Annotated in this window: 26 protein-coding genes; 8 read left to right on the top strand and 18 right to left on the bottom strand. The window is 64.1% G+C overall.

Features of this window, described 5'->3' with window-relative positions:
• From RMO95_RS20950 to RMO95_RS20870, 17 genes are all read right to left on the bottom strand, one after another.
• On the bottom strand, positions 1-6964 hold a 6964-nt coding region (locus RMO95_RS20950), incomplete at its 3' end, for an RHS repeat-associated core domain-containing protein (RefSeq protein ID WP_310452626.1).
• A gap of 52 nt (positions 6965-7016) precedes the next feature.
• Complete coding sequence (locus RMO95_RS20945) at positions 7017-8513, bottom strand: hypothetical protein (RefSeq protein ID WP_310452625.1); 1497 nt, start codon at positions 8511-8513, stop codon at positions 7017-7019.
• 27 nt (positions 8514-8540) lie between these two features.
• The gene (locus tag RMO95_RS20940; protein WP_310452624.1) at positions 8541-9587 is read right to left on the bottom strand and encodes an RHS repeat domain-containing protein; all 1047 of its coding nucleotides are present in this window, start codon (positions 9585-9587) and stop codon (positions 8541-8543) included.
• A gap of 5 nt (positions 9588-9592) precedes the next feature.
• Positions 9593-10207: a hypothetical protein gene (locus RMO95_RS20935; protein WP_310452623.1), complete on the bottom strand. Its 615-nt coding sequence runs from the start codon at positions 10205-10207 to the stop codon at positions 9593-9595.
• Between the two features lie 775 nt (positions 10208-10982).
• Positions 10983-12050, bottom strand: a complete 1068-nt coding sequence (locus RMO95_RS20930) for an RHS repeat domain-containing protein (RefSeq protein ID WP_310452622.1) — start codon at positions 12048-12050, stop codon at positions 10983-10985.
• 416 nt (positions 12051-12466) lie between these two features.
• Complete coding sequence (gene glmS, locus RMO95_RS20925; RefSeq protein ID WP_310452621.1) at positions 12467-14305, bottom strand: glutamine--fructose-6-phosphate transaminase (isomerizing); 1839 nt, start codon at positions 14303-14305, stop codon at positions 12467-12469.
• Between the two features lie 3 nt (positions 14306-14308).
• Entirely contained in the window at positions 14309-15667 is a 1359-nt protein-coding gene (gene glmU, locus RMO95_RS20920; protein ID WP_310452620.1) for a bifunctional UDP-N-acetylglucosamine diphosphorylase/glucosamine-1-phosphate N-acetyltransferase GlmU, read from the bottom strand.
• A 7-nt stretch (positions 15668-15674) separates the two neighbouring features.
• Complete coding sequence (locus RMO95_RS20915) at positions 15675-17138, bottom strand: glutamate synthase subunit beta (RefSeq protein ID WP_310452619.1); 1464 nt, start codon at positions 17136-17138, stop codon at positions 15675-15677.
• Positions 17139-17265: 127 nt separating this feature from the next.
• Positions 17266-21894, bottom strand: coding sequence for a glutamate synthase large subunit (gene gltB, locus RMO95_RS20910; protein WP_310452618.1), 4629 nt, complete (start codon positions 21892-21894; stop codon positions 17266-17268).
• Positions 21895-22086: 192 nt separating this feature from the next.
• Complete coding sequence (locus RMO95_RS20905) at positions 22087-23211, bottom strand: deoxyguanosinetriphosphate triphosphohydrolase (RefSeq protein WP_310452617.1); 1125 nt, start codon at positions 23209-23211, stop codon at positions 22087-22089.
• Positions 23204-24298 (bottom strand): 3-dehydroquinate synthase, encoded by a 1095-nt coding sequence (gene aroB / locus RMO95_RS20900; protein WP_310452616.1) that lies wholly within the window; start codon positions 24296-24298, stop codon positions 23204-23206. Before aroB ends, RMO95_RS20905 begins: the two co-directional genes overlap by 8 nt.
• Positions 24286-24813 (bottom strand): shikimate kinase, encoded by a 528-nt coding sequence (locus tag RMO95_RS20895; protein WP_310452615.1) that lies wholly within the window; start codon positions 24811-24813, stop codon positions 24286-24288. The genes aroB and RMO95_RS20895 overlap by 13 nt, the downstream gene beginning before the upstream one ends.
• Positions 24814-24883: 70 nt before the next feature.
• A complete protein-coding gene (gene pilQ / locus RMO95_RS20890; protein ID WP_310452614.1) occupies positions 24884-27127 on the bottom strand; it encodes a type IV pilus secretin PilQ in 2244 nt (747 codons plus the stop codon).
• A complete protein-coding gene (locus RMO95_RS20885) occupies positions 27127-27615 on the bottom strand; it encodes a pilus assembly protein PilP (protein WP_310452613.1) in 489 nt (162 codons plus the stop codon). Before RMO95_RS20885 ends, pilQ begins: the two co-directional genes overlap by 1 nt.
• A 29-nt stretch (positions 27616-27644) precedes the next feature.
• Positions 27645-28406 (bottom strand): type 4a pilus biogenesis protein PilO, encoded by a 762-nt coding sequence (locus RMO95_RS20880; protein ID WP_310452612.1) that lies wholly within the window; start codon positions 28404-28406, stop codon positions 27645-27647.
• On the bottom strand, positions 28406-28972 hold the full coding sequence (locus RMO95_RS20875) for a PilN domain-containing protein (RefSeq protein ID WP_310452611.1): 567 nt from the start codon (positions 28970-28972) through the stop codon (positions 28406-28408). The genes RMO95_RS20880 and RMO95_RS20875 overlap by 1 nt, the downstream gene beginning before the upstream one ends.
• Positions 28969-30060, bottom strand: coding sequence for a pilus assembly protein PilM (locus tag RMO95_RS20870; RefSeq protein WP_310452610.1), 1092 nt, complete (start codon positions 30058-30060; stop codon positions 28969-28971). Before RMO95_RS20870 ends, RMO95_RS20875 begins: the two co-directional genes overlap by 4 nt.
• Before the next feature lie 183 nt (positions 30061-30243).
• On the opposite strand from RMO95_RS20870, the gene RMO95_RS20865 reads away from it, so the two are divergent.
• On the top strand, positions 30244-32625 hold the full coding sequence (locus RMO95_RS20865) for a penicillin-binding protein 1A (protein WP_409574981.1): 2382 nt from the start codon (positions 30244-30246) through the stop codon (positions 32623-32625).
• On the opposite strand, the gene cyaY is transcribed toward RMO95_RS20865, so the two are convergent.
• Entirely contained in the window at positions 32622-32948 is a 327-nt protein-coding gene (cyaY, locus tag RMO95_RS20860) for an iron donor protein CyaY (RefSeq protein ID WP_310452608.1), read from the bottom strand. The two genes, RMO95_RS20865 and cyaY, sit on opposite strands and share 4 nt — an antisense overlap.
• Here cyaY and lptM point away from each other — a divergent pair.
• From lptM to RMO95_RS20830, 7 genes are all read left to right on the top strand, one after another.
• Positions 32899-33159, top strand: a complete 261-nt coding sequence (lptM, locus tag RMO95_RS23150; protein WP_409574980.1) for an LPS translocon maturation chaperone LptM — start codon at positions 32899-32901, stop codon at positions 33157-33159. The genes cyaY and lptM overlap by 50 nt on opposite strands.
• Positions 33156-34436, top strand: a complete 1281-nt coding sequence (gene lysA / locus RMO95_RS20855) for a diaminopimelate decarboxylase (protein WP_310452607.1) — start codon at positions 33156-33158, stop codon at positions 34434-34436. Before lptM ends, lysA begins: the two co-directional genes overlap by 4 nt.
• On the top strand, positions 34436-35581 hold the full coding sequence (locus RMO95_RS20850; RefSeq protein ID WP_310452606.1) for an efflux RND transporter periplasmic adaptor subunit: 1146 nt from the start codon (positions 34436-34438) through the stop codon (positions 35579-35581). Before lysA ends, RMO95_RS20850 begins: the two co-directional genes overlap by 1 nt.
• Positions 35582-35597: 16 nt before the next feature.
• The gene (locus tag RMO95_RS20845) at positions 35598-38654 is read left to right on the top strand and encodes an efflux RND transporter permease subunit (RefSeq protein ID WP_310452605.1); all 3057 of its coding nucleotides are present in this window, start codon (positions 35598-35600) and stop codon (positions 38652-38654) included.
• A gap of 145 nt (positions 38655-38799) precedes the next feature.
• Positions 38800-39072 carry a hypothetical protein gene (locus RMO95_RS20840; protein WP_310452604.1) on the top strand — a complete coding sequence of 91 codons (273 nt, stop codon included), beginning with the start codon at positions 38800-38802 and terminating at the stop codon, positions 39070-39072.
• Positions 39073-39291: 219 nt separating this feature from the next.
• Positions 39292-40641: a CmpA/NrtA family ABC transporter substrate-binding protein gene (locus RMO95_RS20835; RefSeq protein ID WP_310452603.1), complete on the top strand. Its 1350-nt coding sequence runs from the start codon at positions 39292-39294 to the stop codon at positions 40639-40641.
• A gap of 179 nt (positions 40642-40820) precedes the next feature.
• The coding region (locus RMO95_RS20830) for an ABC transporter permease (protein ID WP_310452602.1) at positions 40821-41547 on the top strand (727 nt) is incomplete at its 3' end.

Raw genomic sequence — 41547 nt, 5'->3', positions numbered from 1 at the left:
ACCTCAATCCATCAGGATCGGTGTAGCTGATTGGATTCCCATTGACATAGCGGTAGACGTTTCTGCCGCCACTTATCCCAATCGGATCCTCACTCATCCACTGCTTCAACTGCGCATCGTAATACCTCGCCCGATAGTAAAACAAGCCCATCCCGTCATTCTCCCGCCCGGTGTACTGGGTCGCGTTGCCTTCCTCCGTCCCCATCACCTGCGTCTCGCCATACGGACTGTAGCCATACGCCGTGGCGACGCTGCCATCCTCCTTCGCGGCGAGGATCACGCTGCCCAGCGCATCGGTCAGCAAGGTTCTCTCTCCCTGGTCCGTGTATCTGGCAATCGCCTCATCAATCGCCAACCCGGTCAGGAGCGTCGCACTGATCGCACTGCCCCGAATCTCGGCAATCGCCTGCTGCCCGTCGTAGAGGTACTGCACCGTCTCGCCATTCACCGTCTTCTCGATCCGCCGGCCCAAGGCATCGTAGCGGAAGCTCGCCGTCAGGTTCGGCGCGGTGATTCCCGTCAGGCGGTTGGCGGCATCCCAAGTGTAGGTCGTGATCGCCCCGTTGGCCGCCGTCTTCGTCGTCAGATTGCCGTTCAGATCATAGGCCACGGTATGGCTCTGGCCGTCGATGCTGAGACTGATCAGCCGGTTGCTCTGATCGTAGGTCGCATCGATCGGCGTTTCGGGGATGCCGGCGACGGTGGCGTCGCGTCGCGTCCTTCTGCCGGCGGCGTCGTAGGCGTAGCCGACGGTGTCCAGCGCGCTGCCGTCATTGCGCTCGATCCGCACTTCCAGCACCCGGTCTGCATCGTCGAAGCTGTAGCGCTGCTTCATGCCGTTGGGCAGGGTTTTGCTGGTCAGTCTGCCGGCGGCATCGTAGCTGTACGTGGTGTTCCTGCCGCGATAGTCGATGCGGGTGAGCCGGCTCGCGGCGTCGTAGCTGTAGCTCGTCGGATCGCCGCCGTTGATCGTGCGCCGGGTTCTCCGGCCCAGCGCGTCGTACTCGTACTCGACGCTGCCCTGGTCGCTGACGACGCGGATTGGGCGGTCCAGCGTGTCGTAGGCAAACAGCAGATCGCCGCTCTGGCTGTCGCGGATCGCGGCGACGTTGCCGGCCAGATCATAGTCGGTGCTGGTGATGCGGCCATCGGCGGTGCGAACGTCGATGGGGCGGTTCAGGGCGTCGTAGCCGAGCGTCGTCGCCTGACCCTTGCGGTCGGTGATTTTCGTGAGATTGCCGGCGGCGTCGTACTCGTAGCTGGTGGCGCGGTTGGCGGCATCCAGCCTCTGGGTGAGTTGTCCCCTGAGGTTGTAGCTCCTGCGCTCGACCGGGTTGCCGCGCGGATCAGTGAGACTGGTCAGGCGGTCCAGCGCATCGTAGGCCAGGGTGGTGATGCCGCCGTTGGCATCGGTGGCCTGCGTCACGCGGTCCATCACGTCGGGCGTCAAGGTCTGACTATGGCCCAGCGCGTCGGTGGTTTCGATCAGGCGGTTGGCCTCGTCGTAACGACGACGACTGGTGTTGCCCAGCGGGTCGGTGGCGGCGACCAGATTGCCTTCACCGTCCCAGGCCAAGCTGGAGATGCGGCCGAGCGGGTCGGTGAGGGTGCTGGGCAAGCCTTGCGGCGTGTAGGCAATACTGCGAACAGCGCCGGTGGGATCGGTGCTCTGGATCAGGCGGCCCTTAGTGCCATAGGTCAGCGTGGTGACGTTGCCCAAGGCGTCGGTGATCTTGCTGGGCTTGTTCCAGGTGGGGTCGTACTCGATCCGGGTGACGTTACCCAGCGGATCGGTGACCTGGGTCACCTTGCCCTTGGTGTCATACGTGTAGCGTGTGATCCGCCCGACCGGGTCGGTGATGGACTGGACGAGATTGGTGGCGGGGTCCAATGTCTGGCTGGTGGCTCGTCCAGTTGCATCGGTGATCCGAGTGACATAGCCTTGACCGTTAAATCGGTATTCGGTCTTGCGTCCCAGCGGGTCGGTAACGGTAGTCTGGGTCACCAGGCTTCCGACGGTCTGGTAGGCGTAGCCGATGGCGGCCGTGCCGTCTTCCAAAACTTCACGGGTGGTGCGCCCGGCCGCGTCGTATTCGAAGTTGATCGCGCCACCCGTAGGGAGGGTACGTCGTGTCACACGATTGCTGGTGTCGTAGAGATAGCTAGTGACGTTGCCACCGGAATCGGTATGGGTGGCGAGGCGTCCAGAGCCATCGTAGGTGTAGCGCACGACTCGGCCGAGGGCGTCGGTAATACTGGTGATCAACGGATAACGCTGACCGGACACGTATTGGGTGGTGGTGATGGCATAACCACGGCCGTTGCTGTCGGTGATGCTGTTGAGGAAGCCGTTGCCATCGTAGCCAAACCGTATGGAATTGCCTTCCGCGTTGCGCATGGCCTGGACCAGGCCATTTGCGTTGAAGTCCATTTCGCCGCCGTGAGGCAGGCGCAACGTCCGTCCGCTCGCGGTGGAGCGGACTTCCCAGCCCAAGGCGCCGGACTTGCCGGTCTGGGCGCGATAAACGCCATCGGCTTCGCGGGCAAGGCTGTACTTGATACCGTCTGGTGTGGTCACCTGGACGGTATTACCAAGTTGCGGCGCCGTCCAGTCGTAGGTGGAACTGGTTCCCCGGCCGAAGAGACCAATGCGAGGATCGGTGCTGCGGTACTGGCAATTGAGCTTGGCGGGAACCAGAGCCTTGATCCCAAAACCTCTCATCTGGAGCGGCAGGTTGTTACCGGTCGCCAGGTCGACAGGACAATCGCTCTTAGGCTGTTTGAGCCCGGGCTTGTCACTGCTCTCGCCAATTTCCAAATCGGGGAGAGACCCGACACCACTTGCGTCACCGTTGCCCCCCGTTGGCCCCGTAGCGGCAGCGGATTGGGTGGTTGGATTGCGCTGAGCGAAGCTGGCACCGCAGCAAAACTTCGGAATGCCGACGCCCGGATCGGAAACAATGCTCTTGCCGTCGGCGCTTACGGTGCCCAGGCCCATGACCTTCCACTGGTTGCTGCTGGAGTCCGCGGTAACCGATTCGTCGTAGTACCAGAGAGTGATCTTCTCGCCAGGAGGAGCGTCGAGATCGTTGACCATGGTCACCGGGATCGGCTGCGTCGGATTGGCGCCGCCTTCGCGGAAGAAGTAGTAGAGATACACGCTGCGCGTCTCCACCCCGGCCGGCAGCGGCTTGATCGGCAGACGGTCGACGGGAATGGTGCGCACGTTGATCTGGGTGACCGGCGTGCCGTCCCAACCATATAGCGTGGCGCCCGCTGGAATGTTGAGGCTGTAGTTGGGCAGGTCGGGCATGGTCACCGACGCTTGCGTGCCGGGAACGATGGTGACTTGCTTGGTCGCATCCACCGGGCTCATATAGCTGGTGAGAACCAGATTGTCCTGACCAGCGGTGATCTGCACCGGCATGGCGATGGCGGAGGCGTAGCGCGTCGTTTCGGTGTTGGCGGTATGGCCATCGATCAGCACGATCTGGCTGCCCAGCACGGTCGGGGCGAGGAAGCGGTAGTAGCCGGAGGCGTCGGTCTGGGTTTCCTGCATTCCCAAACGAATGCGCGCGCCGACGAAGGGCTGGTCGTCACCGGCATGCAGCACACGGCCGCTGACGGAGGTCGTGCCGGCGGCCAGCACTTCGACGTTGAGCGTCTTGCCGCGCGTGACATTGCCAAGTTCAGTGGCACCGGTGGCCTGCACGGTGATCGGGTAGGTACCGGCGGCAAAGCCGGCGGGGACGGTGAGCTGCAGGCCGGATTCGCCATTGGCGAACACCGTCGGCCGCTCGAACTTGGCGGTGATGCCCGCCGGCAAACCAGCGACAGAGAGTGTCGCGGCATAGGCATAGGGCAACAGACCGCGGCTGTCGAGGTGAATGCGCGTGGTGCTGACGCCTCCCGGAGGCGCTTGCAATGTTGCCGGACTGAGGGTGAGGTCGAAGTCCTGTTGCAATTGGACGGTGAACGGCGTCGGGCTGGTCGCCGATCCCGCCGGGGTCGTAACGGTGACCGGACCGCTGGTGGCGCGCACCGGGACGATGACCTGCAGCGTGGTGGCGCTGGCACTGCCGACCACCGCACGTTCGCCGTTGAACCGCACTTCATTGTTGGCCGCGGTGGGATCGAAGCTTTCACCGGTAATGGTGACCGGGCTGCCCACGGGGCCAGTGGATGGGCTCAGCGCCGTGATGAGGATCTTCGGCAGAATCTGCAGGATCGCCGCGGCGGCGACTCGGCGCGGTGCGCTGGCCGTGATGACCACTTCGCCACGGGTGCTGCCGGTCACGCTGAAGCTGGCGCTGGTCTGCCCGGCAGGGATCAAGACGCTCGCAGGCGCAACGATACCGCCGCTGCCCCCGACAGTGAGACTGACCGCAAGGCCATCGGCCTCTGCGGCGACCGAACTGCTGACGGTCAGCGTCAACGCGGCATCTACCTTGAGGCTGGCGGTGGCCGCGCCGTCAGCAAAATGCAGGCTCAGCACCGGGACGGATTCGACCTGCATCTGCGTGGTGGCGCTGACGCTGCCTTGCACCGCCTTGATGCCGGCGGCACCGGCGGCCAGCGCCGTGGCAACACCGGTACTGGCGATGCTGGCGACGGCCGGAGCATCGCTGGTCCAGGTCACACTGTTGGTGATGTCCTGCTGCGAAGCGTCGGTGTAGGCACCCTGGGCGATAAAGGCGACCGTCTCACCGATATAGGCGAGCGGCGTTTGCGGCGAGAGCGTCAGGGCGACAAGCTCAGGCGCCGTGACGGTCACTTGCGAACTGGCGGTGCCGCCATTGAGGCTGGCGGTGATCGTGGCTACCCCTTGGGCGCGACTCGTCAGCGGGAATTCAGCGATCAATGCGCCGGCGGGAACCGTGACGCTGGCAGACACTTCGGCGACGTTGGGGTCGCTGCTGGCGAGCACGACCTGGGCGGTGTCGGCCGGTGCGCGCGTCAGGGTCAGTTGCAGGCGGCCGGGCACGCCCTTGGGCAAACTCAGCGTCGTGGGACTGAGCGTAGAGACCGCTGGCGGCGGCGGCGTGACGACGACATGGCCGGCGAGACTCGTCGTGTCGATGGTTACGCTCAGGCTGCCTTCGCCGGGAGCCAACGCGGTCACCGGCAGCGGCGCGCTGGTGGCGCCGGCGGGAACGACGATTTGCGCCGGCACCTGCAGGATGGCGGGCGTGGCGTTGGTCACGGTGACCGGCACGTCTTCGAACTGGGCGGCGTTGATGGCGAGCGTGAGCTGGCCGGCGGCGCCCTGTTGCAGAGGCAGCGGATCGGGCAGCAGGGACACCGGCACCGGAGCATGCGGGATGACGGTGACGTTGGCGCTCTGGCTGGTGCCGTTCACGCTGGCCGTCACGGCGCTAGCGCCCAACGTGAGGCCCGTCGCACCGACGACGACCGAAGTTTCGCCGGCGGGAACGATGGCTGTGGGCGCGATCTGCACAATGGCCGGATCGGCGGCAACCAGCGCCACTTCGGTAGCGGTGAGTTGCGCCGCGTTGAGCTTCACGGTCAGGCTGCCAGTGGCGTCCTGGCGCAGGGTCAGAGTTGGCGGGGTGAGCGCAGTCACGGCTGGCGCCGGCGGCAGAACCAGTAGGACCGACGAAACACTGCTGCCGTTGAGGCTCGCCGTAATGCCTGCGGTGCCCAACGTGATGGCGCCGACCGGCACAGGAGCGCTGAGTTGACCGGCGGGGATGACGACCTGGGAGGGCACGTCGAGAATGCCGGTTGGAGTAGTGACCAGCGGTACCGTAGTCGATGCCGATTGGGCGGCGGAGAGGGTAAGTTGCAGGTCAGTATGTGCGCCGAGGGTCAGGGTGCCGGTGACCGGAAGCAATGAGACGACTTGCGCGGCAGGTGGTACGACGCGTATCTGGCTGACGGCGAGGCTGTCGCCGGATTTGTCCGATAGGCGGGCTGTGATCTGGGCGTTGCCGTAACCGAGCGCGGCGACAGCGAATTCAGCGCGGTTTGAGCCGGCAGGAATGCTGACGCTGCCCGGCAAGCTGGCGACCGCGGTGTCGGAGGATTGCAGTCCAACGGTGACAGCACGCCGTGAGGCAGCGGAGAGTTCTATGGTGAGGGTGCCGTTGCTGCCGCGTACCAGATCGAGCTGGGCTGGGGTAAGACTGGTAATGCTGATCGTCTTGCGCGTAACCTGAACCTTGCCTTCAACGCTGTGCCCGTTGAGGCTGGCGCGAATCTCGCTGCGCCCAGAGGCGCGGGCCTCGACCGACACGCTGACGCTTGCCTGACCGGCGGCGAAGCTCACGGTCGACGGTACTCGGGCGACACGCGTCTCGCTGGAGCGCACAGCGAGTGTGCCAGCCAGGTTCGGCGTGGGAGCAAGACGGACGAGCATGGTACCGGTGGCGTCGGGAGCAAGACTCAGCTTGCGCGGATCGATGGCGACAGGAATGGGCTTTTGCTCGACGCCGAGGAAGGACAGCGTGACGCGTCCGCCGGGCTTGCCGGCCAAACGCAGTTCGAACTGGCTGGCGGGGGTGAGATCGACGCGCTTCTCGATGACGTAATCGTCGCGGTTGAAGTCGTTGGGACCGAGGACTTCCACACCGTCGATGTGCAGACTGCCGCTGGAAACGCGGTTGCCGTGCCGTCCGTGTCGGTCTTCGTCACCGTTCTCCAAGCGAAGTTTCCAGGGGCCGGCGACGCCGGCAGGAATGGCGATGCTCTCGCGATACACGTCCGGCCCGCCGTTGCCGCGGGTATAGGTCTTGGGACCGAAGACGACAATCGCTTCACCGCGCGCTTCGTCGTGATCGTCGCGCTTCTGCTCACGGTTCTCTCGCCGATCATCGTGCTTATCTTTGTCTGCATAGACGGGATTCAGACCCAAGGCGCAAACGCCGATACATGCGATTAGCAGCGCGCGGACGGCGCGGCCGAAACGGCGGCCGGTGGCCGACGTTGTCGTCGTAAATTTCATTGCGGTAACTCCTGTCGCGCGGACGCTATTTTTGGTTTAGGTAAGTCTCGGCTCAGCCCAACTCGATCTGCGCCGCTGCCAGTACCGCCGCCGGCACCTCGAACTCCTTGCCGCTGACCGTGATCAGCGTCACCCGCATCTCGCCGCCCATGACGGCGGCAAGGTTTACCTTTTCCACCCGCTCGCCTTCGGCATAGATTTTCAGGGCCTCACCCTGCGCTACCGATAGGGCATAGGTCGTTGAGGCCATCAGGACGCTTGATCCGGACGGGATATTGATGCTGCCCGTCGAGGTCGAGGCTTGCAGCGTGCCGGCAAGAGCGGAGGCGTTGGCAGTGACCTTGTCGGCGTAGGGTTGGCTGAGCGTCAGTTTCACTACAGTGCCAACCGGAATGCCCGATGCAGAAATAGTGATGCCCGCCGGGTTCGGCAGTTCGCCGGCCAGCGTTACGTCACCGGCACCCGATGGATTGGGCGGCACCGCGACGCCGCCGATACTGGTAATGGCGAGCGTGGGGATTACGCTCAGGCTGAAGGTGCCACCGGAGACGATTTCGACGCTGGAGCGGCCGACGCCACCACTACCCCCTGCGTTATAGCCATTTAGGGAACTACCACCCGAAAGACACCCTCCGGCCCCACCCGAGACATTGATCGAGCCACCGCCGCTGAAGGCCGGCGTAAGAAGGCGCACTGCACCACCTGCACCGCCACCTCCCGCACCGCCGCTATCATTGAATTGACCGCCCCATCCCCCGTCCCGGCAATCCCCATTATTGATATTGCCAGCGACGGCACCCGTCGCCTTAATGGTCCCCGTCAATTCGACTGGCCCGGATGCAACAAGCATCAAGGCACCGCCACCACCACCTCCCCCGCTACCTGGTAGACCCCATGCGTTCGGCCCCCCATTGCCTCCACCGCCACCAGAACCGCCTACCAACGGCAGCATCGTGTTTGACCCGTAGGCCGCTCCGCCATAGCCCGTACGTACGTTGGCAACGTAGGCTCCATTATTGGCAATGCACTGCGACGGCGCACCATATCCGGCAAACCCTCCCCCGCCACCGCCCTGCACGTAGTTGCCGCACGTTGTGCTGTTCTGGGTTCCGCCACCGCCGCCGCCTGGCCCAAGTCCAGTCCCCCCCAAGCGGTTTTGTTCCTGCAAACCACCACGCCCGCCATCGAAGCCTCCAGGCCCGCCGACACCCCCCTTGTTCATGTCCGCAGCCAATCCATACTTGGTTGTCAACGATGCACCACCACTGACATCAATGCTTCCGGCAATCTTGACCTCGCCTGTGGTCAAGATCACCACCGCCGTATTCGCAGAATTCTTGGCGAACTTGACTGTCACCCCGGCCGGGATGTTCACGGTCGTGTAGTGGAGTACACCGCTCGGCGGCAGTTGCACAGTGATGTTGGCGGACGGCGCAAAGGCACCGTCGGCGCCGGTGCTGCCGCTGACAAAGGGCGCAGCGAAGGCCGGCACAGCGGCAAAGCCGGCGAGCAGCAGCGCGGTTTGAACTAAAGTGAATTTGTGTTTCATTGCATCCTCCTTGAATTTGTTGTGGACCTACGGCTTGACGATACCGACCAGCGGCGCGATTACTGGTCCGGCATTTGCCGACACCGACCACGGAACTCCCTTCGCAATCCCTATTTGGCCCGAGAGCGCCAGAGTCGCTGGAGACACTGACCACGGCAATCCTTTGGCAATGCCGACCAGGCCGGAATACGCTTGGGTTGTTGGCGACACGGACCATGGCACGCCCTTGGCAATACCGATCGGGCCGGAGAGGGCGTGAGTAGTCGGTGACACCGACCACGGCACGCCTTTGGAAATACCGACCGGCGCGCCGAAGTAAGACGGATTGGCGGCGCCGGGACTGACGAAGACGAGCGACTCGACTGGCTCGTTCAGACCGGTGTTGCTCAGTCGAAGCAAGGTGGTTCCCTGCGCCACGCCGATGACGCCGAGGTTAGCCTCGGTCTGTCCTGCGGGGAGACTGATCTGGGTAACGCTCGTCTTGGCAATGGCCGGCGAAAGCGTGCTCAGGCTAAAGGTCTTCGCTTCGGCAAACGGTTCGCCCACGACCAGCGAAAACTTGCGCGCGATGTTGTCGGGGGCAACGCTGATTGGTTCCGGCACAAAAGCGAATGCGACCGCCGGGAGCACGTTGAACGGCAGGCTGACGCTTCCCGCCGCACCTTGGAAGCTCAGCTGCTGCGGACCCAGCGGCACCTGATGCGACACGGCGAGCCGAAAGTTGATCGCGGTCGCCGATTGCACCACATGGCTAACGACGATCCCAGGATGGCTGGTCTTGATCGCTACTCCGGCGAGTCCCGTGCCGCCAACTGCGACCTGTCGTATGTCATTACGGCGCTGGTCGGCCAGCGGCCCCGAGGTAATTGATGGCGGTAACGCCTGGCTAGGTGCGGTGACCTGCAGCACGTTGCCGGCAGCGTCGTATACATAATCGGTGCCGCGGCTCTGGTCATCGACACGCCGGATCAGCCGCCCCGCGGGGTCATAGTCGAATCGGTCCGCTGCTGCTTGCGCCACGCAAGCAGGACAAGCGATCAACGCAACCGCGAGGATTTGTATTTGGCGTGGCATCCGACTCAACCCAGTTCGGCCTGCAACGTCGCCAGCACCGCGGCGGGCACGACAAACTCCTTGCCAGTCGCGGTGATCAGCGTGACCCTCATTTCGCTCCCCAGAATTGTCACCAAGCTGACCCTCTCCACCCGTTCGCCCAAGGCATATACCTTCAGCGCTTCGCCCTGCGCCAAAGTCAGGGTGTAGATCGTCGAGGCCATCATCACGCTCGATCCCGCGGGAATGTTGATGTTGGCGGTCGCCGTCGAGGCTTGCAGCGTGCCAGCGAGAGCTGATGTATTTGCCGTGGTGACGGTTCCGGAATTGTTATTGAGGGTCAGCTTGACGACGCTGCCCAGCGGAATCCCACTGGCGCTCACAACAACCGCCAAAGGATTGCCCAACGACAACGGTGCCGTGACGTCACCCGATCCGGTCGGCGTCGCAGGTACAGCTTGACCGCCGATACTCGTGATGAAGAGACTTGGCAAGAGTGCGAGGTTGAAAGCTCCGCCGTTGGGAATGACTTCGATGCTTGATCGGCCCAAGCCACCAAATTGATTACAACCTGGGGTCGTCTGGCTTGTAACATTGACGGCCCCACCGCCGCTGAAAGCAGGAGCGATGATTCGAACCATTCCTCCCGATCCGCTTGCGCCAAGAGTTCCGTCGCAGGAATTCAGATTCCCGCCTACGCCTCCCCTGGCGCTAATACTTCCCGTTAGTTCCACCGCTGTGGAAGAAACTATCAATAGGGCACCGCCGCCGCCACCGCCGCCCGACCCGGTACGGTCGGTTGAAAGCGCCCCCCCGAATCCGCCAGCGCCGCCGGAGCCCCCGATCACCGGTAGCATGGCATTTGATCCGTAGGTCGGTCCGTTGGGACAATATGTATGATGTCCCCCGTTCCCTGTTCCGGCAAAGCTTCCGGCGCCTTGCCCACCGCATTCAAGCCCGCTAGTTCCACCGCCAGGCCCATAGCCAGCACCCCCTCTGCGGTTCTGTTCCGGGGCACCCCCCATGCCGCCGTTGAACCCCCCTGGCCCTCCGAGGCCCCCTTTGTTGGTTACGCCAAGCACCACCGGCAAGGTCGTGGTGGTTCCATTTTCACCATCGAGGTTGATCGCTCCAGCGATCTTCACTAAACCAGTCGCCAACAGCACGACCGGAGTGTTCGCGGCGTTTCGCTGATAACGTACCGTGATACCTAACGGGATCGTAACAGTGGTGTAGTTCAGCACACCGCTAGGCGGTAGCGGAACCACAGTGTTCGCAGTCGGCGTGAAGGCGCCGTCGGCGCCCGTGCTGCCACTGTCGAATGTGGCGGCGTACACTGCGCAACTTATCGTGGTTGTGAATGACGCGACAAAGATCATCAGGCGACGAAGGCTTCTCATGACAACTCCTATTTCCTCAGGGACGGGCGATTCCTACCAGCGGAGCAACCAGCGGATTCGTGGTTGCCGATATATACCAAGGGGTTCCGCGCACGATGCCCACGGTCCCGGAGTTTGAGCGCGCATCTGGCGACATGTACCAGGGGGTACCACGCGCAATACCGATCGCAGTCGAATTCCATGTCGCGCTTGACGACGCATACCAAGGCGTGCCGCGCGAGATGCCAACCGCACTGGAGTTCGCCATGGCACCCGGCGACGCGTACCAGGGAACAGCGCGTGAAATGCCGACGTAGGACGTCGACGCCATCGATGTCGGCGAAAGGTAGGTAGGCAAGCCACGCGATACGCCGACCGCAGTGCCCAGACGCATGAGATCGGCCAACCCGGAACCAACGTAGACGAGGGATTCGACCGGTTCGTTGAGTCCAGTGTTGTAGAGACGCAGCAGCGTAGTGCCCTGGGTTATGCCGATGATGCCGAGATTCGCTTGCGTCTGTCCGGGCGCGAAGCTGATCTGCGCAGCGCTTGGTTTTGCTATTCCTGACGACAAGGTTGCCAGGCCGAAAGTTTTGGCGTCTGCAAATGGTTCGGACAATTGCAGTGAAAACTTGCGTGCAATATTGTCTGGCGCAACACTTATCGGCTCTGGCACGAAGGTGAATCCAACCGCAGGCAGAACATTGAAGGGTAGGGAAACGCTGCCGGCTGAGTTCTGAAACACTACCTCTTGCCGTCCAAGCGGTACCTGATTCGACACCCAAAGCCGGAAGCTGGCTGCGGTCGCGGTTACCACCAGTCCGGTGACGACGATGCCAGGATGGCTGGTCTTGATCGACACTCCGGCAAGGCCGCTACCACCGACCGACACCTGTCTGACTTCATTGCGACGCTGATCTGGGAGCGGACCTGATGTGATCGATGGCGGCAACGCCTGACCAGGCGCGCCGACCTGCAGCACATTGCCCGCGGGATCATATACATAATCTGTGCCGCGACTCTGATCGTCAATGCGCCGGATCAGCCGTCCGGCCGGATCGTAATCGAAGCGGTCTGCCGCCGCATGGACAGCGCCTGCGGACAAACAGCAAACCACGACGGCAAGCCTTCGCGATATGTTGCGCGAGTGTCTCCCCACTTCTCCCCCGTTCGCCCATTGGACGACCTGCAATCATCAACACCGTGCGCTCCTGAAATCGGGCGCTGCGGTAAATCTGGTCGAGCCAAGGGCTCGCGTGTACTGCTTGTCCTGCTTGCTGAAAGGGAGTGCACCAGCCGCTTGTAGTTTTTATTCTTGGTCTCGCTCAATCAACGACGTGCGACCCAAGTGGCGAAGCGCGAATGTGTCATATGCACAAAAAATTGTCAACAAGCATAAGACAACCGCATTGTATCGAAGGTTCGCTTCAACACTAACTAAACAAATTCAAGCAAATATCATGATGCGAAAATGGGGAGATATTGACATCAGCACCTCGGCTCGCCGCTCCGGCGGACGCCTCACTCCACGGTGACGCTTTTCGCCAGATTGCGCGGCTTGTCCACATCCGTGCCCTTGACCAGCGCCACGTGATAGGACAGCAGTTGCAGCGGCACTACGTGCAGCACGGGCGAGAGCAGGCCGTAGTGCTCGGGCAGGCGCAGCACATGCACGCCGTCTTCCGCATCCACCGCGGAATCGGCGTCGGCGAAGACGTAGAGCTCGCCGCCGCGCGCGGCGACTTCCTTGAGGTTGGACTTGAGCTTTTCCAGCAGGGCGTCGTTGGGTGCGATGCTGATCACCGGCATGTCCTTATCCACCAGCGCCAGTGGGCCGTGCTTGAGCTCGCCGGCGGGATAGCCCTCGGCGTGGATGTAGGAGATTTCCTTGAGCTTCAGCGCGCCTTCCAGCGCGATCGGATAGTGGTGGCCGCGACCGAGGAAGAGCGCGTGCTGCTTGGCGGCGAAGCGCGCGGCCCAGGCCTTGATTTCGGGTTCGAGGGCCAGCACTTTCTGCACCGCCACCGGCAAGTGGCGCAGCGCCGTCAGGTGCGCGGCTTCCTGCTCGGCGCTCAGGCGTCCGACCTGCTTGGCCAGCGTCACCGCGAGCAGGAACAGCGCCGCCAACTGGGTGGTGAAGGCCTTGGTCGAGGCGACGCCGATCTCGGGTCCGGCGCGGGTCAGGAAGCGCAGCGCGCATTCGCGCACGATGGCCGATTCGGGAACGTTGCAGATCGCCAGCGTGCGCCCCATGCCGAGCGCCCGCGCATGCTTGACCGAGGCCAGCGTGTCGGCGGTTTCGCCCGACTGCGAGATCGCCACCACGAGCTGTTCCGGATTCGGCACCGAGACGCGGTAGCGGTACTCGCTGGCGATTTCGACGCTGCAGGGAATGCCGGCCAATTGCTCGATCCAGTAGCGCGCGACGAGGCCGGAGTGGTAGCTGGTGCCGCAGGCCAGGATCAGCACCGAGCGCACGCCGCCCAGCATTTCCGGCGCGGCGACGCCGAACAGGTTGGGGCTCAGGGTCTGCGCGCCGCCGATCATCTCGAGCGTCGCGGCCAGGGCCTGCGGCTGCTCGAAGATTTCCTTCTGCATGTAGTGCCGGTAGTCGCCCAGCTCGACGTCGTCGGCGGAGAGCGTGCTTTCATGCACCGGGCGATCGGCCGGCACGTTCGCCGCCGTACCGTCAGCGGCAACTATCCGGATTGCATCGCGGCGAAGCTCGGCGACGTCGCCGTCTTCGAGATAGATCATGCGCCGCGTGACCTGCAGCAGGGCCGCGGCATCGGACGCCGCGTAGTTGCCGGCATGTTCACCTTGGCCGAGACCCAGCAGCAGCGGCGCGCCATGGCGGGCGACGACGATGCTGTCGTCCCACTCGCGCAGCACGGCGATCGCATAGGCGCCGGTCAGGCGCGCGGTCGCCAGGCGTACCGCGGCGAACAAGTCGGGTGCCGACTGCAGTGTGTGCTGGATCAGGTGGGCGATCACCTCGGTGTCGGTATCCGAATTGAAGACGTAGCCGGCGGCCAGCAGTTCCTGCTTGAGCTCGACGTAGTTCTCGATGATGCCGTTATGCACCACCGCCAGCCCGGCCGACACATGCGGATGCGCGTTGCGCTCGGAAGGCACGCCGTGCGTGGCCCAGCGCGTGTGGGCGATGCCGTGGTGCGCCGTCTGGCCCGCCGCCTGCAGCGCCAGTTCGGCGACGCGGCCGACGCTGCGCAGGCGGGTCAGGGTCGGGTTGAGCAGGGCCAGGCCGGCCGAGTCGTAGCCGCGATACTCCAGCCGGGTCAGGCCTTCGATCAGTAACGGGACGATGTTGCGCGCGGCAACGGCTGCGACGATGCCGCACATGGTTCAGTCCTTTTTCTGCGGTTTCTGGGTCTTGACCGGCCGTTTCCAGCCGGGCACGGCGACCTGTTTGGCGCGCGACACGGTGAGCTGGTCGGGCGGGGCGTCGCGCGTCAGCGTGGTGCCGGCGCCCAGCGTGGCGCCGCGGCCGACCGTAACCGGCGCCACCAACTGGGTATCGGAGCCGATGAAGACGTCGTCTTCGATCACGGTACGGAACTTGTTGGCACCGTCGTAATTGCAGGTGATGGTGCCGGCGCCGACATTGACCCGGCTGCCTATGGTGGCGTCGCCGAGATAGGCCAGGTGATTGGCCTTGGAGTGGTCGGCGATGCTGGAATTCTTCACCTCGACGAAGTTGCCGATATGCACATCACATCCCAGTTCAGTGCCGGGGCGCAGGCGTGCGAAGGGGCCGACGATGCTGCCGGCGCCAACCACCGCGTCTTCCAGCACACAGTTGGCCTTGATGCGCACGCCGTCGCCAAGCACCACACGACCCTCGAACACACAATTGACGTCGATGCTGACGTCGCGGCCGCAGACCAGTTCGCCGCGCACGTCGATGCGCGCCGGGTCGGCCAGCGTCACGCCGGCTTCCATCAGCGCATCGGCGACATTGCGCTGATGCACGCGCTCCAGCGCGGCGAGTTGCAGCTTGCTGTTGACGCCTTCGGTCTCCCATGCCGCAGCAGGATGCGCGGTGACCACCGGCATGCCTTCGGCGACCGCCAGGGCGACGATGTCGGTCAGGTAGTACTCGCCCTGCGCATTGCGATTGCCCAGGGTCGGCAGCCAGCGCGCCAGCGCCGCGGTCGGCGCGACGAGGATGCCGGTGTTGATTTCGCGTATGGACTTTTCGGCATCGTCGGCGTCCTTTTCCTCGACGATGCGCGTCACCAGACCCTCGCTTCGGACGATGCGGCCATAACCCTGCGGGTTGTCGACATGCGCGGTGAGCAGCGCCAGCTTGTCGCTGCCGGCCGCTGCGATCAGGCGCTTGAGCGTGCCAGTGCGCGTCAGCGGCACGTCGCCGTAGAGCACCAAGGTGGAACAAGCGGTGGAAGAAACGGTTGAAGATCCGGTTGGCGCTGACGCCGCGGTGGCCGGCATCGCCTGCAGCACCGCATGTCCGGTGCCGAGCTGGGGTTCCTGCCTGGCCCAGTTCAGGTCGGGGGCATCGAGCGCTGCGCGCACCCGCTCGCCGCCGTGGCCATACACCACGCAGATATTCCCGGCGCCGAGTTCGCGCGCGGTGTCGATCACATGCCCCAGCAAGGCCTTTCCCGCCAGCGGATGCAAGACCTTGGGCAAGTCGGAATGCATCCGCTTGCCCTGCCCCGCGGCGAGAATGACGACGTTCAAGGCGCGCTCAACGCGGCAGGATCGTGGAGCCCATCAGAAACTGGTCCACAGTGCGTGCACACTGGCGGCCTTCGCGTATCGCCCAGACCACCAGCGACTGGCCGCGCCGCATGTCGCCGGCAGCGAACACGCCGGGCACCGTGGTGCTGTAGGCCTGCTCGCCTTCGGTATTGGCGCGAGCATTGCCGCGGCCATCCTTGTCGATGCCGAAGGCATCGAGTATGCCGCCCACCGGATTGACGAAGCCCATGGCGAGGAAGGCGAAGTCGGCCGGGATCTCGAATTCGGAACCGGGAACTTCGTTCATCCTGCCGTCGGCCCAGGCCAGATGCACGGCCTTGATGGCCTTGAGGCGGCCATTTTCACCGACGAATTCCTTGGTGCCGATGGCCCAGTCGCGCGCGCAGCCCTCGTCGTGCGACGACGAGGTGCGCATCCGCAGCGGCCAGTAAGGCCAGGTCAGCGGGCCGTTCTCCTGCTCGGGCGGACGCGGCATCAACTCGATCTGGGTGATGCTGGCCGCGCCGTGGCGATTGGAGGTGCCGACGCAGTCCGAGCCGGTATCGCCGCCGCCGATGACGACAACATGCTTGCCATGGACGTTGATCGGGTTCTTGGCGCCGCCGGAGACTTCCTTATTCTGCGGTATCAGGAATTCGAGCGCGAAATGCACGCCCGCGAGCTCGCGTCCCGGCACCGGCAGGTCGCGCGGATTCTCGGCGCCGCCGGCCAGAATCACGGCATCGAAATCCTTCTTCAACTGCTCCGGGCTGACGGTCTTCTTCGCATCGTTGATCACGCCCTTGGGCAGGGCCGCGTCGGTGACCATGGTGCCGGTGACGAACTTGACGCCCTCCGCCTTCATCTGGGCCATGCGCCAGTCGATCAGCCGCTTGTCGAGCTTGAAGTCGGGAATGCCGTAGCGCAGCAGCCCGCCGATGCGGTCGTTCTTCTCGAACACCGTGACGGCATGGCCGACGCGCGCCAACTGCTGCGCCGCGGCCAGTCCGGCCGGGCCGGAGCCGACGACGGCGATCTTCTTGCCGGTCTGGTGCGCCGCCGGTTGCGGCACGACCCAGCCGTTCTCGCCGGCCTTATCGATGATGGCGCGTTCGATCGACTTGATGCCGACTGGCGTCTGCGGAATGTTCAGCGTGCAGGCCGCCTCGCAGGGCGCGGGACAGATGCGGCTGGTGAGTTCCGGAAAATTGTTGGTCGAGTGCAGGGTCTCGATCGCCTCGCGCCAACGGCCCTTGTAGACCAGGTCGTTCCAGTCCGGGATCAGGTTGTTGACCGGGCAGCCGTTGTTGCAGAAGGGAATGCCGCAGTCCATGCAGCGCGCGCCCTGAATTTTCGCCTGCTCATCGTTCAGGTGCGGGATGAACTCGTGGTAATGGAGAACACGCGTCGCGGCCTTTTCATAGGTTTCCGAAATGCGCTGGAATTCGAGGAATCCGGTGGGCTTACCCATTACGCTGCCTCCGCAGGGCCGCCCCAAGGGGGCAGCAAGTCGTTGCACGGAAGTCGGCGCGCCGTTTGCGGCGACTGAACCACAGTCACCCCCTTGCCGGGCAAGGGGGCTGGGAGGAATGCCTTCATCACGCTGCTTCCTTCAGTTGCGTTGCCGCGAGCTCTTTCAGGGCGCGGCGGTATTCATGCGGAAAGACCTTGACGAACTTGCCGCGCGCCTTGGCCCAGTCGGCCAGCAACGCCTTGGCGCGCTCGCTTCCGGTGAGGCGGGCATGCTGTTCGATCATGTGCTTGAGCTGCGCCTCGTCGGTCTGCTCGCGATGTCGCATGCCGTCGTCAGGCTGCTGCGCCTCGGGCAACACCGGGTCGAGCGCGACCATGGCCAGGTTGCAGCGCTGGGCGAACAGGCCATCTTCGTCATACACGTAGGCGATGCCGCCCGACATGCCGGCAGCGAAGTTGCGCCCGGTGAGACCGAGCACGGCCACCGTGCCGCCGGTCATGTATTCGCAGCCGTGATCGCCGGTGCCTTCGACCACCGCGGTGGCGCCTGAGTTGCGCACGGCGAAGCGCTCGCCGGCGACGCCGCGGAAATACACGTCGCCGGCGATGGCGCCGTAGAGCACCGTGTTGCCGACGATGATGTTCTCGCTTGGCGTACCGCGGAAAGCCTCGGGCGGGCGCACGACGATGCGGCCGCCGGAGAGGCCCTTGCCGACGTAGTCGTTGGCTTCGCCGGTCAGGTCGAGCGTGATGCCGCGCGCGAGGAAGGCGCCGAAGCTCTGCCCGGCGGTGCCGGTGAACTTGATCGTGATGGTGTTGTCGGGCAGGCCCTCGTGACCCTTGCGCTTGGCCACTTCGTGCGACAGCAGGGTGCCCACGGTGCGGTTCTGGTTCCGGATCGCGGATTCGATCACCAGCTTTTCGCCGCGTTCCAGCGCCGGCATGGCCTTGGCTATCAGGCCGTGGTCGAGCGCCCGTGACAGGCCGTGGTCCTGGACTTCTCTATGGCAACAGGCGACGCCGGGCACCGGCGGCTGCCGATAGAAAATCCGCGAGAAGTCGAGCCCCCTGGCCTTCCAGTGGTCGACGCCCTTCCTCATGTCGAGCAGGTCGGCGCGGCCGATCAGCTCGTCGAACTTGCGGATGCCGAGCTGCGCCATGTACTCGCGCACTTCCTCGGCGACGAAGAAGAAGTAATTGACGACATGCTCGGGCTGGCCGGAGAAGCGCGCGCGCAGCACCGGATCCTGCGTCGCGACGCCGACCGGGCAGGTGTTGAGGTGGCACTTGCGCATCATGATGCAGCCCTCGACCACCAGCGGCGCCGTGGCGAAACCGAACTCGTCGGCGCCGAGCAGGGCGCCGATCAGCACGTCGCGGCCGGTCTTCATCTGGCCGTCGGCCTGGACCCGCACGCGGCCGCGCAGGCGGTTCAGCACCAGGGTCTGCTGCGTCTCGGCCAGGCCCAGTTCCCAGGGCGTGCCGGCGTGCTTGATCGAGGAGATCGGCGAAGCGCCGGTGCCGCCGTCATGACCGGCGATCACCACGTGGTCGGCCTTGGCCTTGACCACGCCGGCAGCCACCGTGCCGACGCCGATTTCCGACACCAGCTTGACCGAGACGCTGGCCTGCGGATTGGAGTTCTTCAGGTCGTGGATCAACTGCGCCAGATCCTCGATCGAGTAGATGTCGTGGTGCGGCGGCGGCGAAATCAGCTGCACACCCGGCACCGAATGGCGCAGGAAGCCGATGTATTCGGAAACCTTGTGGCCGGGCAGTTGGCCGCCTTCGCCGGGCTTGGCGCCTTGCGCCATCTTGATCTGCAGTTGGTCGGCGTTGGCCAGGTATTCCGCGGTGACGCCGAAGCGGCCGGAAGCCACCTGCTTGATCGCCGAGCGCAGGCTGTCGCCGGCCTTGAGCGGAATGTCGCGCGCAATGCGGCTCTTGCCGATCACGCCGGCCAGCGTGGTGGCCGCGGTCACCGGCTTGTAGCGCATGCGGTCTTCGCCGCCCTCGCCGGTGTTCGACTTGCCGCCGATGCGGTTCATGGCGATCGCCAGCGTGGTGTGGGCTTCGGTCGAGATGCTGCCCAGCGACATGGCGCCGGTGGCGAAGCGCTTGACGATTTCCCTGGCCGGCTCGACCTGGTCGAGGGCAATCGGCGCCGCCGCGGGCCGGATCTCGAACAGGCCGCGCAGGGTCATGTGGCGCACGCCCTGATCGTTGATCAGCTTGGCATATTCCTTGTAGGTCTCGGTCTTGCCCGAGCGCGTCGCATGCTGCAGCTTGGCGATCACGTCCGGCGTCCACATGTGTTCTTCGCCGCGAACCCTGAATGCATATTCGCCGCCGCAGTCGAGCATGCTGGCGAGCACCGGGTTGGCGCTCCAGGCGTCGGCATGGGTGCGCAACGCCTCCTCGGCCACTTCCTTCAGGCCGATGCCTTCGACCTTGGTCGGCGTACCGGCGAAATAACGGTTGACCAAGTCGGAGGAGAGGCCGACTGCCTCGAAAATCTGCGCACCGCAGTAGGACTGGTAGGTCGAGATGCCCATTTTCGACATCACCTTCATCAGGCCCTTGTTGATGGCCTTGACGTAGTTTTTCTGCGCATCGTAGGCGGTGGCCTTGTTCGGCAGTTGGGCCGCGATGGCGGCGATGCTCTCGAAGGCGAGCCAGGGATGGATCGCCTGCGCGCCATAACCCGCCAGCGTGGCGAAGTGATGCACCTCGCGTGCCGCGCCGGTCTCGACCACCAGGCCGCAGGAGGTACGCAAGCCGATCTTCACCAGATGCTGATGCACGGCGGAACATGCCAGCAGCGCCGGGATCGGCGCGCGTTCATGGTCGACGCTGCGGTCGGAGAGGATCACCACGTTGTAGCCCGCGGTCACGGCTTGTTCGGCGCGGGTGCAGACCTGGTACAGCGAGCGGCCGAGGCCCGCCGAGCCCTCGGCAGTGGGTGTCGTGATGTCGACCACGATGGGGCGGAAAGTGCCCTTGGTCAGCGCGTCGATCTGCTTCAGCTTGGCCATGTCGGCCGGCGACAGCACGGGCTGATGCACTTCCAGGCGCGGCGTCGGCTCGGTCTCATCCACGCCCAGCAGGTTGGGGTTGGGGCTGACCAGGGAAATCAGCGACATGACGATCTCTTCGCGGATCGGATCGATCGGCGGATTCGTCACCTGGGCAAACAACTGCTTGAAGTAGTTGAACAGCGGCTTGGGCCGGTCCGACAGCACCGGCAGCGGGGTGTCGTTGCCCATCGCGCCCGTGGCTTCCTCGCCGAGGGTGGCCATCGGTTCGAGGATGAACTTGAAGTCCTCCTGCGTATAGCCGAAAGCCTGCTGCACCTTCAGCAACGGGCCCTTGAGGTTTTCCTGCAGCTTGACCGCGGGCAGGTCGTCGACGAAATAGCGCGAAGCCTCGATCCACTTGCGGTAAGGCTTGGCGGTGGACATGGTGCGCTTGAGTTCGGCGTCGTCGATGATGCGGCCCTGTTCGAGATCGATGAGGAACATCTTGCCGGGCTGCAGGCGCCACTTCTTGACGATGCGCTCCTGGGCGATCGGCAGCACGCCGATCTCGGAAGACATCACCACCAGGTCGTCGTCGGTGATCAGGTAGCGCGCGGGACGCAGGCCGTTGCGGTCGAGCGTGGCGCCGATCTGGCGGCCGTCGGTGAAGGCCACCGCGGCCGGGCCGTCCCAGGGCTCCATCAGCGCCATGTGGTATTCGTAGAAGGCGCGCCTTTCCTCGTCCATCAACGGATTGCCGGCCCAGGCTTCGGGAATCAGCATCATCATGGCGTGCGCCAGGCTGTAGCCGCCCATCACCAGCAGTTCCAGGGCATTGTCGAAGGAGGCGGAATCCGACTGGCCGTCATAAATCAGCGGCCAGACCTTTTCCAGATCCTCGCCCAGCACCGGCGACGAAATGCCGTGTTCGCGCGCGCGCATCCAATTGACATTGCCGCGTAGCGCATTGATCTCGCCGTTGTGGGCGATCATGCGGAAGGGATGGGCCAGGTCCCAGGTCGGAAAGGTATTGGTGGAAAAGCGCTGGTGCGCCAGGGCCATCGCGGAAACCGCGCGCCTGTCCTGCAGGTCGAGGTAATAGGTGCCGACCTGGTTGGCCAGCAGCATGCCTTTGTACACCACGGTGCGCGCCGACATCGACGGCACGTAGAACATCTTGCCGTCGGGCAGCTTGAGCGCCTGGATGGTGTGGCCGATCGCCTTGCGCAGGATGTAGAGCTTTCTTTCCAGCGCGTCGGTATCGTCGATGCCGGCTCCGGCGCCGATGAATACCTGGCGCACCACGGGCTCGATATCCTTGGCTGCCTGGGCCAGGCCGCTGTTGTCCACCGGGACATCGCGCCAGCCGAGCAGCACCTGCCCTTCGTAACGAATTGCGCGCTCGATCACCGCTTCGCAGGAACGCCGGCTGGCGTCGCCGCGCGGCAGGAACACCATGCCGACGCCATACTCGCCGACGGGCGGCAGCGTGACACCCTGCTGCGCCAGTTCCTCGCGGAAAAGGCCATCGGGAATCTGGATCAGAATGCCCGCGCCGTCACCCAGCAAGGGGTCGTAACCCGTTGCCCCGCGGTGTTCGAGGTTTTCCAGAATCAGCAGCCCCTGCTCGATGATGGAGTGGCTCTTCTGGTTCTTGATGTGCGCAACGAAACCGACGCCACAGGCGTCATGCTCATTGGCCGGGTCGTAGAGACCCTGGCGCTGGGGGAGGACCATCGTGTCTTTCCTCGGAAATGCGGCCGGCACACGCCGGAGGCGGTCGGCAAAAAAGCCGGGGTGATGCTTCTCCCCGGCCTTGTATGGTCCGCCTGACATGGCGAACGCGGTGCTAAATATACCGCCAAAAGCGGTTGAATTCAATACGCTGCAACGCAGCATGGAGACTTTGAAGTCCGCTTTGGAGTCCGTTTAGAGTTCTCCGACGGAGAACAGGCGGCGATGCTCCTTCATGGAGTAACGGTCGGTCATGCCGGCGATGTAGTCCGCCGTGGCGCGCACCACGCTCTCGGTGGCGGCCATTTGCTGGTATTGCGGCGGCAGCAGGCGCGGATCGGCGACAAAGGCACCGAACAGGTCGCGAATGATGCGGCGCGCCTTGGCGGTCATGCGCAGCACCTCGTAGTGCTGGTACAGGTGCTGGTGCAAAAAACCCTTCAAGGCGCGGTTCTCGGCCTGCATTGCCTCGGTGAAGGCAACCAGTGCCGGCGCCGCATGGGCATCCTCCAGGCTGCGCAGGGAGGCATCCGCTATCCGTCGCGCCGATTCGGCCAGCAGATCGGTGACCTGGGCGTCGATCATGCGCCGTATGGTTTCGTGCACCCTGCGGCGCGGCGATATCTGCGGGAATTCGGCATCCGCTTCGGCGGCATGGCGGGCGAACAGGCTCAGCTGTTCGAGCTGTTCCAGGGTCAGCAGTCCGGAGCGCAAGCCATCGTCTACATCATGGTTGTTGTAGGCGATCTCGTCGGCCAGGTTGCAGATCTGCGCCTCCAGCGAGGGTCTGTGCCCTTCGAGGAAGCGCCGGCCGAGTTCGCCGAGGTCGCGCGCGCGCGCCGGCGAGCAGTGCTTGAGGATACCCTCGCGGGTCTCGAACATCAGGTTGAGGCCGTCAAAGGCGCCGTAGCGCTCTTCGAGGCGATCGACGATACGCAGGCTCTGCAGGTTGTGCTCGAATCCGCCGTGCGCCTGCATGCATTCGTTGAGCGCGTCCTGCCCGGCGTGGCCGAAGGGGGTGTGGCCGAGGTCGTGGGCCAGCGCGATGGCTTCGGTCAGGTCGTCGTTGAGGTGCAGGGCGCGCGCGATCGAACGCGCGATCTGGGCGACTTCGATGCTGTGCGTCAGACGGGTGCGGAACAGATCGCCTTCATGATTGACGAAGACCTGGGTCTTGTATTCGAGGCGCCGAAAGGCCGTGGAATGCACGATACGGTCGCGGTCGCGCTGAAACTCGCTGCGCACCTTGGGCCGCGGTTCGGGGACGACGCGGCCGCGGCTGTTGCCGTCGTCTACCGCGTAGGGCGCCAGATCACTCACCACAACAGGCCGCGATGGCCGCGACGATCTTCTCCTGCGGCACGTCGGCCGAAGTCACCGCGGCGCCCAACGCCTTGAGCAGGATCAGGCGCAGGCTGCCGGCAATGACCTTCTTGTCATGGGACATCAGTTCGAGATAGCGCGCCGCCCCCAGATCCGGCGCCGTGACCGGCAAACCGGCGCGCACCAGCAGCGTGCGGATGCGCTCGACGTCGGCATGCGAGAGCCAGCCCAGGCGCCGCGAAAGTTCAGCGGCCATGAGGGTGCCGGCGGCGACGGCCTCCCCATGCAGCCACACGCCGTAACCCATGCCGGTCTCGATCGCATGGCCGAAGGTATGGCCCAGGTTCAGCAACGCGCGGCCGCCGTCCTTGGCCGTCTCGAATTCGTCGGCCGCGACCACCTCGGCCTTGTTGGCGCAGGAACATTCGATGGCATGCGCCAGCAGTTCGCCATCGCGCGCCATCAGGCCGTCCATGTTGGCCTCCAGCCATTCGAGAAAGGGCAGGTCGCGGATCAGGCCATACTTGATGACTTCCGCCATGCCGGCCGACAGTTCGCGGTCGGGCAGGGTTCGCAGCGTATCGGTATCGGCCAGCACCAGCTTCGGCTGCCAGAAGGCGCCGACCATGTTCTTGCCGCGCGGATGGTTGATGCCGGTCTTGCCGCCGACCGAGGAATCGACCTGGGACAACAGCGTCGTCGGGATCTGGATGAAGGGCACGCCACGCTGATAGGTCGCGGCGGCAAAACCCGCCAGATCGCCGATGACGCCACCGCCGAGAGCGACCACCGTGGTGCTGCGGTCGCAACGCGCGACCAGCAGCGCGTCGTAGATCAGGTTGAGCGACTCCCAGGTCTTGTGGGCTTCGCCATCGGGCAGGATGATCGGCGTAATGCCAACGCCAACTTTCTCGAGCCCCCTGGCGAGGAAATCCAGGTACAGCGGAGCCACCGTGGTATTACTGACCAGCGCGATGCGCGGTGTACGCAGATGCGCCAGGATTTCGTCGCCACGCGAAAGCAGCCCGCCGCCGATCAGGATCGGATAGCTGCGCTCGGCCAGGGCGACGTTCAGGCGGCGCATCGCTGCTGCAACTCCCGTTCGACCTGCTTGACCAGATGGTTGATGCTGCCGCCCAGACTGTTGATCACCAGATCCGCCACTTCGCGATAGAGGGGGTCGCGCTGGGCGAACAATTCCTCGATTTTCTTCATCGGGTCGGCGACCTGCAACAGCGGCCGATTCGGATCGAGCCGGGTCCGCTCGAAGAGCAGCGCCGGTGCGGCGTGTAGGTAGACCACCATGCCGCCGCGCTTCAGGGCCGCGCGATTCTCCGGGCGCAGCACGGCGCCGCCGCCGGTGGCGACGATCAGATTCGACTCTTCGGCGAGTTCGGCGATCACCTTCGATTCCCGGTCACGAAAACCCTGCTCGCCTTCGATGTCAAAAATCAGCGGAATCCGCACGCCGGTGCGCGCCTCGATCTCGTGATCGGCATCGATGAAGGAACGATGCATGCGTCTGGCCAACTGGCGCCCGACGGTGGTCTTTCCGGCGCCCGGCATGCCTACCAGGTAGATATTGTTTTTCGCACTCACGAGCGGATTGTAGCAGCGCAAAAGGCCGGGGCCGGCGTGGCCGGCCCCGCTCAGACAAGGATGGGACGGACTATCTCTGCGTCAGGGCGTCGCTGATGATGCGCGGCGTGATGAAGACCAGCAGTTCGCTGCGTGACTGGTTCTTTTGCGTGGTCTTGAACAGGAAGCCGACGTAAGGCAGATCGCCGAGGAAGGGAACGCGCTCCTGGGTCTGGATCTCGGATTCCCGCGCAAAACCGCCGATCACCACGGTGCCGCCGTTTTCCACAATCACGCTGGTGGTGATGGTGTTGGTGTCCAGGCTGCCGGTCGTCGCGTTGGTGATGGTGCTCTTGGCAATGTTCAGCTCAAGGCTGATGCGGTTGTCGGGATTGACCGAAGGCGTCACGCCGAGGGTGAGAGGCGCCGAGAAGGTCTGGTAGATCGGCAGGCCGGTGGTCGCGTTAACCCCGGTGAGAATGGTCACCTGCTGGGTGCTGTTGATCGTCGCCGCCTTGCGGTTCAGCGTGACGAGCCTCGGCGCGGAGACCGTCTTGTTGCGCGTATCGGTCTCGGCGGCCTGCAACTCGAGGGCAAGCAATTTGGTCCCGGCATTGTTGAACAGCATCAGGCCGATGTTCGCCGCCGCTGCGAGCGCGTAGCTGGGCTGGAACACGTTGGTGCTCGTCCGTGCCAGCGCCGGTACGGACGGCGTGCCGAAAGAGTCGACGTTGGTGAATCCCGCGGTCGTTCCCAATACCGCCCGGGTCGTGTTGGTGCCGGGCACCTGATAGCCACCATTGCTCAAGGCCGACGCATCGGCCAGCCGCAAGCGCACACCCAGCGAGTTGGTAAAGCCGGTGGATGCCTCGACAATGCGGGCTTCGATCAGCACCTGCTTGGGCGGAACATCGACCGTGCGGATGATTTCGCGGATCGCTTCGACCACGGTGGCCGTGTCGCGGACGAAAACCTGATTGGTGGCGTCGTGAATCGAAATGCCGCCGCGGGCGGTGAGCATGCCCCGCTGCGTGCTTCCGGCGGCAGCGGCACCAGCAGCGGGTGCCGCCGCGGCCGGCGCAGCGCCGCCGGCGGGAGCCGCCCCTGCGGGCGCGGCGCCTGGAGCTGCCGCGGGAGCAAAACTGGTATTCACCAGCGCGACGATGTCGGCGGCCTTGACATAGTTCAGCTTGAAGGTCTCCGCCACCAGCGGCGCAATGTCGTTCGCCCGCGTCAATTCATCGGCGGTATCCTGGTCGCGCTTTTGCAGAACCGCCCGATCGCCGAACAGCACCACGTCATTGCGCACCCGCATGCCGGCATTGACCTGGGCCATGATGATTTCCAGTGCCTGGTCGTAGGGAATGTTGTCCAGGTTGGCGGTGACGGTCCTGCCGTTCAAGGAGGGATCGATCAGTACGTTCTTGCCCGAAATGTCGGCCAGGGTACGCAAGACCATGGAGGCGTCGGCACCGAAGAAGTTGATGGATACCTTCTGCCCCTGTTGACCGGTCTGGACCAGCTTGTTGGCCTCATCCGCCGGGATCGGCTTGACTTCGATGATCAGTTGGTTATTGGCCAGGTGCGCCTGATGGAACCAGCGGCCGCGTGCGGCGATGTCGAGGCGCGTCAGATTGCCTATCGCGCGCGAGGTGATCGTCGTCACCGGCGTCGCGAAGTCATTGACGTCGCGGCGATTTTGCAAACGCTCGGGGAGTTCGACGTCGCGCAATTCGACCGTGATCCCAGTACCTACCCGGCGGATGTCGATCGGCACCGTGCCATCGGTCAGATCCACCGTGATCGAGGCCTGGCCGTCTTCGCCGCGACGGAAATTGATGTCGCGGATCGCCGCCGTGTCAGCAGCCTGATCCGCCTTCGCGGCGGCTGCCGTCGACGATGCCGGCTGATAGACGCTCGGCGCCGCCTCCTGGCTGGCCTGCACGCTCTGCGCCTGCAGTTTGATGAACAGCGCGTCGCCGACGATCTCGGTCGAGAACTTGGTCGGACGATAGAGATTCAGCACCAGTCGCGTGAGCTTTTCCGTCTGGACGAGATTCAGGCTGCGCAGATCACCCTCGGCCACTTGCTGCGTGGATTGCCCCGACTGATTGTCGGTGTCGGGAAAGTCGATCACCACGCGCGGCGGTTCGACCACGCTCCAGTTTCCGGGCAAGGCCTTCAGCGGAGCGGCCATCTGCACTTTGAGCAGGACTTGATCGCCGTCGCGCCTGACCTGAATCTGCTTGATCGAGTTTTCGGCAGCGAACGAAGTGCCCGACCAGCCAACACAGAAGCCCAGCAGGGCTAGTGCGGCAACGTGAAATTTGTTCATCAACGTCCTCCTTCTTTCGGCACCATAAGCACTTTTTCAAGTGCTACCCAGGCGCCGTTCGCGTCCTTGACGGATTCGAGCACCGTGACGCTATCTCTGGTAATCGCCGTGATCTTGCCGAAATTGCGGCCCATGTATTCGCCCACCCGGACATGCTTTGGCTTGTTCGGCGGGGGAGTCTGGATCAGGGCGTAAGGCACGGCCCCGGCCATGATTACGCCGACCACCTTGAGGTCTTCCAGCGGAAATATTTCCAGCGGTTGTTGCGGGCGACTGCGATCCGGCGCGGTCTTGTCGGCAGCCGCCTCCAGGGTCACGATCTTGCCCGGAGAAAAGGGCGGCGTGAGCGTCTCCGTTTCATAGGCGACCACCGGGAAGGCGGTTATTTCCGGCAGGGCAGTCACCTTGCCCTTCATGCCCTTGGCCTCCTCGCGCATCCACTCCCGCAGATCCTGATGTTCCTCGGCCGCACAACCCAGCAGCAGCAATGGCAACAGCAAAAGTAGACCGGAAGGCTTCATTTCTTGCCTCCCTTGGCCGCTTTCTTCTGATTGGCAATCTCCGCATCATCAAGGTAGCGGAAGGTCTTCGCCGTGGTTCTCATCGCCAGGGTCGCATTGGGGTTCGCGGTCAAACTGATGTCGTTCAGGGTCACGATGCGGGGCAGCTTGGCGATATCTCCGGTAAATGCGCCGATGTCGTGGTAGGTACCGGTGAGATTGAGGGTGATCGGCACCTCGGCATAGAACTCCCTGGGCGCCTCGCCACCCGGCCTGAAGAGTTCGACGGCCAGGCCGCGACCCTGGGCGGCCTTGTTGATATCGACCAGCATGTCGCCCATTTCGGCCCGGTTCGGCAGTTGCTTGAGCAAAGCGCCGAATGAACGGTCGATTTCGGCCAACTGGCGACGGTACTCGTCCAGGTTCACGGCCTGCTTTTTCTTTTTCAGCCAGGCTTCCTTGTGCGTGGCTTCCTGCTGTTTCTGTGCCTCGAGTTCCTCCAGCTGGACGCTCCAGCCGAGCGCGCCAAAGCCCCAGGCGGTAGCCAGCAAGCCGGCAAACAGGCTGAGCAGGATCACTATGCGCGGCGCCAGAGGCCACAAGCCCGGATCCTTGGGATCCAGGGTCTTGAAATCCATGGCCAGCTGCTGGAAATCGATCAGCGGGGCCTTGGGTGCAGCCGGCTCGACCTTGACAGTCTGCTTTTCGGCCAGACGTTCGGCAGCCGACTTGCGCTTGAACAGCGAGGACAGGGAAGCAGGCAGGGCAGGCAGCTTCATCACTTTTTCCCCGGCGCAGCTGCGGTCTGGCGCGAAATCACGGTTGTAATGCTGAACGCATTGAGACGTCGATTGGCGACGACCTCGGCTTTGGTTTCGACCAGTGTCGCTTGCTCGAGCAGGGGCGACTCTTCGAGGTTGTTCATCAGTGTGGTGATCCGCGCGTTGGATTGCGCGTAGCCCGCAATCGCCAGTTTCGGCCCGGTTTGCGTCAGCGTGCGCAGGTAGATGCCTTCCGGCACCTGCTTGGCCAACTCGTTGAACAGGTGCACGGTTTCAGTGCGATTGGCCTGCAATGCCTCGATTACGCGCTTGCGGGCCAGCAATGCGTTGGTTTGTTCCTGGATTTTGTTGATTTCGCTGATTTCCTTGTCCAGCGAGGCGATTTCGCGCTTGAGAAATTCGTTCTTCTCGCCTTGTACGGCAATCTCCCGGTTGATCAGCGAAAAGCCGAGAAACCAGATCAGGGCCGCCAGTATCGATACCAAGCCGAGCAGAACATAAAACTGCTGGCGCCGCGCCTTGCGCTTCTCCTCGCGATGAGGAAGGAGATTGATCCGGATCATTGATCGAACTTCCTCAGGGCCAGCCCGCAAGCCACCATCAGCGAGGGCGCGTCGGCGGCCAGCTGTTTGGCTCGAATGCGCGGCGCAATGGCCATGCCGGCGAACGGATCGGCCAGAATGGTGTTGACATTGGTGCGCTGGCCGACGATTTCGGCGACGCCCGGAATCAGCGCCGAGCCACCGGCAAGAATGATGTGATGCACTTCATTGTGCGGCGTCGAGGTGAAAAAGAATTGCAGTGCGCGAGCGACTTCCTGCGCCATGTTTTCAATGAACGGATGCAGGATTTCCGCTTCGTAGTTGTCGGGCGGCGTGCCGGAACGCTTCAGATTTTCGGCTTCGTCGGGTCCCATGCCGTAGGCGCGCATGATCTCGTCGGTCAGTTGCGAACCGCCGAAGGCCTGTTCGCGCGCATAGAGCTGCTGGTCATCCTTCATGACGGTGATCTTCATCGCCGAGGCGCCCACGTCTACCAGGGCCACGATCTGGTCGGCGCCTTCGCGCGGCAGTTGCTTGGTCACCAATTCGTAGGCCGCCTGGGTCGCATAGGCTTCGACATCCATCACCACCGGCTTCAGCTCAGCCACTTCGGCCGCAGCGACGCGGTCTTCGACCTTCTCCTTGCGCGAGGCGGCCAGCAGCACTTCGACGTCATCGGGACTGCCCGGTGCCGGACCAATCACCTGAAAGTCGAGATTGACCTCCTCCAGCGCAAACGGAATGTATTGATTGGCTTCCGACTCGACCTGGACCTCCATCTCCTGTTCGCGCAGATTCGCCGGCAGCGTGATCTTCTTGGTGATGACGGCGGCCGTCGGCAAGGCCATGGCGATGAAGCGCGTCGAGGTACCGAGTCGTTTCCAGCAGCGCTGCAGGGTTTCCGCCACGGCATCGAGCGACGCCAGATTGCCATCCACCACGGCATCTTTCGGCAGAGGTTCGATCGCGTAGCGCTCGACCCGCGGCTGTCCCTTGCCGGCATCGACCAGTTCAACCATCTTGACCGCGGTTGAACTGATGTCCACGCCGATCAGCGGACGCAGCTTCGGGTTAAAGATCGACTTGAGCGCCGAGACATCGATCTGCAAAGGATTTTTCCTTTAAAAATATTGCGTTACGAGCTATACAGATAATTTACTTCAGATGCTAGCAGCAACTATATCGACTGTAAAGCAAAATTATCACAGTTGATTGCTCGCAACGTGTCTCCAGCGCCACAGCTATAATCCAACGCGCCGCCATCACTCCGTCCCTTCGTGCCCATTTCCGCCCTGTCCGCACCCGCCCGCTGGATACTGTATTCCCTGCTCCTGATTGGCGGCGCCGTGTTGAGTGCCGCCGCTCTTGCCGGCATCGTGCTGATTCTCGCCTATCCACAACTTCCGTCGGTGGAAGTGCTGACCGACTATCAGCCGAAGATTCCATTGCGGGTTTACTCCAGCGACGGCCACTTGATCGGCGAGTTCGGCGAAGAGCGGCGCGACTTTGTCCATATCAAGGACGTTCCGGCGGTAATGATACAAGCCATTCTTGCCGCCGAAGACGAGCGCTTTTACCAGCATCCCGGGATCGACACGCTGGGCGTGCTGCGTGCTGCGTATTCGAATTTCGTCGGCGGCGGCAAGCGCCAGGGCGCATCGACCATCACCATGCAGGTAGCGCGCAATTTTTTCCTTTCCAGCGAAAAAACCCTGACACGCAAGCTTTACGAAATGTTACTGGCTTTCAAAATTGAGCACAATCTGGGCAAGGACCAGATTCTTGAGATCTACCTCAACCAGATCTATCTCGGACAGCGGGCCTACGGCTTCTCGGCCGCGGCGCAGATCTATTTCGGCAAGGCGCTGAAGGATGTCACGGTCGCCGAGGCGGCCATGCTCGCCGGTTTGCCCAAGGCGCCTTCGGCCTACAATCCGGTGGCCAATCCAAAGCGGGCGCAGTTGCGCCAGCGCTATGTCCTGCGCCGCATGCACGAGCTCAACTTTATCGACGACGCGCAGCTGGCGGCGGCGCCGGCGGAAACCCTGCACATCAAGCGCGACGTCAACGACTTCGGCGTGCGCGCCCAGTATGTCGCCGAGATGGCGCGCCAGATTGCGGCCGAGCGTTTTCCGGACGATGTCTACAGCCGCGGCCTGCGCGTCATCACCACCATCGACCGCGGCGAACAGCAGGCCGCCTACCAGGCGGTGCGGCGCGGGGTCATGGACTACGACCGCCGCCACGGCTATCGAGGCGCCGAAGCCTATGTCGTGCTGAAAGACGTCAGCCCGGAAAATGATGAAGAACTGGAAGAACTCCTGACGGATTATGACGACAGCGACGACCTGCTGCCGGCCATCGTGCTCGAGGCCACGCCCAAGCTGGTGCGCGCCTACTTGCGTGGCGGCGAGGTACTGAGCATCGGCGGCGACGGCCTCAAGTTCGCCGCCCGCATGCTGGACGACAAGGCGACGCCGAACAAGCGGCTGCGACGCGGGGCGGTGATTCGCGTGCAGAAATCCGACAAGAGCTGGCAAATCGTCCAGCTGCCCGAGGTCGAGGCAGCTTTCGTCGCCGCCAGCCCGATCGACGGCGCGATCCGGGCTCTGATCGGCGGTTTCGATTTCAATCGCAGCAAGTTCAACCACGTCACCCAGGCCTGGCGTCAGCCCGGCTCCAGTTTCAAACCCTTCATCTACTCCGCCGGCCTGGAAAAGGGCTACACGCCAGCCTCCGTGATCCCCGACGAACCGGTCTCCATCTCCGCCGAAGAGACCGGCTCCCAGGCCTGGGAGCCGAAGAACTATGACGGCAAATACGACGGGCCGATGACCCTGCGCACTGCCCTGGCGAAGTCCAAGAACATGGTTTCGATTCGTCTGCTGCGCGCCATCGGCACCCATTACGCCCAGGATTACGTGACGCGTTTCGGCTTCGATGCCGACAAACATCCGCCCTACCTCACACTGGCGCTGGGCGCCGGATCCGTGACACCCTGGCAACAGCTTGCCGCCTATTCGGTCTTCGCCAATGGCGGCTACCGCATCGAGCCTTACATCGTGCGCCAGATTCTCGATGACAAGGGCGCCGTGCTGGCTGCCATACAGCCCGCCCTGGCGGGTGACGAATCATTGCGCGCCATCGATGCGCGCAACGCCTGGCTGATGGACAGCATGATGCACGATGTGGTGCGGCGCGGCACTGCCACGCGCGCCGCGGCAGTGCTGAAGCGCGGCGACCTGGCCGGCAAGACCGGCACCACCAACGACTATATCGATGCCTGGTTCTGCGGCTACCAACCCACCGTGGTCGGCATCGCCTGGATCGGATTCGACCAGCCGCGGCGCATGGGTAACGGCGAAACCGGCAGCGCGGCGGCACTGCCGATCTGGATCGGCTTCATGGAGAAGGCCTTGAAGGGCGTGCCCGAAAGCTGGCAGGAAGCGCCGGCAGGCCTCGTCTCGATCAAGGCGGAGGATCCCTCCGGCAAGACCAACAGCGAGCTCATCTACAAGGAGTATCTGCCACCCCCGCCGGCAGACGAGGTGGAGCCGCCGAAGCAGGAACTCAATCAGGCCCCGGCGCCGGTCAGGGATGCGAAGCCGAAACTCATCGAAAGGCCGGCCGCCGAAAAGTCCGCCACGGCAGTGCCCGCAGAAAAGAAGAACTAGAGCGCAATCCTGACGCCGGACTGCTCCGACAGGGTCCGCGACAAGGCCGCCAGCAACTCCTCGCCATCGCGCGTGCCGACCCACTTGCCGCCCTCGGGTCGGAAATGATAGCCGCCCGATTTCGCCGCCAGCCAGATTTCCCGCGCAGCGCCATGACGATTGACGATGATCTTGGTGCCATTTTCGCACTCGATCTCGATGATGCCGCCGGGCTTGGTTTCGAAATCGAAATCGGCGACACCGCTCGTCGAAGCCACCTCCAGTGCCGCCTCGATGCGCGCCAACTCCGCATCGGCCGCTGCCATGAATTCTCTTTCATCCATCGCGTGTTACCATCCTTCGCCTGTCGAGACACACCTATTTGCCATGCGCCTGACTCCTTCATTCGCCGCCGCCCTGCTTGGCCTTGCGGTCCTCTCCGCCTGCGGCACCAAAACCCCGCTTACACTGCCGCAACCGACCCCGCAGGCAAGCACCACTGCGGTGCCGCCTGCGCCTGATCATAACAATAAAGCCGTCGAGTCGCGACCATGAGCCTGACCGCGATGGGCAGGGATGGCCTGCAGGTCGAGGCCGTCCCGCTGAGCGTGCTGGCCGCGCGTTTCGGCACGCCGTGCTACGTCTATTCCCGCGCCGCGCTGACGGCCGCCTATGCCGCCTACCGGGATGCGCTGCAAGCAAACGGCCTGCTCGACCGGGCGCTGATCTGCTATGCGGTCAAGGCCAATTCCAATCTGGCCATCCTGAATCTGTTCGCCCGCCTCGGCGCCGGCTTCGACATCGTCTCCGGCGGCGAACTGGCCCGCGTATTGGCCGCCGGCGGCAGTGCGGACAAGATCGTATTCTCCGGCGTCGGCAAGTCGCACGCCGAAATGCGCGCGGCGCTGGAGGCCGGCATCCATTGCTTCAACGTCGAATCGGCCAGCGAGCTTGACCGGCTCAGCGAGGTCGCGGGCAGCGTCGGCCGCCGCGCGCCGGTATCGCTGCGCGTGAATCCCGACGTCGACGCGAAAACCCATCCCTACATTTCGACCGGCCTCAAAACGGCCAAGTTCGGCGTCGCCTTCGGTGAAGCCTTCGATCTCTATCGCCGCGCCGCGAGCCTGCCGCATATCGCGGTGAAGGGCATCGACTGCCACATCGGCTCGCAACTGCTCGACCCGGCGCCGGCGGCGGAAGCCGCGGACAAGGTGCTGGCACTGGTCGACCGCCTCGCCGCGGCAGGCATCGCCCTCGAACACATCGACCTTGGCGGCGGCCTGGGCATCCAGTACCAAGCCGACGAGCCAGCACCCGCGGCAGCCGACTATCTGGCACCGATGCTGGCGAAGCTCGCCGGGCGCCGCGAGAAACTGATATTCGAACCGGGCCGCTCGCTGGTCGGCAATGCCGGATTGCTGCTGACCCGCGTCGAGGTGCTGAAGCATGGCGAGGAGAAACACTTTGCCGTGGTCGACGCGGCGATGAACGACCTGATGCGTCCGGCCCTCTATGACGCCTGGCACGAGATCGTAAGAGTTGGCGCTGACACTACGGCAAGCGGCGCGAAGATGCCGGACGCCATGACTTACGAAATCGTCGGCCCGGTCTGCGAATCGGGCGACTTTCTCGGCCACGACCGCCTGCTGGCCTTGCGCGAAGGTGACCTGCTCGCCATCCTCTCGGCCGGCGCCTACGGCATGGCCATGGCCTCGAATTACAACAGCCGGCCGCGCGCCGCCGAGGTCATGGTCGACGGCGAGGCCATGCAGTTGATCCGCCGCCGCGAGGACGTCGCGGAACTGTTCGCGCTGGAATCGGTCTTGGCCTGATGCGCAACGCCCTCCTCGCCTGCCTGGCTCTCGCCCTACTGAGCGCCTGTGGCCAGAAAGCCGAGCAGAAGAAGGCGGTGCCGCCACCCTCGTTGATCACGGTCACCCAGGCCACCAAGGGCGACTTCGAAGTCGTGCTGGAAACCCTGGGCAGCCTCGAAGTGCTGGCCGATCCGAAAGTCGGTGCCGAGGTCGCCGGGCGGGTCACGCAGGTGCTGGCGCGCAGCGGCAAGGCGGTCAAGGCCGGCGACCTGCTGGCGGTGATCGATGCCGGCGATGTCGCACTGCAGAACAGGGCCGACGAAGCCGAAGCGCGCCGCGTCGAGGCCCTGGCGAAGCAGCAGGAGAAACTCGCCGAGCGGCAACAGATGCTGATGGACAAGGGCTTTCTGTCGAAGAATGCCGGCGAGGACGTTGCCGCCCAGCGCGCCGCGCTCTCCGCCCAGTTCGACGCGGCGCGGGCGCGCGCCGACAACAGCCGCCGCTCGGTCGGCAAGACCCGTGTGATTTCACCGATAGACGGCGTCGTCGAGGTGCAGATCGTCTCTCCCGGCGATTACGTCAAAGTCGGCGACCCGCTGTTCAATCTCGTCGCGCCGAAAAAACTTCGCGCGCATCTGCCCTTCGCCGAAAGCTTCGGTCCGCGGCTGCAACAGGGCCAGGAAGTCCGTCTGGTTTCGCCGCTGGCGCCGGGCAAGGTGTTCGCCAGCCGCATCAAGGACATCCGCCCCGGCGTCGTCGAAGGCAGCCGCACCCTCGACGTGCTGGTCGACGTCGACAACGACGGCAGCCTGCGCGGCGGCGGCACCGTCAATGCCGCGGTGATCGTCTCGGCCAAGGCCGAAGCGCTGACGGTGCCCGAACAGAGCGTCGTGCTGCGCCCCGCCGGCAAGGTCGTGTATGTCATCGCCGAGGCGGACGGACAGAAGAAGGCGCAGCAGAAGCCGGTCAAGGTCGGCGCCAAGCGCGGCGGCCGCATCGAGATTCTCGAAGGCCTGGCCGGCGGCGAAACCATCGCGCTCGATGGTGCCGGCTTCCTCACCAACGGCGCAGCGGTCGCCATCAAGGAAGCCGCCAAGCCGGCCGCCGCCCTCACCCCCAACCCCTCTCCCGCGACGGGAGAGGGGAGCGTCGTGAGTCGCTGACGCGACTTTTGTTGCAGTGACCCTGCCCGAGCTTTCCGTCAAGCGCCACGTCCTGGCGTGGATGGCGAACGCCGTGCTGGTGTTGTTCGGGGTGATCGCCTTCACCCGCATCGGCATGGACCGGCTGCCCTACATCGAGTTTCCGGTGGTTTCGATCACCACCACGCTGAAGGGCGCCAACCCCGACATCGTCGATTCCAGCGTCACCAACCTGGTCGAAAGCGCGGTCAATAGCGTACCCGGCATCGAGCACATCCAGTCCACGTCCTCGCCCGGCGTCTCGGTGGTGAACATCACCTTCGGCCTGGAAAAGAATGTCGACGTCGCCTTCACCGAGGTGCAGTCCAAGGTCAACCAGGCGCAGCGCCGGCTGCCCCGGGACGTCGATCCGCCGATCGTGGCCAAGGTGGAGACCAATGCCTCGCCGATCTTCTGGATGGCGGTGCAGGGCGACCGCACCCAGCAGCAGCTGAACCAGTACGCGCTCAACGTCATCAAGAAGAAACTGGAAACCATCAACGGCGTCGGCGAAGTGCGCCTCGGCGGCCGCCGCGACCGCACCATCCGCGTCAATCTGCTGCCCGACCGCATGAGCGCGCTGGGCGTCTCGGCGCAGGACATCAGCGATGCCTTCGCCCGCGAGCATGTGCAACTGGCCGGTGGCTTCATCGTCGGCGAAACCACCGAACACCTGGTCAAGCTCGATCTCGAATTCCACACCCTGGATGCGCTGGGCGGCCTGGTGGTCGGCTACCGCGGCACGCCACCGAATGCCGCGCCGATCCGCCTCACCGACATCGCCGAGCTGGAAGACGGCCTCACCGACAACCGCCAACTGGCGCGCTTCAACGGCGAGACGACGATCGGCATGGGCGTGGTCAAGGTGACCAACGCCAACACCGTCGCCATCGTCGAGCGCATCCGCGAAAAACTCGAAAAGGAAATCGAGCCGCAACTGCCGCCGGGCATGAAGATCAGCATCGTCTCCAACGATGCGGTGTTCATCCTCGAAATCGTCAATTCGCTCAAGCAGCACCTGATCGAAGGCACGCTGCTGGCATCCTTGGTGGTCTGGTTCTTCCTGCGCTCGGTGCGTTCGACGCTGATCGTCGCGCTGGCGATCCCGGTGTCGCTGATGGGTGCCATCGCGGTGATCTACTTCTTCGGCTACACGCTGAACTCGCTGACCATGCTGGCGCTGCTGCTCTTGATCGGCGTCGTGGTGGACGATGCCATCGTGGTGCTGGAGAACGTCTTCCGCCATCGCGAGGAGATCGACCCCGACCCGGTGGCCGCCGCGGTCAACGGCAGCAAGGAAGTGGTGTTCGCGGTGATCGCGGCAACGCTGTCGCTGGTCTCCATCTTCGCCCCGGTGATTTTCCTCTCCGGCATCATCGGCCAGTTCTTCCGCTCCTTTGCCGTGGTCGTCACCTTCGGCGTGCTGGTCTCGCTGTTCGTTTCGCTGACCCTGACGCCGATGCTCTGCTCGCGCTACCTCAAGGTCGAGAAACAGCATGGCCGCATCTACCATCTGTTCGACCGCGTGCTGGGCGGCCTCGACCGTCTCTACATCCGCCTGCTCGACCGTGCCCTGCGTCAACGCTGGCACGTCGTGGCGCTGACCGTCGCAGTGGTCGGCTCCTCGGCCTTCTTTTTCATGAACGTCGGCAAGACCTTCACCCCGGACGAGGACGAAGGCCGCTTCCGCATTTCGCTGCGCACGCCGCTGGGGTCCAGCATCGACTACACCGACAGCAAGCTGCGCGAAGTCGAAGCCGTGCTCAATCGCTACCCGGAGATCCGCACCGAGTTCGCCCTGATCGGTCTGGGCAGCGCCGGCCAGGTGAACCAGGGCACCGTGGTGGTGCGCATGGCGCCGCGCGAGGAACGCACGCGCAGTCAACATGAAGTCATCGCCGCGGTGCGTCGCGATCTGGCTGCGATTCCCGGCGCGCGCGCCTTTGCCGCGCCCTTCGCGGTGGTCGGCGGCCAGCGCGGCGAGCCATTGCAGTTCGTCCTCGCCGGCGACAACATCAACGAAATCGGCCGCCTCTCGCGTGAACTGCAGCAGAAGCTGGCCACCGTGCCCGGCATCGGCCGCACCGATTCCGACATCCAGCTCGACCTGCCGCAGCTGGTGTTCATCCCCGACCGCCTGCGTATCGCCGCCGCCAACCTGTCCTCCAGCGACGTCGCCCTCGCGGTGAACATGCTGACCGGTGGCATCGACATCGCCAAATTCAACGACGAGCCCGGCGACGGCCAGCGCTATGACATTCGCGTCAAGGCCAAACCCGGCGAATTCACCCAGCCAGCCGACCTGTCGAAAATTTTCCTGCGCAGCCGCGACGGCAAGATGGTGCGCCTCGATTCCGTGGCCCGCTTCGAAGAACGACTGGGGCCGGCCGTAGTCGGCCGCTTCGACCTGCAATACGCCGCCACGTTCTATGCCACGCCGTCGATGCCGCTGGGCGAAGCCGTCGAGGCGGTGCGCCGCACAGCGCAGGAAATGCTGCCGGCCGGCTATCAGGTGCGCTTCATCGGCCAGGCCGAGGAATTCGGCAAGACCATGAAGTACATGGTATTCACCTTCGCCCTCGCGCTGGTGCTGCTCTACATGGTGCTCGCCAGCCAGTTCAACTCCTTCCTGCAGCCGGCCATCGTGATGTTGGCGCAGCCGCTGGCCGTGGTCGGCGGCATCGCCGCGCTGTGGGCCACCGGACACACTTTGAACATCTATTCCATGATCGGCCTGACGCTGCTGATCGGCCTCGTCGCCAAGAACTCCATCCTGCTGGTCGACCTCGCCAACCAGCGCCGCGATGCCGGCATGGCGGTCGATGCCGCGTTGCGCAATGCCTGCCCGATCCGCATGCGGCCGGTGCTGATGACCTCGGCTACCGTGATCCTGGCGCTGGCCCCGGCCGCGCTGGGTCTCGGCGCCGGCGCCGAGACCCAGCAGCCGCTGGCGATCGCCGTGATCGGCGGCATGATCTCCTCGACGCTGCTGACGCTGGTGGTGGTGCCGGCCGTCTATTCGCTGCTGGAAAGCCGGCGCGAACGCCGCGCCTGAAGCCCTCGGCGCCGTGGCGCCAGCGCCAACTCTCGGCCACCGGCAGGGTGGGTCCGCAATACCCTGGCGAGCTTCGCGGGAAGAGTGCATCATGCTCGCCTGACGCTCCGGGCCGACCCGGAATCGTCGCGCAAGGAGACCGGGCATGACCAACAGGATCACCGTAGCGGCGGCCGACGTGCAGGTCGGCGATCACATCTACAACGGCCCCGGCGCCAGCGCCCACCCGACCTTTGCCTGGGAGACCGTGACCCGCATCAACATGGCCGACGGCCTGGTGGTGCTGATTACCGGCAGCCTCGAGCTTCCCCACGGCGAGTTCTGGTTCGAGCCGGAGGAAGCCGTGGTCGTGATGCGCTACCCCCAGCCGGAGCCAAAACAAGCCGTCGCCACAGCCCAGCGCAAGCACGGCCACTGACATTCAGCATCGCGGCTTCGTCACCCGCAAGCCCGCGCCCCAATCTGGCGTAAGCACGGCGGGCCTGCGCCCCGTCATGGTGCGCGCGGCTTCGTCCGCCGCCCTCCATCCCCCGCACGGCGCGCCGAATACGACAATTAGTAACGCCGAATCATGCCCTTGTGATAGATGGCACGGAGTCTGCACTGCACCGGATGAACCTTCTTTCCGGAGACCATCATGTCACTGCACGATCCCTTCGATTCAACCCGTGCCATCGCACGCTGCAACTGCGGCCATCACGGCAGTCAGGCCGAACACGACGCCTCGTTGCAGGAAACGGAAGCGCTGAACCAGCGCGTGCTGCAAACCACCGTGATGCGCGCGCTGTTCCCCGAGGATGGCGAGCGCCGCAAGTTCCTCTCGGCTGTCGGCGCCTCGACCGCCTGGGCCGCGATTTCCTCGCTGATCCCCTTCGGCACGCTGGAAGCCATGGCGCAGGAAAAGGGCAGCCTGGAGAAGAAAGACCTCAAGATCGGCTTCATCCCGATCACCTGCGCCAGTCCGCTGATCATGGCCGACCCGCTGGGCTTCTACAAGAAGCAGGGACTCAACGTCAGCGTGGTCAAGACCGCCGGCTGGGCGCTGATCCGCGACAAGGTGCAGAACCGCGAATACGACGCCTCGCACATGCTGGCGCCGATGCCGCTGGCGATGTCGATGGGCATCGGCTCCAATCCGATGCCGATCAACGTCGCAACGATCCAGAACACCAACGGCCAGGCCATCACGCTGCACGTCAAGCACAAGGACAAGCGCGATCCGAAGATGTGGAAGGGCTTCAAGTTCGCCGTGCCTTTCGAATACTCGATGCACAACTTCCTGCTGCGCTACTACGTCGCCGAACACGGCCTCGATCCGGACAAGGACATCCAGATCCGCGTCGTGCCGCCGCCCGAAATGGTGGCCAACCTGCGCGCCGGCAACCTCGACGGCTACCTCGGCCCCGACCCCTTCAACCAGCGCGCGGTGTATGACGAAGTCGGCTTCCTGCACATCCTTTCCAAGGAGCTGTGGGACGGCCACCCCTGCTGTTCCTTCGGCGTGCCGGCGGCCTTCATCAAGGAAAATCCGAACACCTTCGCCGCCCTGTATCGCGCCATCCTGACCGCCGCCGCGATGGCGCGCGATCCGAAGAACCGGCCGCTGATGGCCGAAGTGCTGTCGCCCGCCAACTACCTGAACCAGCCGAAGACCGTTCTCGAACAGGTGCTGACCGGCAAGTTCGCCGACGGCCTGGGCAATGTCAAAAACGTTCCCGACCGCGCCGACTTCGATCCCTTCCCCTGGTACTCGATGGCGGTCTGGATCCTGAGCCAGATGAAACGCTGGGGCTACGTCAAGGGCGAGGTGCGCTACAAGGACATCGCCGAGAAGGTGTACCTGCTGACCGACGCCCGGAAGCGCATGGCCGAGATCGGCATGGCGGTGCCGAAGGCGGACTACCAGAAGTTCAAGGTGATGGGCAAGGAGTTCGACTTCAACAAGCCCGACGCCTATATCAATAGCTTCGCCATCAAGCGCAGCTGAGAAATATCTCATGACTTCGATGAACCACCCCACATCATGAAATACCTCGACGTCGCAATGTCTCAAGCTGGCAAATTGGCCCGCCCCTCCCATCCTCCCCTCGCGGGGAGGCTACTAATCGGCTCGCTGCGCTCGAACCTGACACAGCGTGCTTGGCAACGTACTTCACGGTAACGACGATGCGCTCCCTCAACCTCAAGGCCGGCTTCATCTCGGTGCTGCTGTTCCTGATTTTCATCGGCGCCTGGCACATGGCCACGCTGCCGAAGGAATCGGCCGGGGCGACCGGCGCCGATGCGGAGTACGCGGCACTGATGGGCAAGGGCGCGGAGAAATCGGGCGGCTTCCCGCCGCCGCTGGAAGTCGGCAAGGCCTTCGTCAAATACCTGTCGGACCCGTTCTACGACCGCGGGCCCAACGACAAGGGCATTGCCATCCAGCTCGGCCATTCGCTGGCGCGGGTCGCCCTGGGATTTTTTCTGGCGGTGCTGGTTGCGGTACCGCTGGGCTTCACCATCGGCATGTCGCCGCTGCTGTACCGGGCCTTCGATCCCTTCATCCAGGTGTTGAAGCCGATCTCGCCGCTGGCCTGGATGCCGCTGGCGTTGTACACGCTGAAGGACTCCAATGTCTCCGGCATCTTCGTCATATTCATCTGCTCGATCTGGCCGATGCTGCTCAACACCGCCTTCGGCGTCGCCTCGGTGCGGCGCGACTGGATCAACGTGGCGCGCACGCTGGAAGTCAATCCGCTGCGCAAGGCCTTCCTGGTGATCCTGCCCGCCGCGGCGCCGACCATCCTCACCGGCATGCGCATTTCGATGGGCATTGCCTGGCTGGTGATCGTTGCCGCCGAGATGCTGGTCGGCGGCACCGGCATCGGCTACTTCGTCTGGAACGAGTGGA

Origin of the sequence: Sulfuritalea sp., from assembly GCF_031426875.1 — a bacterium.
In the GTDB taxonomy this organism is placed as follows: Bacteria; Pseudomonadota; Gammaproteobacteria; order Burkholderiales; family Rhodocyclaceae; genus Sulfuritalea.
This window is presented reverse-complemented; position numbering and strand designations above follow the sequence as displayed.

Bases quoted from the DNA above. Each gene is read 5' to 3' on its own strand.
- RMO95_RS20945 (WP_310452625.1), bottom strand. From the start codon at position 8,513: ATGAAACACAAATTCACTTTAGTTCAAACCGCGCTGCTGCTCGCCGGC.
- RMO95_RS20940 (WP_310452624.1), bottom strand. From the start codon at position 9,587: ATGCCACGCCAAATACAAATCCTCGCGGTTGCGTTGATCGCTTGTCCT.
- RMO95_RS20935 (WP_310452623.1), bottom strand. From the start codon at position 10,207: ATGGTTCGAATCATCGCTCCTGCTTTCAGCGGCGGTGGGGCCGTCAAT.
- glmS (WP_310452621.1), bottom strand. From the start codon at position 14,305: ATGTGCGGCATCGTCGCAGCCGTTGCCGCGCGCAACATCGTCCCGTTA.
- RMO95_RS20915 (WP_310452619.1), bottom strand. From the start codon at position 17,138: ATGGGTAAGCCCACCGGATTCCTCGAATTCCAGCGCATTTCGGAAACC.
- gltB (WP_310452618.1), bottom strand. From the start codon at position 21,894: ATGGTCCTCCCCCAGCGCCAGGGTCTCTACGACCCGGCCAATGAGCAT.
- aroB (WP_310452616.1), bottom strand. From the start codon at position 24,298: ATGCGCCGCCTGAACGTCGCCCTGGCCGAGCGCAGCTATCCGATCCTG.
- pilQ (WP_310452614.1), bottom strand. From the start codon at position 27,127: ATGAACAAATTTCACGTTGCCGCACTAGCCCTGCTGGGCTTCTGTGTT.
- RMO95_RS20880 (WP_310452612.1), bottom strand. From the start codon at position 28,406: ATGAAGCTGCCTGCCCTGCCTGCTTCCCTGTCCTCGCTGTTCAAGCGC.
- RMO95_RS20875 (WP_310452611.1), bottom strand. From the start codon at position 28,972: ATGATCCGGATCAATCTCCTTCCTCATCGCGAGGAGAAGCGCAAGGCG.
- lptM (WP_409574980.1), top strand. From the start codon at position 32,899: ATGCGCGCCAACTCCGCATCGGCCGCTGCCATGAATTCTCTTTCATCC.
- cyaY (WP_310452608.1), bottom strand. From the start codon at position 32,948: ATGGATGAAAGAGAATTCATGGCAGCGGCCGATGCGGAGTTGGCGCGC.
- lysA (WP_310452607.1), top strand. From the start codon at position 33,156: ATGAGCCTGACCGCGATGGGCAGGGATGGCCTGCAGGTCGAGGCCGTC.
- RMO95_RS20850 (WP_310452606.1), top strand. From the start codon at position 34,436: ATGCGCAACGCCCTCCTCGCCTGCCTGGCTCTCGCCCTACTGAGCGCC.
- RMO95_RS20840 (WP_310452604.1), top strand. From the start codon at position 38,800: ATGACCAACAGGATCACCGTAGCGGCGGCCGACGTGCAGGTCGGCGAT.
- RMO95_RS20835 (WP_310452603.1), top strand. From the start codon at position 39,292: ATGTCACTGCACGATCCCTTCGATTCAACCCGTGCCATCGCACGCTGC.